Origin of the sequence: Pseudomonas crudilactis (genome assembly GCF_013433315.1) — a bacterium.
In the GTDB taxonomy this organism is placed as follows: Bacteria; Pseudomonadota; Gammaproteobacteria; order Pseudomonadales; family Pseudomonadaceae; genus Aquipseudomonas; species Aquipseudomonas crudilactis.
The window spans coordinates 342,312-398,853 of sequence record NZ_WXVV01000002.1; the positions used below are offsets into that span (position 1 = coordinate 342,312).

Annotated in this window: 54 protein-coding genes (2 of these 54 only partly in view); 29 read left to right on the forward strand and 25 right to left on the reverse strand. The window is 59.7% G+C overall.

All coding sequences use genetic code 11. From position 1 onward, the window contains the following. Nucleotides 1–615, reverse strand: partial view of a glycine--tRNA ligase subunit alpha gene (gene glyQ, locus GTU76_RS03960; protein ID WP_034152298.1) — the 5' portion only. Its footprint begins 339 nt before the window's first position; 615 of the gene's 954 nt are visible here — the first part of the coding sequence; the start codon lies at nucleotides 613–615; the stop codon falls past the left edge of the window. Nucleotides 616–696: 81 nt separating this feature from the next. Between glyQ and GTU76_RS03965 the strand changes: the two genes are divergently transcribed. The 3 genes from GTU76_RS03965 to GTU76_RS03975 all read left to right on the forward strand — a co-directional run bounded on the left by GTU76_RS03965 (nucleotide 697) and on the right by GTU76_RS03975 (nucleotide 2,495). Then, nucleotides 697–1,254, forward strand: a complete 558-nt coding sequence (locus GTU76_RS03965) for a DNA-3-methyladenine glycosylase I (RefSeq protein ID WP_180698106.1) — start codon at nucleotides 697–699, stop codon at nucleotides 1,252–1,254. A gap of 40 nt (nucleotides 1,255–1,294) precedes the next feature. Next, entirely contained in the window at nucleotides 1,295–2,182 is an 888-nt protein-coding gene (locus tag GTU76_RS03970) for a lysophospholipid acyltransferase (protein ID WP_034152198.1), read from the forward strand. Between the two features lie 73 nt (nucleotides 2,183–2,255). Further along, nucleotides 2,256–2,495, forward strand: coding sequence for a PilZ domain-containing protein (locus GTU76_RS03975; RefSeq protein ID WP_095049573.1), 240 nt, complete (start codon nucleotides 2,256–2,258; stop codon nucleotides 2,493–2,495). 1 nt (nucleotide 2,496) lies between these two features. On the opposite strand, the gene GTU76_RS03980 is transcribed toward GTU76_RS03975, so the two are convergent. The 5 genes from GTU76_RS03980 to def form a co-directional block, all read right to left on the reverse strand. Beyond that, nucleotides 2,497–2,811, reverse strand: coding sequence for a tetratricopeptide repeat protein (locus GTU76_RS03980; protein ID WP_180698107.1), 315 nt, complete (start codon nucleotides 2,809–2,811; stop codon nucleotides 2,497–2,499). Between the two features lie 146 nt (nucleotides 2,812–2,957). Continuing rightward, on the reverse strand, nucleotides 2,958–4,334 hold the full coding sequence (trkA, locus tag GTU76_RS03985; protein WP_007911861.1) for a Trk system potassium transporter TrkA: 1,377 nt from the start codon (nucleotides 4,332–4,334) through the stop codon (nucleotides 2,958–2,960). Nucleotides 4,335–4,356: 22 nt separating this feature from the next. Beyond that, nucleotides 4,357–5,667 carry a 16S rRNA (cytosine(967)-C(5))-methyltransferase RsmB gene (rsmB, locus tag GTU76_RS03990; protein ID WP_016984085.1) on the reverse strand — a complete coding sequence of 437 codons (1,311 nt, stop codon included), beginning with the start codon at nucleotides 5,665–5,667 and terminating at the stop codon, nucleotides 4,357–4,359. Next, nucleotides 5,664–6,623 carry a methionyl-tRNA formyltransferase gene (gene fmt / locus GTU76_RS03995; protein WP_026000524.1) on the reverse strand — a complete coding sequence of 320 codons (960 nt, stop codon included), beginning with the start codon at nucleotides 6,621–6,623 and terminating at the stop codon, nucleotides 5,664–5,666. Before fmt ends, rsmB begins: the two co-directional genes overlap by 4 nt. A gap of 56 nt (nucleotides 6,624–6,679) precedes the next feature. Further along, complete coding sequence (gene def, locus GTU76_RS04000) at nucleotides 6,680–7,186, reverse strand: peptide deformylase (RefSeq protein ID WP_016984087.1); 507 nt, start codon at nucleotides 7,184–7,186, stop codon at nucleotides 6,680–6,682. Between the two features lie 160 nt (nucleotides 7,187–7,346). On the opposite strand from def, the gene GTU76_RS04005 reads away from it, so the two are divergent. The 8 genes from GTU76_RS04005 to GTU76_RS04040 all read left to right on the forward strand — a co-directional run bounded on the left by GTU76_RS04005 (nucleotide 7,347) and on the right by GTU76_RS04040 (nucleotide 15,533). Further along, a complete protein-coding gene (locus GTU76_RS04005) occupies nucleotides 7,347–8,372 on the forward strand; it encodes a LysM peptidoglycan-binding domain-containing protein (protein WP_016984088.1) in 1,026 nt (341 codons plus the stop codon). Between the two features lie 80 nt (nucleotides 8,373–8,452). Beyond that, nucleotides 8,453–9,553, forward strand: a complete 1,101-nt coding sequence (dprA, locus tag GTU76_RS04010) for a DNA-processing protein DprA (RefSeq protein WP_180698140.1) — start codon at nucleotides 8,453–8,455, stop codon at nucleotides 9,551–9,553. Nucleotides 9,554–9,608: 55 nt separating this feature from the next. After that, nucleotides 9,609–10,166: an L-threonylcarbamoyladenylate synthase type 1 TsaC gene (gene tsaC / locus GTU76_RS04015; protein ID WP_016984090.1), complete on the forward strand. Its 558-nt coding sequence runs from the start codon at nucleotides 9,609–9,611 to the stop codon at nucleotides 10,164–10,166. A 272-nt stretch (nucleotides 10,167–10,438) separates the two neighbouring features. Continuing rightward, a complete protein-coding gene (locus GTU76_RS04020) occupies nucleotides 10,439–11,107 on the forward strand; it encodes a GNAT family N-acetyltransferase (RefSeq protein ID WP_180698108.1) in 669 nt (222 codons plus the stop codon). After that, on the forward strand, nucleotides 11,085–11,819 hold the full coding sequence (locus tag GTU76_RS04025) for an iron-containing redox enzyme family protein (protein WP_016984092.1): 735 nt from the start codon (nucleotides 11,085–11,087) through the stop codon (nucleotides 11,817–11,819). The genes GTU76_RS04020 and GTU76_RS04025 overlap by 23 nt, the downstream gene beginning before the upstream one ends. Before the next feature lie 42 nt (nucleotides 11,820–11,861). Next, complete coding sequence (locus GTU76_RS04030; protein ID WP_246376003.1) at nucleotides 11,862–12,956, forward strand: DUF3419 family protein; 1,095 nt, start codon at nucleotides 11,862–11,864, stop codon at nucleotides 12,954–12,956. Next, complete coding sequence (locus tag GTU76_RS04035) at nucleotides 12,953–14,221, forward strand: aminotransferase class I/II-fold pyridoxal phosphate-dependent enzyme (RefSeq protein WP_180698110.1); 1,269 nt, start codon at nucleotides 12,953–12,955, stop codon at nucleotides 14,219–14,221. Before GTU76_RS04030 ends, GTU76_RS04035 begins: the two co-directional genes overlap by 4 nt. Further along, entirely contained in the window at nucleotides 14,211–15,533 is a 1,323-nt protein-coding gene (locus tag GTU76_RS04040; RefSeq protein WP_246376004.1) for a phenylacetate--CoA ligase family protein, read from the forward strand. The genes GTU76_RS04035 and GTU76_RS04040 overlap by 11 nt, the downstream gene beginning before the upstream one ends. Before the next feature lie 36 nt (nucleotides 15,534–15,569). Here the strand turns inward: GTU76_RS04040 and GTU76_RS04045 are convergent, their stop codons facing one another. Beyond that, on the reverse strand, nucleotides 15,570–16,547 hold the full coding sequence (locus GTU76_RS04045; protein ID WP_016984095.1) for an NADPH:quinone reductase: 978 nt from the start codon (nucleotides 16,545–16,547) through the stop codon (nucleotides 15,570–15,572). A gap of 150 nt (nucleotides 16,548–16,697) precedes the next feature. On the opposite strand from GTU76_RS04045, the gene hemF reads away from it, so the two are divergent. Both hemF and aroE read left to right on the forward strand, forming a co-directional pair. Beyond that, nucleotides 16,698–17,612: an oxygen-dependent coproporphyrinogen oxidase gene (gene hemF / locus GTU76_RS04050; RefSeq protein ID WP_175552766.1), complete on the forward strand. Its 915-nt coding sequence runs from the start codon at nucleotides 16,698–16,700 to the stop codon at nucleotides 17,610–17,612. 9 nt (nucleotides 17,613–17,621) lie between these two features. Continuing rightward, entirely contained in the window at nucleotides 17,622–18,443 is an 822-nt protein-coding gene (aroE, locus tag GTU76_RS04055) for a shikimate dehydrogenase (RefSeq protein ID WP_180698111.1), read from the forward strand. A 116-nt stretch (nucleotides 18,444–18,559) separates the two neighbouring features. Here the strand turns inward: aroE and GTU76_RS04060 are convergent, their stop codons facing one another. From GTU76_RS04060 to betC, 3 genes are all read right to left on the reverse strand, one after another. Then, complete coding sequence (locus tag GTU76_RS04060; protein ID WP_180698112.1) at nucleotides 18,560–20,128, reverse strand: SulP family inorganic anion transporter; 1,569 nt, start codon at nucleotides 20,126–20,128, stop codon at nucleotides 18,560–18,562. 255 nt (nucleotides 20,129–20,383) lie between these two features. Continuing rightward, nucleotides 20,384–21,304 carry a choline ABC transporter substrate-binding protein gene (gene choX / locus GTU76_RS04065; RefSeq protein WP_180698113.1) on the reverse strand — a complete coding sequence of 307 codons (921 nt, stop codon included), beginning with the start codon at nucleotides 21,302–21,304 and terminating at the stop codon, nucleotides 20,384–20,386. A gap of 16 nt (nucleotides 21,305–21,320) precedes the next feature. Continuing rightward, on the reverse strand, nucleotides 21,321–22,835 hold the full coding sequence (gene betC / locus GTU76_RS04070) for a choline-sulfatase (RefSeq protein WP_180698114.1): 1,515 nt from the start codon (nucleotides 22,833–22,835) through the stop codon (nucleotides 21,321–21,323). A 114-nt stretch (nucleotides 22,836–22,949) separates the two neighbouring features. On the opposite strand from betC, the gene GTU76_RS04075 reads away from it, so the two are divergent. Then, nucleotides 22,950–23,900 carry a choline sulfate utilization transcriptional regulator gene (locus GTU76_RS04075; RefSeq protein ID WP_016986422.1) on the forward strand — a complete coding sequence of 317 codons (951 nt, stop codon included), beginning with the start codon at nucleotides 22,950–22,952 and terminating at the stop codon, nucleotides 23,898–23,900. Between the two features lie 30 nt (nucleotides 23,901–23,930). Here GTU76_RS04075 and GTU76_RS04080 read toward each other — a convergent pair whose 3' ends face one another. Continuing rightward, nucleotides 23,931–24,599, reverse strand: coding sequence for an NAD(P)-dependent oxidoreductase (locus tag GTU76_RS04080; protein ID WP_016986423.1), 669 nt, complete (start codon nucleotides 24,597–24,599; stop codon nucleotides 23,931–23,933). 82 nt (nucleotides 24,600–24,681) lie between these two features. Here GTU76_RS04080 and GTU76_RS04085 point away from each other — a divergent pair, with 82 nt between their 5' ends. Then, complete coding sequence (locus tag GTU76_RS04085; protein WP_123593425.1) at nucleotides 24,682–25,008, forward strand: DOPA 4,5-dioxygenase family protein; 327 nt, start codon at nucleotides 24,682–24,684, stop codon at nucleotides 25,006–25,008. On the opposite strand, the gene GTU76_RS04090 is transcribed toward GTU76_RS04085, so the two are convergent. Then, entirely contained in the window at nucleotides 25,009–25,410 is a 402-nt protein-coding gene (locus GTU76_RS04090) for a GFA family protein (protein WP_180698115.1), read from the reverse strand. A gap of 323 nt (nucleotides 25,411–25,733) precedes the next feature. Between GTU76_RS04090 and GTU76_RS04095 the strand changes: the two genes are divergently transcribed. From GTU76_RS04095 to GTU76_RS04135, 9 genes are all read left to right on the forward strand, one after another. Beyond that, on the forward strand, nucleotides 25,734–27,041 hold the full coding sequence (locus GTU76_RS04095) for a CitMHS family transporter (protein WP_007911819.1): 1,308 nt from the start codon (nucleotides 25,734–25,736) through the stop codon (nucleotides 27,039–27,041). A gap of 85 nt (nucleotides 27,042–27,126) precedes the next feature. Then, the gene (locus GTU76_RS04100; protein ID WP_095119663.1) at nucleotides 27,127–27,894 is read left to right on the forward strand and encodes a TerC family protein; all 768 of its coding nucleotides are present in this window, start codon (nucleotides 27,127–27,129) and stop codon (nucleotides 27,892–27,894) included. A 432-nt stretch (nucleotides 27,895–28,326) separates the two neighbouring features. After that, entirely contained in the window at nucleotides 28,327–29,985 is a 1,659-nt protein-coding gene (locus tag GTU76_RS04105; protein ID WP_016986426.1) for a Na/Pi cotransporter family protein, read from the forward strand. Nucleotides 29,986–30,153: 168 nt separating this feature from the next. Further along, nucleotides 30,154–31,545 (forward strand): M16 family metallopeptidase, encoded by a 1,392-nt coding sequence (locus GTU76_RS04110; protein WP_180698116.1) that lies wholly within the window; start codon nucleotides 30,154–30,156, stop codon nucleotides 31,543–31,545. A gap of 191 nt (nucleotides 31,546–31,736) precedes the next feature. Next, nucleotides 31,737–32,765 (forward strand): DUF5924 family protein, encoded by a 1,029-nt coding sequence (locus GTU76_RS04115; RefSeq protein ID WP_016986428.1) that lies wholly within the window; start codon nucleotides 31,737–31,739, stop codon nucleotides 32,763–32,765. 54 nt (nucleotides 32,766–32,819) lie between these two features. After that, on the forward strand, nucleotides 32,820–33,968 hold the full coding sequence (locus GTU76_RS04120) for an ABC transporter permease (RefSeq protein ID WP_016986429.1): 1,149 nt from the start codon (nucleotides 32,820–32,822) through the stop codon (nucleotides 33,966–33,968). Then, nucleotides 33,965–34,768 (forward strand): ABC transporter ATP-binding protein, encoded by an 804-nt coding sequence (locus GTU76_RS04125; protein WP_007911797.1) that lies wholly within the window; start codon nucleotides 33,965–33,967, stop codon nucleotides 34,766–34,768. Before GTU76_RS04120 ends, GTU76_RS04125 begins: the two co-directional genes overlap by 4 nt. 1 nt (nucleotide 34,769) lies before the next feature. After that, nucleotides 34,770–35,708, forward strand: a complete 939-nt coding sequence (locus tag GTU76_RS04130) for an MlaD family protein (RefSeq protein WP_016986431.1) — start codon at nucleotides 34,770–34,772, stop codon at nucleotides 35,706–35,708. Then, nucleotides 35,705–36,328, forward strand: a complete 624-nt coding sequence (locus GTU76_RS04135) for an ABC-type transport auxiliary lipoprotein family protein (RefSeq protein WP_180698117.1) — start codon at nucleotides 35,705–35,707, stop codon at nucleotides 36,326–36,328. Before GTU76_RS04130 ends, GTU76_RS04135 begins: the two co-directional genes overlap by 4 nt. A gap of 118 nt (nucleotides 36,329–36,446) precedes the next feature. Here GTU76_RS04135 and GTU76_RS04140 read toward each other — a convergent pair whose 3' ends face one another. From GTU76_RS04140 to GTU76_RS04160, 5 genes are all read right to left on the reverse strand, one after another. Beyond that, nucleotides 36,447–37,676 (reverse strand): nucleoside recognition domain-containing protein, encoded by a 1,230-nt coding sequence (locus GTU76_RS04140; protein WP_175552775.1) that lies wholly within the window; start codon nucleotides 37,674–37,676, stop codon nucleotides 36,447–36,449. Between the two features lie 202 nt (nucleotides 37,677–37,878). After that, nucleotides 37,879–39,210, reverse strand: coding sequence for a glutamate/aspartate:proton symporter GltP (gene gltP, locus GTU76_RS04145; protein ID WP_093429514.1), 1,332 nt, complete (start codon nucleotides 39,208–39,210; stop codon nucleotides 37,879–37,881). Nucleotides 39,211–39,911: 701 nt separating this feature from the next. Then, on the reverse strand, nucleotides 39,912–40,376 hold the full coding sequence (locus tag GTU76_RS04150) for an inhibitor of vertebrate lysozyme family protein (protein ID WP_016986435.1): 465 nt from the start codon (nucleotides 40,374–40,376) through the stop codon (nucleotides 39,912–39,914). Nucleotides 40,377–40,378: 2 nt separating this feature from the next. Next, nucleotides 40,379–40,543 carry a DUF1328 domain-containing protein gene (locus GTU76_RS04155; protein WP_003177151.1) on the reverse strand — a complete coding sequence of 55 codons (165 nt, stop codon included), beginning with the start codon at nucleotides 40,541–40,543 and terminating at the stop codon, nucleotides 40,379–40,381. A 73-nt stretch (nucleotides 40,544–40,616) separates the two neighbouring features. After that, a complete protein-coding gene (locus tag GTU76_RS04160) occupies nucleotides 40,617–40,901 on the reverse strand; it encodes a hypothetical protein (protein ID WP_016986436.1) in 285 nt (94 codons plus the stop codon). 427 nt (nucleotides 40,902–41,328) lie between these two features. Here GTU76_RS04160 and algB point away from each other — a divergent pair, with 427 nt between their 5' ends. Both algB and GTU76_RS04170 read left to right on the forward strand, forming a co-directional pair. Next, entirely contained in the window at nucleotides 41,329–42,675 is a 1,347-nt protein-coding gene (gene algB, locus GTU76_RS04165) for a sigma-54-dependent response regulator transcription factor AlgB (RefSeq protein WP_016986437.1), read from the forward strand. 10 nt (nucleotides 42,676–42,685) lie between these two features. After that, nucleotides 42,686–44,476, forward strand: coding sequence for an ATP-binding protein (locus GTU76_RS04170; RefSeq protein ID WP_180698118.1), 1,791 nt, complete (start codon nucleotides 42,686–42,688; stop codon nucleotides 44,474–44,476). Here the strand turns inward: GTU76_RS04170 and GTU76_RS04175 are convergent. The 7 genes from GTU76_RS04175 to GTU76_RS04205 all read right to left on the reverse strand — a co-directional run bounded on the left by GTU76_RS04175 (nucleotide 44,473) and on the right by GTU76_RS04205 (nucleotide 51,777). Further along, on the reverse strand, nucleotides 44,473–46,086 hold the full coding sequence (locus GTU76_RS04175; RefSeq protein WP_175555631.1) for an EAL domain-containing protein: 1,614 nt from the start codon (nucleotides 46,084–46,086) through the stop codon (nucleotides 44,473–44,475). The two genes, GTU76_RS04170 and GTU76_RS04175, sit on opposite strands and share 4 nt — an antisense overlap. A 76-nt stretch (nucleotides 46,087–46,162) precedes the next feature. Beyond that, a complete protein-coding gene (locus GTU76_RS04180; RefSeq protein ID WP_180698119.1) occupies nucleotides 46,163–46,945 on the reverse strand; it encodes an N-acetylmuramoyl-L-alanine amidase in 783 nt (260 codons plus the stop codon). 101 nt (nucleotides 46,946–47,046) lie between these two features. Further along, the gene (locus GTU76_RS04185; protein WP_180698120.1) at nucleotides 47,047–49,113 is read right to left on the reverse strand and encodes a GGDEF domain-containing protein; all 2,067 of its coding nucleotides are present in this window, start codon (nucleotides 49,111–49,113) and stop codon (nucleotides 47,047–47,049) included. Next, nucleotides 49,110–49,988: an endonuclease/exonuclease/phosphatase family protein gene (locus tag GTU76_RS04190; protein ID WP_180698121.1), complete on the reverse strand. Its 879-nt coding sequence runs from the start codon at nucleotides 49,986–49,988 to the stop codon at nucleotides 49,110–49,112. The genes GTU76_RS04185 and GTU76_RS04190 overlap by 4 nt, the downstream gene beginning before the upstream one ends. 14 nt (nucleotides 49,989–50,002) lie before the next feature. Beyond that, the gene (locus tag GTU76_RS04195) at nucleotides 50,003–50,644 is read right to left on the reverse strand and encodes a thiol:disulfide interchange protein DsbA/DsbL (protein ID WP_016986442.1); all 642 of its coding nucleotides are present in this window, start codon (nucleotides 50,642–50,644) and stop codon (nucleotides 50,003–50,005) included. Nucleotides 50,645–50,831: 187 nt separating this feature from the next. After that, entirely contained in the window at nucleotides 50,832–51,443 is a 612-nt protein-coding gene (locus tag GTU76_RS04200) for a c-type cytochrome (RefSeq protein ID WP_016986443.1), read from the reverse strand. 43 nt (nucleotides 51,444–51,486) lie between these two features. Beyond that, nucleotides 51,487–51,777 carry a c-type cytochrome gene (locus GTU76_RS04205; RefSeq protein WP_016986444.1) on the reverse strand — a complete coding sequence of 97 codons (291 nt, stop codon included), beginning with the start codon at nucleotides 51,775–51,777 and terminating at the stop codon, nucleotides 51,487–51,489. A gap of 191 nt (nucleotides 51,778–51,968) precedes the next feature. On the opposite strand from GTU76_RS04205, the gene yihA reads away from it, so the two are divergent. Continuing rightward, a complete protein-coding gene (gene yihA / locus GTU76_RS04210; RefSeq protein WP_016986445.1) occupies nucleotides 51,969–52,613 on the forward strand; it encodes a ribosome biogenesis GTP-binding protein YihA/YsxC in 645 nt (214 codons plus the stop codon). 281 nt (nucleotides 52,614–52,894) lie between these two features. On the opposite strand, the gene polA is transcribed toward yihA, so the two are convergent. Continuing rightward, the gene (gene polA, locus GTU76_RS04215) at nucleotides 52,895–55,699 is read right to left on the reverse strand and encodes a DNA polymerase I (RefSeq protein WP_180698122.1); all 2,805 of its coding nucleotides are present in this window, start codon (nucleotides 55,697–55,699) and stop codon (nucleotides 52,895–52,897) included. A 74-nt stretch (nucleotides 55,700–55,773) separates the two neighbouring features. On the opposite strand from polA, the gene GTU76_RS04220 reads away from it, so the two are divergent. Further along, nucleotides 55,774–56,070 carry a DUF2782 domain-containing protein gene (locus tag GTU76_RS04220; RefSeq protein WP_093429504.1) on the forward strand — a complete coding sequence of 99 codons (297 nt, stop codon included), beginning with the start codon at nucleotides 55,774–55,776 and terminating at the stop codon, nucleotides 56,068–56,070. 61 nt (nucleotides 56,071–56,131) lie between these two features. Then, on the forward strand, nucleotides 56,132–56,542 hold the beginning of the coding sequence (locus tag GTU76_RS04225) for a homoserine kinase (protein ID WP_180698123.1). Its footprint extends 543 nt past the window's final position; 411 of the gene's 954 nt are visible here — the first part of the coding sequence; the start codon lies at nucleotides 56,132–56,134; its stop codon lies beyond the right edge, outside the window.

Here is a 56,542-nt window from a genome sequence, read left to right on the forward strand (position 1 = left end):
TTCGTTCTGGTGGAACACGTCGCCGTAGGTGACTTTGCCCATCGGGCCGTCAGCCCAGACCAGGTCGTAGACCGAATCCACGCCTTGCAGGTACATGGCCAGACGTTCAAGACCGTAAGTGATCTCGCCGGTCACCGGGTAGCACTCGATGCCGCCCGCCTGCTGGAAGTAAGTGAACTGAGTCACTTCCATACCGTTCAGCCAGACTTCCCAGCCCAGACCCCAGGCGCCGAGGGTCGGCGATTCCCAGTTGTCTTCGACGAAACGAATGTCGTGGACCAGCGGGTCCAGGCCGACATGCTTGAGCGAGCCCAGGTACAGTTCCTGGAAGTTGTCCGGATTCGGCTTCAGGACGACCTGGAACTGATAGTAGTGCTGCAGACGGTTCGGGTTTTCGCCGTAACGGCCGTCAGTCGGACGGCGGCTTGGCTGCACGTAAGCGGCGTTCCAGGTTTCCGGGCCGATGGCGCGAAGGAAGGTCGCGGTGTGGAAAGTGCCGGCGCCTACTTCCATATCGTAGGGCTGAAGTACCACACAACCTTGCTCGGCCCAGTATTGCTGGAGCGCGAGGATCAAGTCTTGGAAGGTACGCACGGCTGGCGTAGGCTGGCTCACGAAATTCACCTGTTTCTTGGGCTGCGATTTAAAGAGCGGGAGTATACCCGATTCATTGCTGCGCACGCCCCCTGGAGCCTTATGCCACGCTGCTTTTGGTGTACCGAAGATTCGTTGTACATGGCTTATCACGACCAGGAGTGGGGCACGCCGCTACGCGATGCGCAGGGTTTGTTCGAGTTGCTTTTGCTCGAAGGGTTCCAGGCCGGGCTGTCCTGGATCACCGTGCTGCGCAAACGCGAGCGTTATCGCGAGGTGTTGTTCGGCTTCGATGTGCAGCGCGTGGCGCAGATGAGCGACGCCGAAATCGACGAATTGATGCTCGATCCGGGGATCATCCGCAACCGCCTCAAACTCAACGCCGCCCGCCGTAATGCCCAGGCCTGGCTGGCGCTGGAGGATCCGGTGGCGTTGCTCTGGTCGTTTGTTAACGACCAACCGATCATCAATCATTTCAAGGATCGCAGCGAAGTCCCGGCGATCACCCCCGAAGCCGTTGCCATGAGCAAAGGCCTGAAAAAGGCCGGGTTCACGTTCGTCGGCCCGACCATTTGCTACGCATTGATGCAGGCCTCGGGCATGGTCATGGATCACACCCAGGACTGCGACCGCTACGCGCAGCTCGTCAACGGCGGTTAGAATGGCCGCCTCGCGCACCGCACAAGATCAGGAGTGACCTGTGGAAAAGTTTAAAGGCGCCTTGCTGGTAGGCGCTCTGCGGCTGTTTGCCTTGCTGCCATGGCGGGCCGTGCAGGCCGTGGGTTCGGCGATCGGCTGGATCATGTGGAAAACCCCCAACCGCTCCCGCGACGTGGTGCGGATCAACCTCGCCAAATGTTTTCCACAGATGGATGCGGCCGAACGTGAGCGTCTGGTCGGCCAAAGTCTGAAAGACATCGGCAAGTCGTTGACCGAAAGCGCCTGCGCGTGGATCTGGCCAGCGCAGCGTTCGATCGATCTGGTGCGCGAAGTCGAAGGCCTCGACGTTCTAAAGGATGCGCTGGCCTCGGGCAAAGGCGTGGTCGGCATCACCAGCCACCTGGGCAATTGGGAAGTGCTCAACCACTTCTACTGCAGCCAGTGCAAACCGATTATTTTCTACCGTCCGCCAAAGCTCAAGGCTGTGGATGAATTGCTGCGCAAACAGCGCGTGCAATTGGGCAACAAGGTCGCTGCTTCCACCAAGGAAGGCATCCTCAGTGTTATCAAGGAAGTGCGCAAAGGTGGTGCAGTGGGCATTCCTGCTGACCCGGAACCGGCCGAATCCGCCGGGATCTTCGTGCCGTTCTTCGCCACTCAAGCGCTGACCAGCAAATTCGTGCCGAACATGCTGGCGGGCGGTAAAGCGGTCGGTGTATTCCTGCATGCGCTGCGCCTGCCCGACGGTTCCGGCTACAAAGTGATCCTCGAAGCCGCGCCAGAAGCCATGTACAGCACCGATACCGCCGAATCCTGCGCCGCGATGAGTAAAGTCGTCGAGCGTTACGTCGCCGCGTACCCGAGCCAGTACATGTGGAGCATGAAGCGCTTCAAGAAGCGTCCGCCGGGCGAAGAGCGCTGGTACTGAGCTGATTGGCATGATCTGTGGATAACCTCACTGGCGAGGTTATCCACAACCGTTCATCAAAGGGCGCAACAAGATGTCCGAACAACGCAAATCCTTCCGCATCAAGATTACCCACGACAGCTTTGGCGAATGCCTCGGGCAGACGCGCAACCTGTCGCCTACCGGGGTGTTTGTGCAGCATCCGGTTTTGGCTTCTTTGCCCAAAGGCGCAGTGGTTTACGGCGAGGTGCAGGGTTTACCCACAGGCGCGCCGCGGGTGCGGATGGAAGTGGTGACGGTGGATGCCGATGGTATCGGTCTTCGCTACCTTTGACTTATAGCGCCTGACGATCAAGCTTCTTCAGAAACACCGTCATTTCCTTCTCGGCCTGTTTGTCGCCATGGGCGCGGGCCGCTTCCAGACCGTGTTCCCACGCATTACGTGCGGCGGCGTGATCGCCTAGCGCGAGTTGCGCCTTGCCTAACAGTTTCCATGCCGCCGAATACTTCGGATCGAAACCAACACATCGCTGGAAGTGCTCGGCGGCCTTGGCGTTTTCACCCAGATCCAGATAACCCTTGCCCAGGCCGAAGCGCAGCAGGGAGTTATCCACACCCTTGGCGAGCATTTTTTCCAGGGAGTCGAGCATCGGTGGATTCCTTTCTTGGGACTGTCAGGTGTTGATGGGGTTTAGTGAGACCGCATTCGCGAGCAGGCTCGCTCCCACAGGGGAAACGTATTCCAAATGTGGGAGCGAGCCTGCTCGCGAAGGCGCCAGTGCCGTCAGCGCAAACCTCAAAAGAAGCTCAACCCCACATGAAACAGCTTCTCCACATCGCGAATATGCTTTTTATCCACAAGGAACAGGATCACATGGTCGCCCGCTTCGATCACCGTGTCGTCGTGGGCGATGATCACTTGTTCATTGCGGATCACCGCACCAATCGTGGTGCCCGGCGGCAGGCCGATCTTCTCGATCGGTTTGCCGATGACCTTGCTCGACTTCGCATCACCGTGGGCAATCGCCTCGATCGCTTCCGCCGCGCCGCGCCGCAATGAGTGCACGCTGACGATATCGCCACGGCGCACGTGGGCCAGCAGGGTGCCGATGGTCGCCAGTTGCGGGCTGATGGCGATATCGATGTCGCCGCCCTGAATCAGGTCGACGTAGGCCGGGTTGTTGATGATCGTCATGACCTTCTTCGCCCCCAGCCGTTTCGCCAGCAGCGACGACATGATGTTGGCTTCGTCATCGTTGGTCAGCGCGAGAAAAATGTCGGCGTCGGCGATGTTCTCTTCCAGCAGCAAATCGCGGTCGGAGGCGCTGCCCTGCAACACCACGGTGCTGTCGAGGGTGTCGGAGAGATAGCGGCAACGCGCCGGACTCATCTCGATGATCTTCACCTGATAACGGCTTTCGATGGCCTCGGCCAGACGCTCGCCAATCTGCCCGCCACCGGCGATGACAATACGTTTATAGGTTTCGTCGAGACGGCGCATTTCGCTCATGACCGCGCGAATATTCTCACGGGCAGCGATGAAGAAGACTTCGTCATCGGCCTCGATCACCGTATCGCCCTGCGGCAGGATCGGTCGGTCTCGGCGGAAAATCGCGGCGACGCGGGTCTCGACATTCGGCATGTGCTCGCGCAACTGGCGCAGTTGCTGGCCCACCAGCGGCCCGCCGTAATAGGCACGCACCGCCACCAGTTGCGCCGCGCCTTCGGCGAAGTCGATCACCTGCAACGCGCCGGGATGCTGGATCAGGCGCTTGATGTAGTTGGTCACCACTTGCTCGGGGCTGATCAGCACGTCGACCGGAATCGCTTCGTTCTGGAACAGTTGCTCCTCGCGATTGAGGTAGGACGCTTCGCGCACCCGGGCGATCTTGGTCGGGGTGTGGAACAACGTATGGGCGACCTGGCAGGCGACCATGTTGGTCTCGTCGCTGTTGGTCACCGCCACCAGCATGTCAGCGTCGTCGGCGCCGGCCTGACGCAGCACCGACGGCAGCGAGCCACGGCCCTGCACGGTGCGGATGTCGAGGCGGTCGCCGAGGTCGCGCAGGCGCTCGCCGTCGGTGTCGACCACCGTGATGTCGTTGGCCTCGCTGGCCAAATGCTCGGCCAGCGAACCGCCGACCTGTCCCGCACCGAGGATGATGATTTTCATCCAGTCACTCCATTGAATCCGTTTAGCCGCGCGCGGCAGCGATCTTGATCAGCTTGGCGTAGTAGAACCCGTCATGCCCGCCCTGCTGGGCCAGCAATTGGCGACCATGGGGCTGTTTGATCCCGGCGGCAGTGGCGAGGTCCAGTTCGCGGGCACCTGGCGTACGCTCAAGGAATGCGGCGATGACTTCGGTGTTCTCGGTCGGCAGCGTCGAGCAGGTGGCGTATAGCAGGATGCCGCCGACTTCGAGGGTTTTCCACATGGCGTCGAGCAGCTCGCCTTGCAGTTGCGCGAGGGCAACGATGTCGTCCGGCTGACGGGTCAGCTTGATGTCCGGATGGCGACGGATCACACCAGTGGCCGAGCATGGCGCGTCGAGCAGAATGCGCTGGAACGGTTTGCCGTCCCACCACTTCTCGATATCGCGACCGTCGGCGGCGATCAATTCGGCGTTTAGACCGAGACGCTCAAGGTTCTCCTTAACGCGCACCAGACGCTTGGCTTCCAGATCCACCGCCACCACACCGGCCAGTGCCGGCTCGGCTTCGAGGATATGGCAAGTTTTGCCACCGGGCGCGCAACAGGCGTCGAGCACACGTTGCCCCGGCGCCAGATCCAGCAGGTCGGCGGCCAGTTGCGCCGCTTCGTCCTGCACGCTGATCCAGCCTTCGGCGAAACCTGGCAGGCTGCGCACATCGGCAGCGGCTTCGAGAATGATGCCGTCGCGACTGTAAACGCACGGCGTTGCAGCAATGCCGGCTTCAGTCAGCAAGCCGAGGTAAGCATCGCGGCTGTGATGACGGCGGTTGACCCGCAGGATCATCGGCGGATGCGCGTTGTTCGCTTCGCAGATGGCTTCCCACTGTTCAGGCCAGAACGCCTTCAGGGATTTTTGCAGCCAGCGCGGGTGAGCAGTGCGCACCACCGGATCACGTTCCAGCTCAGCGAAAATTGTCTCGCTTTCGCGCTGGGCGTTACGCAGCACGGCGTTGAGCAGGCCTTTTGCCCACGGCTTCTTCAGCTTGTCGGCGCAACCCACGGTTTCGCCGATGGCGGCGTGGGCCGGGACGCGGGTGTAGAGCAATTGGTAGAGACCGACCAGCAGCAGCGCTTCGACATCGGCGTCGGCAGCCTTGAACGGTTTCTGCAGCAGTTTCTCCGCCAATGCCGACAGGCGTGGCTGCCAGCGCGCGGTGCCGAAGGCCAGATCCTGAGTAAAACCGCGATCGCGATCCTCGACCTTGTCCAGTTGTGTCGGTAAGGAGCTGTTCAGCGAGGCCTTGCCGCTGAGGACGGCGGCGAGTGCCTTGGCGGCGGCCAGACGCGGGTTCATTGTGCGTCCACCGTTGCGCCTAGCACGGTGCCGACAGCGAACTTCTCGCGACGGCTGTTGAACAGGTCGCTGAAGTTCAGCGCTTTGCCGCCGGGCAATTGCAGGCGGGTCAGGCACAGCGCCTGTTCGCCGCACGCGACAACCAGGCCGTCCTTGCTGGCGCTGAGGATTTCACCCGGCGCGCCGTTGCCTTCGGCAATTATTGCCGCCAGCACTTTCAGCGCTTCACCGTTGAGGCTGCTGTGGGTGATCGGCCATGGATTGAAGGCGCGCACCAGTCGCTCCAGCTCAACCGCCGGACGGCTCCAGTCGATGCGTGCTTCGTCTTTGTTCAATTTGTGCGCGTAGGTGGCGAGCTCATCGTTCTGCACTTCGCCTTCCAGCGTGCCTGCGGCCAGACCGGCGATCGCTTGCACCACGGCCGGTGGGCCCATTTCGGCGAGGCGATCATGCAGGCTGCCACCGGTGTCTTCGCCGGTGATCGGGGTGACGACCTTGAGCAGCATCGGCCCGGTGTCGAGACCGGCTTCCATGCGCATCACGGTCACGCCGCTCTCGGCATCACCGTGTTCGACGGCGCGCTGGATCGGCGCCGCACCGCGCCAGCGTGGCAGCAAGGATGCGTGACTGTTGATGCAGCCCAGACGCGGAATATCCAGCACGACCTGCGGCAGAATCAAACCGTAGGCAACCACCACCAGCAAGTCCGGTTTCAGCGCTGCCAGTTCAGCCTGTGCGTCGGCGTTGCGCAACGTCGGCGGCTGCAACACCTGGATATTATTTTCCAGGGCCAGCTGTTTGACCGGGCTCGGCATCAGTTTTTGCCCGCGACCGGCTGGACGATCCGGTTGGGTGTAAACCGCAACGATCTCGTAAGGGCTGTTCAGCAGGGCCTTGAGGTGTTCGGCGGCGAATTCCGGGGTGCCGGCAAAAACGATGCGCAGTGGCTCAGTCATGAAGGGAGTCTCATAAAAAGAAAAGGCTTGCCGCAGCAAGCCTTTGAAGAGGGGCATCAAGCGTTCTGGCGGTGCTGCTTTTCCAGTTTCTTCTTGATCCGGTCGCGTTTGAGCGTGGACAGGTAATCGACGAACAATTTGCCGTTGAGGTGGTCGCATTCGTGCTGGATGCACACCGCGAGCAGGCCTTCGGCGATCAGCTCATAGGGCTTGCCGTCGCGGTCCAGCGCCTTGATCTTGACCTTTTGCGGGCGGTCGACGTTTTCGTAGAAACCCGGTACCGAGAGGCAACCTTCCTGGTATTGGTCCATTTCGTCGGTCAGCGATTCGAACTCGGGGTTGATGAACACCCGTGGTTCGGTGCGGTCTTCGGAAAGGTCCATCACGACGATACGTTTGTGCACGTTGACCTGGGTCGCGGCAAGGCCGATGCCCGGCGCTTCATACATTGTTTCAAACATGTCATCGACCAACTGACGCACTTCGTCGTCCACTACAGCCACAGGCTTGGCGATAGTGCGCAGACGCGGGTCCGGGAATTCGAGGATGTTTAAAATGGCCATAGGCTTTGATTGCTGCACACGTTGAGTAAAGTCGGGCGATGGCCTGGCAGGTCCGAAGATGCAGGCTACCGTTGTGAAGCGTAGCTTGTGCATTTTGCACAAGCGAGCCACGGGGGCTCTGACGGTTCACGCGAATGCACATGATAAAGGGATTCACTGCATGAGGAAAACACTACTCGCCCTGCTGCTGTTGGCTTCGGCCGGCGCGGTGCAAGGGCAAGTGCAACTCAGGGATGGTTTTCCACAGCAATACACGGTGGTTTCGGGGGACACGCTCTGGGACATTTCCGGCAAATACCTGCGCGAGCCCTGGCAGTGGCCACAACTGTGGCGGGCCAATCCGCAAATCGAAAACCCCAACCTGATCTATCCCGGCGACACGCTGACCCTCAGCTATGTCGACGGCCAACCGCGTCTGACGCTCAATCGTGGCGAGTCACGCGGCACCATCAAGCTTTCGCCGCGGATCCGCACCAGCCCGGTAGCCGAGGCGATTCCGAGCATTCCGCTGAAATCGATCAACAGCTTTCTGCTGAGCAACCGCATCGTCGACAAGGCCGAAGATTTCGACAAGGCACCGTACATCGTCGCCGGCGATGCCGAACGCGTGCTCAGCGGCACCGGTGACCGGATCTTCGCGCGCGGCCATTTCGATCCGGATCAGCCGGTCTACGGCATTTTCCGTCAGGGCAAGGTCTACACCGATCCGCAGACCAAGGAGTTCCTCGGAATCAACGCAGACGACATCGGTGGCGGTGAGATCGTCGCCACCGAAGGCGACGTCGCCACCCTCGCCCTGCAACGCACCACGCAGGAAGTGCGCCTCGGCGACCGCTTGTTCAGCGGCGAAGAGCGCTCGATCAACTCGACCTTCATGCCCAGCGCGCCAACGACCAGCATCAACGGCGTGATCATCGATGTGCCGCGCGGCGTCACCCAAATCGGCGTGATGGACGTGGTTACCCTGAACAAGGGCAGACGCGACGGTTTGGTCGAAGGCAATGTGTTGGAAGTGATGAAAACCGGCGAAACCGTGCGCGACCGCATCACAGGGCAGCCGCTGAAAATTCCCGACGAACGCGCCGGGTTGCTGATGGTGTTCCGCACCTACGACAAACTCAGTTACGGCCTCGTCCTTAACGCTTCACGCTCGCTGGCGGTGCTCGATAAGGTGCGAAATCCGTAAGCAAGCTTCACAAGTTACCAACAGAGTTATCCACAGCTTGTTCCGAATGGTTCGGGGCTTATAACGATCAAGGATGATCCATCATGTTGCCTGTCTGTACGCCGGTTTCCCCGGCGGAACTGGAAGCGCGTCTGCGCCTGCACCGCTTGCCTGACGTCGGCCCGAAACGCTTTGCCAAATTGCTCGAAGCCTTTGGCTCGGCGTCCAAAGCCATCAGCGCGCCGGCCAGCGCCTGGCGTTCGCTGGGGTTACCGGCGGCGTGCGCCGAAGCGCGGCGCTGTCCCGAGGTTCGTGACGGCGCCAGCCATGCAATGCGCTGGCTAGAGCGTCCGGATCAGCATTTGCTGATGTGGGACCAGCCGGATTACCCGGCGTTGCTGGCGCAGATTCCCGACCCGCCACCACTATTGTTTGTTGCCGGTGATCCGTTGATTCTGGAAAAACCGCAACTGGCGATGGTCGGCAGTCGCCGCGCCTCGCGTCCGGGTATGGACACGGCAGCGGCATTTTCCCGAAGCCTTGCCGGGGCCGGTTTTGTCATCACCAGCGGTCTGGCATTGGGCATCGATGCCGCTGCGCATCAAGCCGCGCTGGATGTCGGCGGGCTGACGGTCGGTGTGCTTGGCACGGGACTGGAAAACTTTTATCCACAGCGAAATCGACGCTTGGCGGACGCGATGATTGCATCCGGCAGCGCGGTGCTTTCCGAGTTTCCGCTGGATGCCGGACCGACGGCGAGCAACTTCCCGCGGCGTAACCGCATCATCAGCGGTTTGTCCCTTGGTGTGTTAGTGGTCGAGGCCAGCGTGGCCAGTGGTTCGCTGATCACCGCGCGACTGGCGGCGGAACAGGGACGCGAGGTTTACGCGATTCCTGGTTCGATCCATCACCCCGGTGCGCGCGGTTGCCATCAGTTGATCCGGGATGGCGCGGTACTGGTGGAAACCATTGAACATATCCTCGAAGCCCTGCGCGGTTGGCAGCATTTACCATTATCTACAGACACGGCGAAAGTCGATCACCCATTGCTCGCCTTGCTCCACGCCGCGCCGCACACCAGCGAAGCGCTGGCCGGCAGCAGTGGCTGGGCGTTGCCCAAAGTGTTGGCGGCGCTCACCGAACTGGAAATGGACGGCCGTGCGGTCTGCGAAAACGGCCGCTGGTTGGCCAGGACACGCTAGGTTTTACAAAGAAGATCGGTAAACTGCGCGAAACCTGATTGCGGAGAGTTTTTTCATGGTCAACAGTTGGCGTGTGCAACAAGCCGCACGAGAGATTCGCGCCGGGGCGGTGATTGCCTATCCAACCGAAGCCGTCTGGGGGCTGGGTTGCGACCCGTGGAACGAAGAGGCAGTGGATCGCCTGTTGGCGATCAAGAATCGTTCGGTGGACAAGGGCCTGATTCTGGTCGCCGACAACATTCGCCAGTTCGATTTCCTGTTCGAAGACTTCCCGCAAGAGTGGATCGACCGCATGGCCAGCACCTGGCCGGGGCCGAACACCTGGCTGGTGCCGCATCAGAATCTGTTGCCGGAATGGGTTACCGGGGTGCACGACACCGTGGCGTTGCGGGTCAGTGATCATCCGCAGGTGCGCGATCTGTGTTCGATGGTCGGGCCGCTGATTTCAACGTCGGCCAATCCGCAGGGCCGGCCGGCGGCGCGCACGCGTTTGCGGGTTGAACAATATTTCCGTGGCCAGATTGATCTTGTGCTGGGCGGCAGCCTTGGCGGACGGAAGAACCCTAGTGTCATCCGCGATCTTGCCTCCGGTAGGATCATTCGTCCCGACTGACCCGATTTTTCCCGATTGGCTTGCGAACTCCTCGACTGTATTGGCGAGGAGTTTTTCGCCTGCGTGCGATTTATCCTTGAAGTTGTCGCGATACTTAAACAGTCTGTTGTTTATATGTGTTCTTCGTGTGTCAGATAAATCTATAAGTTAAAATTTTCAGTAACTTTTCCCACGTCATTATCAGAAGTCGCGCAGTGGCGATATTTCTAAAAGCATCCATTATTTCAATGCGCTCAGAAAAACTTCGATAAGTTAACGTCTGCGGAGAAGGAATGGATACTACGAACTTACAGCTCAAGGATTATCTGCAGGGACTTCAAGAGAAATTAATCAAGCAGCACACTGAATATCGTATCGCTACTCTTGATGCGGGATCAGATGCCCGCGAGTTTGAAAGATTCATCGGGCGGCAGTTTCGTCTCCGATTAAAGCATTACATGCTGACGTCCAGAGCCCGGGCACTTGAAGCAAAGCTGGCGATTTCATCGCGCAGTACGCATTTTCTGCTGTACCAGCGCGAGCAACTGACGGCGGTTTTGAGAGTGACCCCTTCGCCGTTCGAATGGGCTTCATTGACACATCAGTACGTCTCGCCGACCGTGGCGCTGGCGCGGCATGTCGAGTTCAGTCGTCTGATCACACATTCGCAACAACACCGGCCCGTGCCGATCAATGCACTGCTTGCCGCCGCCACTGAATGGGCGATCGATCGCGGATACCAAGGCGTTACCGCCTTGTGCAGATCGCCACAACGGCGGCTGTTCCAGCGTTTTGGCCTGACCCCGATCACCTCTGACTCGCTTCATATCGAACATCGCGCTCGCGGCGATTACTGGCTGCTGTCTGCGCAATGGCGGCAAATCCTCACAGCGCTTCAACAACCCTTTCCCATGAACGCCAACTACCCGGAGAGTCGCGATGAATGCATCCATCAGTTTTGAACAACAGTTGATTCTGCTCGATCGTCGAATCGAAAAAACATGGGCCGATATCCTGGACAACTCCCGGCTGGTGAAGGCGATACGCGAGGGCAGTGTTTCCAAGGCTTTATATGCCATCTATATGATCGAAACCTTTCATTACACCGCACACAATGCGCGAAATCAGGGGCTGGTCGGTGTAAGACATGCCGATAACCCTGTTTATGCAAAGTTCTGTTTTGAACATGCTGCGCAAGAAGTCGGTCATGAAAAAATGGCTTTGCATGACGTCATGAGCCTGGGATTGAAAAATCAAATTTTTGATATGCCGCCAGCACTTGCGGAAACTGAAGTACTGATCGCTTACTTGTACTGGATTTCTTTTACCGGTAATCCGTTACAACGGCTGGGATACAGCTACTGGGCGGAAAACGCCTATCACTTCATCACTCCACTGATAAACCAGCTGAGTGAAACATTGGCGCTGAAACCTGCACAACTGACGTTTTTCATCGCTCATTCAGATATCGATGTCGAGCACTTCAACGAAATCAAACTCATCCTGCAGCGTACCTGCAAGTGCCAGACTGACTGGGATGCCATCGCCATGGTGATGGAAACCAGTCTGCGCCTGACCGGCAATATGCTCGAGGGCGTTTATAAGCAATACGAAGCCTGGCAAAGCGGCGATGCGCCCCGCTACGAATTCCTCCATGCCCTGGATAACTCATGACGTCTTCACATGCATTGTCAAAATGGACAGGCGGAGGTCGAGATGGCTGATTACTTCGAGCGGTTGAACTACTCGCTCGGGGATGAAGACACGGCGCTCGAGTACGCCCTTCTTCCTCAGCATGCCAGGCACGTGGTGGGCGTTTCCGGTTGTGGTGGTCGGCTTCTGCCATTGCTGGCCCGCAGTCCGGCCCGCATGACCTGCGTTGATATCAGTGCGCCGCAACTGGCTTTTACCCGCTTGCGTTTCGCCCTGCTGGAGCAGACCGATCACGAGTCATTCATGGACTTCATGGGGTTCCTGTCGGGGGCCTCTGCGAAACGGCGGCAGTCCATTTTTCGCCATCTGGACCTGCCTCCGCCGGATCGCCGCTGGCTGGCGGACTTGTTTCATTCTCGTCACTGGGGGGCACCGGTGTACATGGGGGCTTTTGAGCAGACTTTGCAGCGGCTGGCAAAGATCAACGGACTGTTCACCGGCAAAGCGGGCCGGGCGATTTTCCAGTGCCGCGACCTCGGTGAGCAATCGGCTTATTACCGACGACACTTCCCCCTAAAGCGCTGGAAGGCCGTGATCGCATTGTTGGGTAATGCAGCGGTGCTCAATTCGCTGCTGTACCGGGGCGCATTTCCTCGCAACAACCTGGGGATCCGCTCCCGCGAGGTGTATCTGGGTATTTTCCATACCTTGTTTACCACTCAAGTGGTGCGCGAAAGCTTTTTCCTGCAAATGCTGTTCTTCGGTGAACTGCGATATCCGCAAGGCTTGCCGCTTGAGTGTGATCCGCAGCTATTCCAGCGGGCTCGCAGGGCACTCAAGGGGTGCGAGTTGTCCGTGGTTCAGGGCGACATTTTCGACTGCGTTGCCCCGTGCAGGGATGTCGATTTTGTCTCGCTTTCCGACGTGCCTTCATTCCTGCCCCCGGCGATTGGCACCCGTGTCCTGCAGCGAATTCAGCCAGCCTTGGGCAAACATGCGCTGACGGTCATTCGTGGCCATTTGCATGTGGTCAGGCCCGATTGCAATGGCTTCTGCGACGTTACCGCGCAGTTTCAGGACGCAATCGCACGTGAAAAAACCCAACTCTGGCGAGTACAGGTCTATCGCCAGACCTCACCTGTGCAGGTATCTCGATGAATACACCTCATCCGACCGTCAATTGGGTCAAGAACCGCGTCCGCCAGGCCCGTGACGATCAGCAGCAATTATTCGATGCCGGCCTCAATGGCCTGAAGTTGGTAAAGCGCGAGGGCAAGGTCATCGAGCTGGGCAATGGCGAGCAGTTGACCGAGTTTCTCTCATGTTCCTATCTGGGACTTGAGAGCGATCCCCGTCTGATTCAAGGCGCAGTGCAAGCCGTGGAGTCTTTCGGTGTGCAATTCGCGGCCGCCCGGACCCGAGCACTGCTGCCGCCGATGCGTGAACTTGATGAGCAGTTGAACCGCATATTCCAGGGGCATACGGTGACTTTCAATTCGGTGGGCAGTGCCCATCTCGGTTGTTTGCCGCTATTGGGTTCCGGTGAGTTGCCGTCGTATCCCTTGCGGCGTGGGCCAGGCTGGATCGTTGACCGCGCTGCTCATGCGTCGATGCAAGTGCTGCAAGGCATTCTGTGGCAGTTCGGCCCCGTGCAGCGCTGCGATTGCAGTGATCTTCAGCAAGTCGAAGACGCTTGTTCCACCGTTGTTGCTGCCGGCAATACGCCCATTATTCTGACTGACAGCATTGGCTCGATGCGGGGCCTTTATCCCGTCAATCGACTGCTGCAACTGGCTGAGCGCTTTGAGGGTTATCTGTATGCGGATGACGCTCACGGCACGTCGATTCATGGCCTGACCGGGGGCGGTTATGCGCTTGATGTCGCTGCTGAGCCATTGCGCGATCGTTTGATCCTGCTGTCGTCATTGTCCAAAGCCTTCGGCGCAACCGGCGGTGCAATTACGGTGCTGACGTCGGCCGATGCCGAGATGATTCGGCGCCATGCGTCGACTTATACGTTCGGGGGGCCACTGTCCATGGGCGGTGTCGGTGCGGCAGTCGCCTCGGCCAGTATTCATCTTTCTGCGCAGTTGGGCCGGTTGCAGGCCTCGCTATGGCGAAATGTGGCGGTCATCGATGATCTGTTCGGGCCTGTGCTGGGTAATCACCAGATTGCTTCACCCATACGTTTCGTCCGGGTCGGCGCCGAGCGTGACGCCATCAACCTGGCGTTGCACCTGCGTCGGCAAGCCATCGCGGTCACCACCGCGTTGTTTCCGGTGGTGGCAAAAGGCGAAGCGATCCTGCGGCTGGCCATCAGCGCGAATCACAGCCAGGCCCAGTTGGAACATCTGGCCGGTGCCGTCAGTGACGGGTTCGCTGAACTGGGCATTCGTCAGGGAGAGCCGCAGCATGCGCAGTGATCCGATTCGGCACGCCAGTTCGACGGCGGTTCACGCGGCAGCTACGGAGGCCTTTGCGAGAAAGTTGGCCCATGCGCGATCACTGCCATGGTTCTGCACGTTTTGCCCACAGATTCGGCACGTACAGACCGCAGAGGACCTGCATCGGCTACCGATCCTGAGTGTGGAGGACGAACAGGGTGGATTGCTGTTTACTCAACTCGGTGAGGCGTCACACCGTGCGCCGGGTGGCGGGCTGACCCTGACCTCGGGTGGCAGCACCGGTAATCGCAAGCACATTACCCATTCCTGGGCATTCAACGAAAGCATCGTACCCTTGGGCGCGCGGATGTTCGCTGCGTCCGATGAACATCCCCGTGTCGTCATCAATTGCCTCACGCCCGGTGAAGTGCAGGGGGCCTTTCAATACGCGTCGGCCATCGTCCAGCACATTGGCGCGCGCCTGCTGCCCGCCGGCGCACTGATGGGCGCTCAGCGCATAGCCGGGTTGATTCATTCACAAGCGGCCGATGCACTGATCTGCACCCCCTCTTTTGCGGCGGCGCTGTTCAATCATGCCGATGTCGATAAGGCGCAGTTGAGCAGTCTGAGATGGCTCTACTACATTGGAGAACCTTGCCACCAGCCTCTACGCGAGCAACTGGCCCGGGACTGGCCGGCCTTGAGCATACGGTCATTGGGCTATAGCTCAACGGAGACAGGGCCGATCGGCTTCCAGTGCGCACACCTCGAACATGGTTTCTATCATCTGCATGCGGACGCCATGCTGCTGGAAGTGGTTGATCCCGTCAGCCTGCGAGCGATGGCCGACGGTGAAACCGGCGAGTTTCTGCTGACGCCTTTGCTGCCCGATCACGCGCCGTTGCTGCGATATCGCATTGACGACCGTGGACGAATCCTGGGCAGGCAATCAGATTGTGCCTGTGGCAGTGCTCTGCCAATACTGGAGCTGCAGGGGCGAGTCGAAACCTCGATCAAACTGGGCGGTGCGATCATCACTCAGCGGCAGGTTCTATGTGTCCTCGCAGAGGCGTTGCCCGAACTGCATGCTTCGGATGTGCAGGTGCAAATCGATCGACAGACCGACGGCGCGCACATGTGGCTGCTCATCGCGCAGGAGAGATTGCCGGCCGGTGCAGAACGCGTTATCGAACAGGCTTTGCGCAGCGAGGTGCAAGCGAGCGCATTGCTCGGACTGCCAGGAGTGCTGGGCTTGCAGGTGCGGCGTCTGGCTCGTGGTGACTTTGCAACCACCGTGGCCGGCAAAACACCATTCTTTGTTGAGTTGCGAGGCGCCTCGGGCGAGTCATGAAGACTCGTCCGGGGGGCTTCGTTGGCTGGCTACGTATCAGGGCAGCAGAACGGTGGAGCCAGTGGTGCGCCGCGCCGACAGTTCCGTTTGCGCCTTCGCCGCGTCAGCCAGTGGATATCGCTGGCTGATGTCCACCTTCAACTTGCCGCTGATGATCATCTCGAACAGTTCATCAGCCATTCGCTGCAGATTCTCAGCATTGTTGGCATAAGTCGCCAACGTCGGCCGGGTCACGTAGAGCGAACCCTTGGCGGCGAGAATGCCCAGGTTCACCCCGTCCACCGCGCCGGAAGCATTGCCGAAGCTCACGACCAGGCCGCGTGGGGATACGCTGTCGAGCGAGGTCAGCCAAGTGTCCTTGCCGACGCCGTCGTAGACCACCGGGACTTTCTTGCCATCGGTCAATTCGAGCACGCGCTGCGCGACGTTTTCGTGGCTGTAATCGATGGTCGCCCAAGCACCATTGGCCTTGGCCAGCTCGGCTTTGTCTTTGGAACTGACGGTGCCGATCAGCTTCACGCCTAACGCTTTGGCCCATTGGCAGGCCAGTGAACCGACGCCGCCTGCCGCCGCGTGGAACAGAATGGTTTCGCCACCCTTGAGTTCGTAGGTCTGGCGCAGCAGGTATTGCACGGTCAGCCCCTTGAGCATGACCCCGGCAGCCGTTTCGAAACTGATTTCGTCGGGCAGGTGCACCAGATTGTCTTGGGGCAGCACATGCAATTCGCTGTAGGCCCCCAATGGACCACTGCCATAGGCGACGCGATCACCGACCTTGAACCGGGTGACGTCGCTGCCCACGGCATCGACGATGCCCGCACCTTCAGCACCCAGGCCGGACGGCAAGGCGGGCGGTGCATACAGGCCGCTGCGGAAATAGGTATCGATGAAGTTCAGGCCGATCGCCTTGTTGGCCACGCGCACTTGATTGGGGCCGGGCGCGGCGGGTTGGTAGTCAACATATTCGAGCACTTCGGGACCGCCGTGGGCGCGGAACTGGATACGCTTTGCCATCTGCCTGCTCTCCTTGGGTCTTTTGTAAGCCCCCTATCCAACTCCCATGCTTGATCTTCGTCAACTGCGGCGCGTCGTTGTGCGGTGGTATGCTACGCGCCCATTTGCGTCGCCCGTCTGCCGTGGCGGCGCCCGATTCAAGGTGAAGCCATGACGACCCGCACCGACGCCGTAAAGGCCTATCTGCTCGACCTGCAAGACCGCATCTGCGCTGTCCTCGAAACCGAAGACGGCGGCACGCGCTTCGTCGAAGACGCCTGGACCCGGCCCGCCGGCGGTGGCGGTCGTACCCGCGTGATCGAGAACGGCACGCTGATCGAAAAGGGCGGCGTCAACTTTTCCCACGTCTTCGGCAGCGGTTTGCCGCCTTCGGCGAGCGCGCATCGCCCTGAATTGGCCGGTCGCGGTTTTGAAGCCCTCGGCGTGTCGCTGGTGATCCACCCGCACAACCCGCATGTGCCGACGTCCCACGCCAACGTACGGTTTTTCATCGCCGAGAAGGAAGGTGAAGAGCCTGTCTGGTGGTTCGGCGGCGGCTTCGACCTGACCCCGTATTACGGCAACGAAGAAGACTGCATCCACTGGCACCGCGTCGCCGAACAGGCCTGCGCGCCGTTTGGGGCGGATGTCTACCCGCGCTATAAAGCCTGGTGCGACACCTACTTCCACATCAAGCATCGCCACGAACCGCGCGGCATCGGCGGTCTGTTCTTCGATGACCTGAACGAGTGGGACTTCGACACCAGCTTCGCCTTCATGCGCGCCATCGGCGACGCTTACATCGACGCCTACCTGCCGATCGTGCAGCGCCGTAAAAACGATGCCTTCACCGCGCAGCAGCGTGAGTTCCAGGAATTCCGCCGTGGCCGTTACGTCGAGTTCAACCTGGTTTACGACCGTGGCACGCTGTTCGGCCTGCAATCGGGTGGGCGTACCGAGTCGATTCTGATGTCGCTGCCGCCGCAAGTGCGCTGGGGCTACGACTGGAAGGCCGAGCCTGGCAGCGAAGAAGCGCGCCTGACCGACTACTTCCTGCAGGACCGCGATTGGCTGGCCGAGGCCTGAGGATTTCTGATGGATCGTTACGTCGTTTTCGGTAACCCGATCGGCCACAGCAAATCGCCGATGATTCACAAGCTGTTCGCCGAACAGACTGGTCAACTCCTCGACTACAGCACGCTGCTGGCGCCGCTCGATGATTTCAATGGCTGCGCCACGGCGTTTTTCCAGGAAGGTCGCGGCGCCAACGTTACCGTGCCGTTCAAGGAAGACGCCTATCGTCTGGCCAACAGCCTGACCGCCCGGGCGCAACGTGCTGGCGCGGTAAATACCTTGAGCAAACTGGCCGATGACTCGCTGCTTGGCGATAACACCGATGGTGCGGGGCTGGTGCGTGATCTGACGGTGAACGCCGGGTTCAGCCTGACCGGCAAACGCATCCTGCTGCTCGGTGCGGGTGGCGCAGTGCGCGGGGCGCTGGAGCCGTTGCTGGCGGAGAAACCAGCGTCGGTGATCATTGCCAATCGCACGGTGGACAAGGCTGAGTTGCTGGCGGAGTTGTTCTGCGATTTGGGACCAGTGTCGGCCAGTGGTTTCGACTGGTTGCGCGAGCCGGTGGACGTGATCATCAACGCCACGTCGGCGAGCCTGACCGGCGACGTGCCGCCGATTGCACCGAGCCTGATCGAGCCGGGCAAGACCCTCTGCTACGACATGATGTATGGCAAGGAACCGACCGCGTTTTGCCGCTGGGCCAGCGAACATGGCGCGGCGGTGTCGATGGATGGCTTGGGCATGCTCGCTGAACAGGCGGCCGAGGCGTTCTTTTTGTGGCGCGGTGTGCGCCCGGATACGGCGCCCGTGCTGGCCGAGCTACGCCGTCAGTTGGCCCAATAAATACCAATGTGGGAGCGAGCCTGCTCGCGAATGCGGCCTGGCTGACACATCATTTTTGGATGTGCCTCCGTCTTCGCGAGCAGGCTCGCTCCCACAAGGTATGCGCGATTCCGAGATCAATCCTCAAACCGGATCGGACATTTCTCCGGCCCCTCAAGCTTCCTCAACTCCTCCACCACCTGTGGCCGCGCCCGGCGCAAGGTCAGGCTGCGATTCTGGCTCAATAACCGCCGCGCCTCCTGATGGAGCATCTCCACCCCTGAATAGTCGATGAAGTTGATCTGCTGCGCCTCGATCACCACCCGCGCGCCATGCATGCGTTGCAGGCGCACTTGCAGGTAATGGCTGGCGCCGAAAAAGATCGAGCCGCCGACGCGCAAAATATCGTCCTCACCGTCGCGCCAATGCTGCACGCGCGGTTGCGAGGTGCGCTTGAGGTAGAAGAACAGCGAGGCCAGCACACCGGCATAAATCGCTGTCTGCAACTCCAGCAGCAACGTCGCCAGACAAGTCAGGGCCATCACCACGAACTCGGCACGACTGACACGTAGCAAGGCGCGAATCCCGCGATGATCGACCAGGCCCCAGGCAATCAAAAGAATGCTGCCCGCCATCGCCGGAATCGGAATGTGCGAAATCAGCTCCGCGCCAAAAATCGCAAACAACGCCACCCAAATCGCTGAAAACACCCCGGCCAGCGGTGAACATGCGCCCGCCTCGTAACTGAGGCCCGAACGGGTAAACGATCCGGCGGACAACGATCCGGAAAAGAACGCGCCGACAATATTCGATAAACCTTGTGCGCGGACTTCCTGATTGGCATCGAGCAACTGCTGCGAACGCGCCGAAATCGAGCGGGCAATCGACAGGCTGGTGACCAGCCCGAGCATGCCCACCGCGACTGCACTCGGCAGCAGGCGCAAGATCAAATCCAGATCCAGCGGCAACCCACTGAACGGTGGCAACCGCCCGACGAATGCGCTGACCAGATGCACATGGCCGAACATCGCCGGCCACAGCCATACCAATAGACTGGCCAGCACCAGCGTGATCAGCAGCGTCGGCCAGCGTGGCAGCAATTGTTTGAGCAGCAAGCCGACGACCACCGTGGCTACGCCCAGTACCAGCGAAGGTTTATCCACAGCCCGGAGGTGTTGCAGCAGATCCATCAGACTCGCCAGCGCCGTAGCCTTGGCCGGCAGATCCAACCCCAGCAGATTCGGCAATTGCCCGATGGCTATCACCACCGCCGCGCCGAGGGTGAACCCCAGCACCACCGAGTGCGAAACGAAATTCACCAAAGCGCCGAAGCGCAGCAAACCGAGCAGCCACTGGAAAATCCCGGCGAGGAAGGTCAGCAGCAGGATCAGCGTGATGTAGTCCTGTGATGCGGGTACGGCCAAAGGGCTGACGCTGGCGTACAGCACGATCGAAATGGCCGCTGTCGGGCCGCAGATCAGATGCCACGATGAACCCCACAGGCAAGCGATCAATACCGGAATGATTGCGGCGTAGAGGCCATATTCGGGTGGCAGGCCGGCGATCAGTGCGTAGGCAATCGACTGAGGTAACGCGAGAATTGCGCCGCTGAGGCCGACGATCAGATCCCGTCCGACGCTGGCGCGGGTTTGCCGCGGTAGCCAGGTGAGGAAGGGGAAGAGAGAGTGGCGGCTGGGGAAGGCCATGGATCCTCGCGGTTGGGGTTTTGTTCAAGGTTATCAGGGTGTCAGGGAAAGGGCCCTCACCCTAGCCCTCTCCGGGAGGGAGAGGGGACTGACCGAGGTGTTTGGTGGAGATGCACCGACCTGCAATTTCGGAGTTGAGCGCAAGTTTAGAATCCAACAACGATCGGCTCCCTTTCCCCTCGCCCCCCCTGGGGGAGAGGGCTGGGGTGAGGAGGCAAAAATCTCAAGCCAAACCCAATTCCAACCACCCCACAATCAAAGCTTCGCTTTCACCGCCGCCAGCGCATCCTTGCCATCTACGGTCTTCACCCCATCCAGCCACTTATCCAGCACCGCCGGATTCGCCTTGATCCACGCCTTCGCTGCCTCGGCATTGCTGACCTTCTTGTTCACCACCTCAGCCATGATGCTGTTTTCCATCTCCTGAGTGAACGACAGATTGGTCAGTAACTTACCCACATTCGGACACGCCTCGGCATAGCCCTTGCGCGTCAACGTAAAAACACTGCCGGTATCGCCAAAGTACTTCTCGCCGCCTTTCAGATAATGCATTTTCAACTGCACATTCATCGGGTGCGGGGTCCAGCCGAGGAAGGTGACGAATTTCTGTTTCTTCACCGCCCGCGACACTTCCGCCAGCATCGCCTGTTCGCTGGATTCGATCAGCTTCCACTGGCCCATGTCGAAGTCGTTCTTCTTGATGATTTCCTGCAACGAGATGTTGGCCGGCGCGCCGGAGCCGATGCCGTAGATCTTGCGCTCGAACTTGTCCGCGTATTTGTTCAGGTCGACAAAGTCATGCACACCCGCGTCCCACACATAGTCCGGCACTGCGAGAGTGAACTCGGTGCCGTCGAGGTTCTTCGCCAGTTGCGTGACGTCACCGGTGGCGACGAACTTGTCGTAGAAGCCCTTCTGCGCCGGCATCCAGTTGCCGAGGAACACATCCACTTGACCGTCCTTCAAACCGCCAAAGGTGATCGGCACCGCAAGGGTGTCGACCTTGGCCTTGTAGCCCATGCCGTCCAGCAGAAACCCGGTGATGGCGTTGGTCGCGGCGATGTCGCTCCAGCCCGGGTCGGCCATCTTCACCGTGTCGCAACTCTGCTCGGCGAAGGCCGAAGCGCTGCTCACCGCGAGCAGGCCAATCGTCACTACTGTGGATAACTTACGCATGGACTTCCCCTTAACATTATTGGTTTTGGCAGGGTTGTGGATAACGTGCTTTGCGCTCCAGATCATCGAGGTCGATGTGGTTGCGCATGTACTGCTGACTGGCGTCCACCAGCGGCTGGTGATCCCAGCTCTTCAGCTTGCCGATGGTCAGTGCGTCGGCAACAAAACGCCGGCGGCGCTGGCTGGCGAGGACCTCTCGGTGAATCGCCGGAATATCCCATTTGGCCCGCGCTTCAACGAGAAATTCGTCGAAAAGCTGGCGATGCTGCGGCGATTTGCTGAGTTCTTCCAGTTCGCAAGGATCGTTACTTACGTCGAACAGTAGGCAAGGGTCGCTTTCACTGTAGATAAATTTGTAGGCGCCGCGACGGATCATCATCAACGGGCTGATGGTGCCTTCGGCCATGTATTCGCCAAATACTTCGTCATGACCGCCCTGCCCTTGCAGGTGCGATACCAGTGAGCGGCCGTCCAGCGGCAAGCTCGGTTCCAGCGTGCCTCCGGCCAGTTCAACGAATGTCGGCAGCAGGTCGGCGGTCGAAACGGCAGCGCTGACGCGGCCTGAATCGAACTGCCCCGGCGCACTTATCAACAGGGGCACACGGGCTGCCATTTCGTACCAGTGCATTTTGTACCAGAGGCCTTTCTCGCCAAGCATGTCGCCGTGGTCGCCGGAGAAGACAATGATGGTGTCGTCGATCAGACCGGTTTCTTCCAGCGTTTGCAGGAGTTTGCCGACGTTAGCATCGATATAGCTGCACGCGCCGAAGTACGCCCGGCGTGCATCGCGGATTTTATCCACAGGCAGCGGCTTGCCCCACAGGTCGTAGACCTTGAGCAGACGCTGCGAGTGTGGATCGAGTTCATGTTGATCCGGGGTTGTAGGCAACGGGATGTCGGCACCGTCGTACAAATCCCAGAACGCCCTGGGAATTGTGTACGGGTCGTGTGGGTGAGTCATCGAGACGGTCAGGCAGAACGGCTGATCGCCATCCTCGCGAATGTGATCGAACAGATACTGCTGCGCCTTGAACACCACCTCTTCATCGAAATCGAGTTGGTTGGTACGCACACACGGTCCGGCCTGTAATACCGAAGACATGTTGTGATACCAGCTCGGCCGCACATCCGGCTCATCCCAGTTCACCGCCCAACCGTAATCGGCTGGGTAAATGTCGCTGGTCAGACGTTCTTCATACCCGTGCAACTGATCAGGGCCACAAAAATGCATCTTGCCCGACAACGCGGTGCGGTAACCGAGGCGGCGCAGGTAATGGGCGTAAGTCGGAACATCGGCGGGGAAATCAGCAGCGTTGTCATAAGCGCCGATCTTGCTCGGCAACTGGCCACTGACCAGAGTAAAACGCGATGGCGCGCACAGAGGGCTGTTGCAGTAAGCGGCGTCGAACACCACGCCTTGTTCGGCGAGGCGAGAGAGATTCGGCAGTTTGATCGGCGAAGGGCCGTAGAACGGCAACATTGGCGCGGCCATCTGATCGGCCATGATGAAAAGAATATTCTTGCGCTTCATGTGATCGCGGCATTCCATAGTGAATATTTATGCGACATTGCTGCGATCGAGCATGAAGTCCATGCTGTATCCGGTAAAGCCCGCGCCGGACAATGACTAGGATAAGCACTGCTTATGTATGAAGCCTTGGGTGATCTGTCGCTCGACCTGTTGCGCGCTTTCGAGGCGGCGGCGCGACAGCGCAGTTTTACCGCCGCATCGGTAGAGCTGGGCACTACGCAACCGGCGATCAGTCAGCAGATCAAACGGCTGGAAGAGCAACTCGGTACGCGTCTGTTTGATCGGATCTACCGAGGCATCGAATTGACGGAAATCGGCGCGATCCTGTTCGAGCAAGTTACCCTCGGTTTGCAGAATATCGATGCAGGATTAAGCGCAATCAGCACGCAACAGCAACATGAAGTCCTGCAGGTTGCCACCGATTTTGCCTTCGCTGCGTATTGGTTGATGCCGCGCTTGCACCGCTTTCATGAAGCCAATCCTCACGTTGATGTCAGCCTCGTCACCAGCGAGCGCAACCACAACATGCTGCGTACGGATATCGATGTAGCGATTCTGTTCGGCGATGGGCGTTTCAAGCAGGGCGAGAGTCACTGGTTGTTCAGCGAAGAAGTGTTCCCGGTGTGCAGTCCGCAGTTGCTCAAGGACCGTGCCCTGCCCTTGCCCGCTCAGGCGTTGCTGGAGTTTCCATTGCTGCACCTGCGTGGCGAAAATAGCAGCAACTGGTTTGACTGGAGTGGCCTGTTTCGCCAACTCGGCATCACCACTGCGCCAGCGCCCGGGCAGTTGCGCTTCGATAATTACACGCTGTTGATTCAGGCGGCGATTGGTGGCCAGGGCGTGGCGATCGGTTGGCGGCACCTTGTGGATAACTTGCTGAGCCAGGGTTTGTTGTGCCGGCCGATTGCTGAAACGACGCTGTCGCGGCTGGGGTATTACGTGGTGTTGCCGCAGCGCAAACGTCGAGGGGCGTTGATTCAACAATTTGTCGATTGGTTGATGGCGGAGCAGGCGAGCAGCGCCGAATCCCTGAACGGGCTGGCGCTGCCTTCGATTGCGGTTTGAAGATCAAAAGATCGCAGCCTGCGGCAGCTCCTACCTGGAGTCGCTGGCCGCGACGAAATTCACGTGCTGCCCCACATGCAGATTCAGCCGCAACTCATCAGCAATCCCCACCGCCACCCGATTCAGACGCTCCAGCGGTTCGGCCAGACCCGGCTCCAGATTGCCGCCGACCTGACTGAAGTGCTCAATCGTCAGCCCGGCCACGCCGTGCGGAGCATTGACCAGCGTCCAGTGCAGCGGGCTGCTTTGCACGGCTTCACGGATTTCTTCGGCGGCATGACGTTGCAGGCGATCATCGACATCCGGCTCATCAAGTACGGCAAAATCGCCCACCAGAAACAGCCGCGAAACGTTGGCGGCTTGCAGTCCATCGACCAATGCGTCGACGGCCAGCACTTGCTCGACAGGGCCGAGTACGACAGAGCGCTCAACGTGATCGCTGCTGAATGGCAAACCCGGCGCATCCAATAAGCAGATGACCACCGAACTGCCGGCCACACTTTGATTGACCCGCTCGGAATCGAACAGGTCGCCGCTCTTGGTGCGTAGTCCGGGACGCGGCGCGAGCGCGGTGAGATCGTCGAGAATGGCAATGACTTCATGCTGACGACGCAGCAATTCAGCCATCAACGCGCTGCCCAGGCTACTCATGGCACCATAGAGCACCACTTTTACCGCCGGGGTTTCGGCATTTTTCATGGCTGATCCCTTTTCTTATCCCTTGTATGGCGTGTGACATACGGGCGACGCCGAGGGTTCGAACCGATTCAGAGGCTTTTAGATGCAAGCGATCAAGGGTTATCACGCCCATGTCTATTTCGACGCCAGGACCATCGAGCAGGCGCGGGCCTTGTGCGAGCAGGCCGCGCAATTGTTTGCTCTGAAAATGGGCCGCGTCCATGAGCGCCCGGTCGGGCCGCATCCGGACTGGAGCTGCCAATTGGCCTTCGGCCCTGAGTTGATCGGCGAGGTGCTGCCGTGGCTGGCACTCAATCGCAAAGGCCTGGTGGTGTTTCTGCACCCGGACACTGGGGATGATTTGCTCGACCACACCGAACACGCGATCTGGATGGGTGCGATCCGACCGCTGAATCTGTCTGTTTTTTGATCACAGCGTTTCTTCGGCTTCGCCCGGCAGATGCTCGTCCAGATGCAGCCAGGGCAATTGGCTGTCCGTCCAGATGTGTCGCTCGGCGGGTGCCTGCTCTGGGTGATCAAGTGTGGCGATGGTTACGTCGATGCTTTCAGGGCTGAGCAACGTCACCAACGCCAGTTGCGCGCCACACCGCGGGCAGAAGTACCGCGCGCAACTGTCGGATGAGTCATAACGCGCCGGCTTAGCGGCCAGCCATTGAAAATTCGCAGCCGGCACGGTGATCCACGTCGTGACGATTCCACCGCTGACCTTGCGGCAAATCGAACAATGGCAATGGGCGATATCCTGCAACGCCCCGCTGAACTGGTAACGAATGTGTCCGCAATGGCAGCCGCCACTGTGCATTTCGCTCATGGTCAAAGCCCTCCTTCCTGTGTTCATTGACTCTGGTTCGCATCCGACGGCCGGTTGACCGTTCATTCAAAGCTTTCACCAGCGAAAGGTAGCTGAAAGCTTCCCCGATTAGGATCGCCTCCACTTCCGGCAACAGACCGGTTGGCCAATGCGTGTGATACCTCGCACGAACGGCCCAATTAACAACAACAATGGTGATTCTGATGTCCTCTGTAACCCGCCTCTTCGCTGTCACTCCGCCCGTACGTCTCGTGCTTCCCGTTCTGCGCTGATCCCGCCCGATCCGCTCACTCAACTAGCCGCGCTACGCCTGGAGTATTCCCATGCTGACTTTCCTTGGCTTCGCCATGGTCATCACGTTCATGTTCCTGATCATGACCAAGCGCCTGTCCGCGCTGATCGCTCTGATCATCATCCCGATTGTCTTCGCCCTGTTCGGTGGTTTCGCACCGAAGATCGGCCCGATGATGCTCGAAGGCATCACCAAGCTCGCGCCGACCGGCGTGATGCTGATGTTCGCCATTCTCTATTTCGCCCTGATGATCGACTCCGGCCTGTTCGATCCGGCCGTGCGCAAGATCCTCAAACTGGTCAAGGGCGACCCGCTGAAGGTTTCGGTCGGCACCGCCGTACTGGCGCTCGTCGTTTCCCTCGATGGTGACGGCGCGACCACTTACATGATCTGCGTGGCCGCCATGCTGCCGCTGTACAGCCGCATTGGCATGAGCCCGCGGATCATGGCCGGTCTGATCATTCTCGCCGGCGGCGTGATGAACATGACCCCGTGGGGCGGCCCGACCGCGCGTGCGGCGAGTGCGCTGCATGTCGATCCGTCGGATATTTTCGTGCCGATGATTCCGGCTATGGCTGCTGGTGTGGTGGCGATCCTGGTCATCGCCTACTTCTACGGTAAACGTGAGCGTGCGCGTCTGGGTGAGCTGCATCTGGTTGGCGATGATATCGATCACAGCGAAATCAGCGTGTCGCAGTTCCCGGATGCCCGCCGTCCGAAACTGATCTGGTTCAACGGCGCCCTGACCTTCGGCCTGATGTGCACCCTGATTGCTGGCCTGCTGCCTTTGCCGGTGCTGTTCATGGTCGCGTTCAGTATTGCCATGATCGTCAACTACCCTTGCCTGCAGATGCAGAAGGATCGCGTCGCGGCTCACGCCGGTAGCGTGCTGGCAGTGGTCGGGCTGATCTTTGCGGCGGGTATCTTCACCGGTATCCTGAGCGGCACCGGCATGGTCGATGCGATGTCGAAGAGCCTGTTGGCGGTGATTCCGGATTTCCTCGGCCCCTATCTGGCCGTGATCACGGCGCTGGTGAGCATGCCGTTCACCTTCTTCATGTCCAACGATGCGTTCTACTATGGCGTGTTGCCGGTGTTGGCCGAAGCGGCCAGCCACTATGGGATCACCGCAGTGGAAATGGCCCGTGCCTCGATCGTCGGTCAGCCCGTCCACTTGCTGAGCCCGTTGGTGCCATCGACGTATCTGTTGGTGGCCCTGGCTGGCATCGATTTCGGTGACCACCAGCGTTTCACCCTGAAATGGGCGATCCTGGTGTGTATCTGCATCCTGATTGCTGCACTGCTGTTGGGGACTTTCCCGGTGTTCAGCACTCTATAAGCCCAAGACTCACCGTTTCGGGTCCTGGCTTCGCGGTTTGAAGCCCGGACCTTTTTCGGTTTAACAATTGCTCAAAGGAATACACATGGAATGGCTGACCAACCCCGAAATCTGGGTTGCCTTCTTCACCCTGACCGCCCTGGAAATCGTCCTCGGCATCGATAACATCATCATGATTTCGATCCTGGTCAGCCGCATGCCCAAGCACATGCAGCAGCGCACCCGGATCTTCGGTCTTGGCCTGGCCATGATCACCCGCATCCTGTTGCTGCTGTCGATCACCTGGGTCATGCGCCTTACCGCCGACCTGTTCGAAGTGTTCGGCCAGGGCATTTCCGGCCGTGACCTGATCCTGTTCTTCGGTGGCCTGTTCCTGTTGTGGAAGAGCTCGCAAGAGATGTACCACGCGCTGGAAGGCGAAGACGAAAGCGACGACACGCCTGGCGGCAAGGGCGGCAACTTCCTCTACACCATCATCCAGATCGCGATCATCGACATCGTCTTCTCGCTGGACTCGGTGATCACCGCAGTGGGCATGGTTTCCCACGTGCCGGTGATGGTCGCGGCGATCGTCGTGGCGGTGCTGGTGATGATGCTGGCGTCGGGCAAGATCAGCGAGTTCATCGACAAGCACCCGTCGTTGAAGATGCTGGCGCTGTCGTTCCTTCTGGTGGTCGGTACGGTACTGATTGCCGAGTCGTTCGATGTGCATGTGCCGAAGGGCTATGTCTACTTCGCCATGGCGTTCTCGCTGGCGGTGGAAGCGATCAACATCAAGCTACGCGGCGCAATGGCCAAGAAAAGACAACAGCAAGACCCGGTGAAACTGCGCAAGGACATTCCGGGCCAGTAATCTGCTAGTCCGGCAATACGCAGTACCCCCTGTGGGAGCGAGCTTGCTCGCGAAGGCTTCGTGTCAGTCGACAGAAATGTTGGCTGGCCCACCGCTTTCGCGAGCAAGCTCGCTCCCACATTTGTTTGTGCAACATTCAGTCACTGCGGACCTTGTGGGAGCTGGCTTGCCAGCGATAGCGGAGTGTCAGGCGACATCAATGTTGGTTGTGCCGACGCCATCGCTGGCAAGCCAGCTCCCACAGGAGACGGCGTTGATTTAAAGGGGGTGTATGAAGCGCTTTTCATGACACTTTTGTTTCAATCGACACTTTAGCTGTGCAATGCTGGCGCCCAGACCGTTAGCCAACTACAGCTTAAGTATCAAAAACGTAGAAACCGCGCGGTACCGTCCACTTGCCCCTCTGGGGCGCTGCTACTACAGGGGGTCTGCATGCTCACCCTGCTCAATCTGCTTTCCGCCGTCGCCCTGCTGATCTGGGGCACGCACATCGTCCGAACCGGCATCCTGCGGGTGTACGGCACCAACCTGCGCCATGTGATCGGCCAGAACATGTCCAAGCGCTGGCTGGCCTTTGTCGCTGGTATTGTCGTCACTGCGATGGTGCAGAGCAGCAACGCCACCGCCATGCTCGTGACCTCTTTCGTCGGCCAGGGCCTGATGGCGCTGACTCCGGCACTGGCGACCATGCTCGGCGCCGACGTCGGTACTGCGCTGATGGCGCGGGTGTTGACGTTCGACCTGTCGTGGTTGTCGCCGCTGCTGATTTTCCTTGGGGTGATTTTCTTTCTGTCGCGCAAACAGACGCGCCTTGGGCAGATGGGCCGGGTGGCCATCGGGCTGGGGCTGATCATTTTGGCGCTGCAATTGATCGTTGAGGCCGCCGCGCCGATCACCCATGCGCAAGGGGTGAAGGTGATTTTCGCCTCGCTGACCGGCGATATCCTCCTCGACGCCTTGGTTGGCGCGTTGTTCGCGATGATTTCCTACTCCAGCCTCGCTGCCGTTTTGCTCACTGCAACCCTGGCCGGCGCCAGCGTGATCAGTCTTCCAGTGGCAATCGGTCTGGTGATCGGCGCCAACATCGGCAGCGGCATTCTCGCCTTTATGAGCACCAGCATGCAGAACGCCGCCGGCCGGCAAGTGGCGTTGGGCAGTCTGTTGTACAAACTCATTGGCCTGTTGCTGATCATCCCGGTGCTCGACCCGCTGGTGCACTGGATCGACAGCCTCGATTTCAGCCCGCAGGAAATGGTCATCGGCTTCCACTTGCTCTACAACACCGCGCGCTGCCTGATTCTGCTGCCTAGCGTTGGCCCGATGGCGCGACTCTGCGCGTGGCTGCTGCCGGAACGTCCGGAGGTCAACGGCACCGCCAAACCGCGTCACCTCGACGCGACGGCGCTGGTGACGCCGAGTCTGGCGTTGGCCAACGCCGCCCGGGAAACCCTGCGCATGGGCGATCTGCTCGACAACATGCTCGATGCCACCCTCGATGTACTGCGCGGCAAGCAGACCGCCGTCACCCAGGAAATGCGTCGGCTGACCGATGACGTCGAAGCGCTGTACAGCGCGATCAAGCTGTACCTGGCGCAGATGCCCCGCGAAGACCTCGGCGAGCAGGACAGTCGGCGCTGGGCCGAGATCATCGAGCTGGCGATCAACCTCAAATTGGCCGCCGACCTGATCGAACGCATGCTGCGCAAGATCCAGCAACAGAAGACCTCGCAGCGCCGCTCGTTTTCTGAAGAAGGTCTGGAGGATCTGGCCGGATTGCAGCAGCAACTGATTTCCAACCTGCGTTTGGGCCTTTCGGTGTTCCTCAGTGGTGACCGCGAAAGTGCCCGGCAGTTGCTCCGCGAGAAACGCCGCTTTCGCGCGCAGGAACGCCGGTTGGCCCATGCGCATGTCAGCCGTTTGCAACGCAAGATCGTGCAGAGTATCGAGACCAGTTCGCTGCACCTGGAGTTGATTGCCGACATGAAACGCTTGAACTCACTGTTTTGCGGCAGTGCGTATGTGGTGCTGGAAACGGCGGACACCGGAGCGCTGGCGGCGGATGATATTGCCGACATTACGCATTCGCCTTGAACGTCTGGGGCTGGGTTTAGTCAGTTACATTGATTCAGCCTTCAGGCCGCTATCGCGAGCAGGCTCACTCCTACAGGGGGACGCATTCCAAATGCAGGAGTGAGCCTGCTCGCGATGGGGCCCTGACTGACGACACGGATCTCCAAATCAGCCGTATGGAAGCCTGTTATGCGTTGCCTGTTGTTCGCCTGTCTGTTGCTCGGTTCCCTGCCCTCCTTCGCCCTGGATCGTTTTCAGGTTGAAGGCTACGCGCTGCCCAATGGTTTACAACTGATGCTCAAGCCCGGCACCGAACGTGGGCACGTGGCGATCCGGCTGGTGGTCGGCGTCGGTCTTGATGATTTCGACTGCGATGAAAAAGAGTTGCCGCACCTGCTCGAGCACTTGTTGTTCAGTGGCATCGATGCCACTGGCGAAGGGGGCCTGGAAGAACGCATGCAAGCACTGGGCGGTGAATGGAATGCCTTCACCAGTAACGCCGACACCACGTTCGTCATCGAGGCCCCGGCGAAAAACCAGCGCAAAGTGCTCGACCTGCTGCTCGCTCTGCTCACACAAACGCGCATCGACGACAACGCCATCAACGCCGCCAAGCGTGTGGTTGAACGTGAAGATGGCGGCCATTACACACGGCTGCAACGCTTTCTCGATCGTCAGGATCTTGGCCACACCGCGAGCAATCAGCTCGCCGTCGAACTGGGCCTGAAATGCCCGCAACGTGCCGAGGTCGGTCACCTGACTCAGGAACAACTGGAGAAGGTGCGCAAGGCCTGGTACGCGCCGAACAACATGACCCTGATTGTCGTTGGCGAACTCGACAAACTGCTGCCGGCCTATCTGGAGCGTACCTGGGGTGCACTCGAAGCCGTTGAGCCGAGCGAACACCGTGCACTGCCAGACATCAGCACCAGCGCTGCCCATGAGCGCTCCCTCACCCGTGGCTTTATCGGCGACAGCGCCAAACTGCACTGGCTGGTGCCGGAGCCGGTGATCGATGATCAGTACGACCAGACCTTCGACATTCTCAAGGATTACCTCGACTGGGCGCTGTACCGGCAGATTCGCCTCAACCACGGTTTGTCCTACGGGCCATGGGCCGAGCGCGAAGTGTTTGGCGGCGTCGGTTTCATGAGCCTGAATGCCGATCTGGATCGTGATGACGTCGACGAAGCCATTCAGGTGCTGGAAGACCTCAAGGCCGACCTGCTGAAAAACGGTCTCGACCCGGACACCTTCGCGCGGATCAAACAGGCTTCCATCGCCCATCAGGCCTGGGCGGTGCAGGGTAATAGCGCGATGGCGGATTACTACTGGAGCGCCCTCGGCGATTACCAGGACGGCCGTTTTGCCAACCCGGCGCGGGAGCTGCAAGGGGTGACGCTGGAAGCAGCGAACAAGGCCATGCGTGAGTTGCTGTTGCAACCGGGGTATTTGCGGATCGAGAAACCGTTGGTCAGTGATGATCAGGTGTTGTGGTTGAGTGCGGGTGGTATCGGTTTGTTACTGCTGATCCTGATCGGCTGGCGCCTGCACCACCGCCGAAAACCTGCCGAACACTAACCCTGTAGGAGTGAGCCTGCTCGCGATAGCGGTCTACCAGACGAAGAGATAGTGACTGAACGACCGCTATCGCGAGCAGGCTCACTCCTACAGGGGAATGTGTTGGTTTTAAGTGACCGTCAGCCTCGCCACAGCGCCCGACGGGCGCTAATCTGTCGAGGTTTTTTCCTATCCAGTCGTGAACCGCCCAAATGCCAAAAATACAGCTCCTGATCCAGCGCATTCTCGAACTGATGAAGCGCTATCCCGGGGTCATTGCGCTTGGCGGGTTCATCTCCGGGGTCGGCAGTTTCATCATGGTCGATCGTCAGCAAGGGCTGGCGAGCTGGATCACCGTGATCATGCTGCTCAGCTGGATCTGGCTGATGCTGGAAAACACCCTCACCGGCCTCTTCACCCGCGTGTTCAAACGCGAGATTCCCCAGCCGCTGCTGCGTTACGCGACGCAGATGATCCATCAGGAAAGCCTGTTTTTCGTTCTGCCGTTCTTCTTCATCACCACGACGTGGAACAGCGGCCAGCTGTTCTTCACTGGCCTGCTCAGCGTCGCGGCACTGATCTCGATCGTCGATCCGCTCTATTACAAATGGCTGGCGCCACGGCGCTGGGCGTTTCTGGCGTTGCACACCCTGACCCTGTTCGCCGCCCTGCTCACCGCGTTGCCGGTGATCATGCACCTGACCACCGCGCAGAGCTTCAAATGGGCGCTGGGCATTGCCGTGCTGTTGTCGTTCCCGAGCCTGGCGTCGATCTTCCCGATCCGCACGGTGCGCAATGCCTTGGCGATCCTGTGCATTACCGTTGGTATTGGCGGCGTCGGTTGGGCGCTGCGCTCGTGGGTGCCGCCGGCGACGCTGTGGATGACCGACGTGGCGATCAGCACGCAAATGCAGGACCGCACCCCCGGCGCGAGCCTCGATACGGTCAGCGCCGAGCAGATTCGTGGCGATGGCCTCTACGCCTACACCGCGATCAATGCGCCGCGCGGGCTCGATGAGCGGATTTATCACGTCTGGCAGTTCAATGGCAAAGAGGTCGACCGCATCGCCCTCGACATCCACGGCGGGCGCAAGGAAGGCTACCGCGCGTGGACGCACAAGCAGAACTTCCCCGGCAACCCGGCGGGCAAATGGCAAGTGCGCGTGCTGACCGAAGACGGCCAGGTGATCGGCGTGCTGCGCTTCGAAGTTACAGACAGCACAGCGATCAAAGAAAAGTAACCCGGTTCGTGCTATTACGTTAGTTCGCATAAAGGCCGAACAAGCACGGAGCTTATGACCAGCAGCTCGATCAGCGGTAATGCCCAACTGGACACGTCGATAACCCCTGCCCGCCTGCGGGTCACGGGGGACTGGACGCTTGCCCATTACGCCGAGCTCAAGCAACTGAGCGAAAAGCTCCACGGCCAGTACGATGGCAACACCCCGATCGATCTCAACAGCCTCGGCGCCCTCGACACCGCTGGCGCTTCGTTGCTGGTCGAACTGCTCGGTTCCGAGCGCCTCGGCAAATCCGCCGAACACCCCGACTGCACCCTGACCTCCGCCGACCGCGCGCTGCTGCAAACCGTGTACTGCTCGATGACCGACTTCTGCGTGCCGATCAAGGAGCCGGAAATCAGCGTCAGCGTGCAGTTGCTGACGCGTATTGGTCGCGCCGTCGACACCGTCTGGCAAGACACCTTGCAACTGCTCGGCTTCGTCGGCCTGATCATGGAAACCATCGCTCGCAGCCTGTTCCGGCCCAAGCGCTGGCGCATCACTCCAATGATCGCGCACATCGAACAGACCGGCCTCGACGCTGCACCCATCGTGGCGCTGCTGACCTTTCTGGTCGGCGCAGTGGTGGCATTTCTCGGGGCGACGGTGCTGGCCAGTTTCGGCGCGACGATCTTTACTGTGGACCTGGTGGGCTTCTCGTTCCTGCGCGAATTTGGTGTGCTGCTCACGGCGATCCTGATGGCCGGGCGCACCGCCAGTGCCTTCACCGCGCAAATCGGCTCGATGAAGGCCAACGAAGAAATCGACGCGATCCGCACCCTCGGCCTCGACCCGATGGAGCTGTTGGTGGTGCCGCGCGTGCTGGCAATGCTGGTGGCGCTGCCGATGCTGACGTTTCTGGCGATGCTCTGCGGGATCATTGGTGGCGGCGTGGTCTGCGCGGTGTCGCTGGATATCTCGCCGGCGATGTTCCTGACGTTGTTGCAGTCGGACATCGGCGTTCAGCACTTTCTGGTCGGCTTGGTGAAGGCGCCAATCTTCGCCTTCATCATCGCCGCGATTGGTTGCCTGGAAGGCTTCAAGGTCAGCGGCAGTGCCGAGTCGGTCGGTGCCCACACCACGTCCGCCGTGGTCCAATCGATTTTCGTGGTGATCGTGCTCGACGCGGTGGCCGCGCTGTTCTTCATGGAGATGGGCTGGTGAGTCGTCTACCCCGCGCGCCCTCGGAGGCGGTGATCGAAGTCCGTGGCCTGTGCAATCGCTTCGGCAGCCAGAGCGTGCACGAGAACCTCGATCTGGATTTGTACAAAGGCGAAATTCTTGCCGTGGTCGGTGGCTCCGGCAGTGGCAAATCAGTGCTGTTGCGCAGCATTGTCGGGTTGCGCCGGCCCAGCGAAGGCATGGTCAAAGTGTTCGGCAAGAACCTGCCGAGCCTCTCCGAGCATGAGCGTTCGCTGGTCGAGCGGCGTTTTGGCGTGCTGTTTCAGAAAGGCGCGCTGTTCTCGTCGCTGACCGTCACCGAGAACGTCGCCCTGCCCCTTATCGAACACGCCGGCCTCAGCCGCAACGACGCCGAGCACTTGGCGGCGGTGAAGCTGGCGTTGGCCGGGCTGCCGCTGTCGGCGGCGGACAAATACCCGGCGTCGCTGTCCGGCGGCATGATCAAACGGGCTGCTCTGGCGCGGGCTTTGGCGCTGGATCCGGACATTCTGTTTCTCGATGAACCCACCGCCGGCCTCGATCCGATTGGTGCGGCGCAATTCGATCAATTGATCCTGACCCTGCGCGATGCACTCGGCCTCAGCGTGTTTCTGGTGACCCACGACCTCGACACGCTCTACACCATCACCGACCGTGTGGCGGTGCTCGCGCAGAAAAAAGTCCTGGTCGCGGGCCCGATCGACGTCGTTTCCGAAACCGACGACGCGTGGATTCACGAATACTTCCACGGCCCGCGCGGCCGCTCGGCGCTGGACGCCGCCAAATTGCTCAACGAGGTCTGACATGGAAACCCGAGCGCATCATGTGTTGATCGGCCTGTTCACCGTGATTGTGGTGGCAGGTGCCCTGCTCTTCGGTCTGTTCCTGGCAAAGTCCAGCGTCGATACCGAGTTCAAGGATTACGAAATTGTCTTCAGCGAGGCAGTCAGCGGCCTGTCCAAGGGCAGCCCGGTGCAGTACAGCGGGATCAAGGTTGGCGATGTGATCAACCTGCGCCTTGATCCAAAGGATCCACGGCGCGTGCTGGCGCGGATTCGTCTGGCCGGGGACACGCCAGTCAAGGAAGATACCCAGGCCAAACTGGCGCTGGCCGGGATCACCGGTACGTCGATTATCCAGCTCAGCGGCGGCACGCCCGAGAGCCCGAAACTGCGTGGGCATGACGGTAATCTGCCGACCATTGTCGCCTCGCCCTCGCCTATTTCGCGCTTGCTCAATGACTCCAACGACTTGATGACCGGCATCACCGCGCTGCTGCAGAACGCCAATCAGATGTTCTCTGCCGAGAACGTCGAGCGCGTGAGCAAAACCCTCGCCCATCTGGAGCAGACCACCGGCACCATCAACGATCAGCGCGGTGACATCAAACAGGCCATGCAGCAACTGGCGACGGTCGGCAAACAGGCCGGCAGCATGCTCGAACAGACCTCGCTGCTGATGCGCAACGCCAACGGCTTGATCAACGATCAGGGCAAGCAGGCGCTGGGCAGTGCCGAGCAAGCGATGAAGTCGCTGGAACAAAGCACGACCACCATCAGCACGTTGCTGAGCAAAAACGAAAACTCTCTCGACAACGGCATGCAGGGCCTCAATGGCCTGGCCCCGGCGATCCGCGAACTGCGCGAGACGCTGACCTCGCTGCGCGCCATCTCGCAACGCCTTGAGGCCAACCCCAGCGGCTACCTGCTGGGCCGTGACAAGAACAAGGAATTCACCCCATGAAGCTGACTCGACTTGCCCTCCTCGCCGGCTTCGCGCTGATCAGCGCCTGTTCGATTCTGCCGCAGTCCGAGCCGTCGGATGTCTATCGCCTGCCGGTCGCACAGGCGCCCGCCTTGGCCAGTTCAGTGGCGACGCAGCATTGGTCGTTGCGGCTGAACAAGTTGCAGGCCAGTGAGGCGTTGAACCGGCCGACGATTGCGGTCATTCCGCAGGGTGATGTGATCAGCAGCTACAAGGGTTCGCGCTGGAGCGATCCGGCGCCGGTGCTGGTGCGTAATCGCTTGCTCGACGGCTTTGCGCGCGATGGCCGGGTGACGTTGCTCAGTACCGATGACAGCAACTTTGCTGCGGATCTGGAATTGGGCGGGAGTTTGCAGGCGTTTCAGACTGAATATCAGGGCACGCAGGCCAGCGTCGTGGTGCGGGTTGATGCGTTGCTGGTGCGTGGCTATGACCAGCGCATTCTGGCCAGTCGTCGCTTTGAAGAGCGTCAGCCGTTGAGTGATGTGCAGGTGCCGGCGGTGGTTGCGGGATTTGGTCAGGCCAGTGATCGCCTGACCGCGAAGGTCGTTGCGTGGGCCGTAGACCAAGGCCAAAAACTCGCCCCCCAAAAGCGCTGATTCACCACAATCCATGTAGGAGTGAGCCTGCTCGCGATAGCGGTCTATAAGCCACCATCATTGGTGACTGTCCCCCAGCTATCGCGAGCAGGCTCACTCCTACAGTTTGGATTTGTGTTTAGCCGAAGAACCAGTAGCAGACGGCAATGGCGCCAACCACGCCAGCAAACTCCGCCAGCAACGCACACCCCACCGCATGCCGCGCGCGCTGAATCCCCACCGCGCCGAAATACACCGCCAGTACGTAGAACGTCGTTTCAGTACTACCCTGCACCGTCGCCGCGACCAGCGCCGGGAAACTGTCGACGCCCGAGGTCTGCATCGTCTCGATCAACATCGCCCGCGCCGCGCTGCCAGAGAACGGTTTGACCATCGCCGTCGGCAATGCATCGACAAACCGCGTGTCCCAACCGGCCCACTCGACCAGATGGCGAATCCCGTCCAGCCCAAAGTCCAGCGCCCCGGACGCACGCAGTACGCCCACCGCGCAGAGCATCGCCACCAGATACGGCAGCAGATTTTTCGCGACGTCGAAGCCTTCTTTGGCGCCTTCAACGAACGCCTCGTAAACCTTCACTTTCCTTAACGCGCCGATCAGCAAGAACAGCATGATCAACCCGAACAGCGTGAGATTGCCGAGGATCGACGACAATCCCGCCAAAGCCGTCGCTGAAAGCGTGCCGAGCAGCGCCATGAAACCACCGAGTATCAGCGCGCCAGGAATCAGATAAGCCAACACCACCGGATCCCAGATCCGCAGCCGCTGCATAAACGCCACCGAGAGGAAGCCGACAATCGTCGAGCAGCTGGTCGCCAGCAGAATCGGCAGGAACACCAGCGTCGGGTCCGGCGCGCCTTGCTGGGCGCGGTACATGAAGATCGTCACCGGCAGCAGGGTCAGGGAGGAGGCGTTGAGCACCAGGAAGAGGATTTGCGCGTTACTGGCGATGGTGGCACTGGGATTGAGCTCTTGCAGCGCCTTCATGGCTTTCAGGCCGATGGGCGTCGCAGCATTGTCCAGACCGAGGCCGTTGGCGGCGAAGTTCAAAGTGATCAGGCCAAGGGCAGGGTGGCCGGGTGGGACTTCCGGCATCAGCCGCAGGAACAGCGGGCCGAGCACCTTGGCCAGCCACTCGACGATCCCGGCCTTCTCGGCAATGCGCAGAAAGCCCAGCCACAGGGTGAGGGTGCCGAACAGCAGCACCATGACTTCGACCGAGAGCTTGGCCATGGCGAAAATGCTTTCCACCATCGCCGCGAAGATCCCGGCGTTGCCGCCGATCAGCCACTGCGCCAGCGCCGATACGGCTGCCACGATGAAGAAGCCAAGCCACAGGCCATTAAGCATCAGTCAAATCCCCCGAAGAATGCCGCGAATGATAGCGGGGTCGCCAGAAACGACAAACCCCGGATTTCTCCGGGGTTCGTTGGTAAGCCTTGCATCAATTACTGTGGGAGCGAGCTTGCTCGCGAAGGCGGTGTGTCAATCAACATAATTGTTGAATGTACCGGCCTCTTCGCGAGCAAGCTCGCTCCCACAGGGTTTTGCATTACGGCTTGGAGATTTCGCCAGCCGGCAGTTTTTCCTTGCTGCGCCAGTGCGGCAGGGAGTTCCAGTAGCGCTGGCCCTTGGCGTCGTCGTACATGCCTTCCCAGCGTGCGATAACCAAAACGGCCAGGGCGTTACCAATCACGTTCAGAGCGGTACGCGCCATGTCCATGATGCGGTCGACACCGGCGATGAACGCCAGGCCTTCCAGCGGAATACCCACGCTGCCCAGAGTGGCCAGCAGCACCACGAAGGACACACCCGGTACACCGGCGATGCCTTTGGAGGTGACCATCAGGGTCAGGACCAGCAGCAATTGCTGGCTGATCGACAGGTCGATGCCATACAGCTGAGCAATGAAGATCGCGGCGATCGACTGGTACAGGGTCGAACCGTCGAGGTTGAACGAGTAACCGGTCGGTACCACGAAGCTGCAGATGGCTTTCGGTGCGCCGTAGGCTTCCATCTTCTCGATCACGCGCGGCAGCACGGTTTCCGAAGAGGCGGTGGAGTAGGCCAGCACCAGCTCATCCTTGAAGATGCGCATCAGCTTGATCACCGAGAAACCGAACAGCTTGGCGATCAGGCCCAGCACCACGAAGGCGAAGAAGGCGATGGCGACGTAAACCAGGATCACCAGTTTCGCCAGCGGCAGCAGCGAGGCGAAGCCGAAGTTGGCGACGGTCACCGCGATCAGGGCGAATACGCCGATCGGCGCGTAGTTCATGATCATGTGGGTGACTTTGAACATGCTTTCCGAGACGCCCTGGAACATCTTCACCAGCGGCTCGCGCAGGTCCGACTGCAGGCTCGACAGGCCGAGACCGAACAGCACGGAGAAGAAGATGATCGGCAGCATTTCGCCGCGGGCCATGGCCGCGAAGATATTCGACGGGATCAGGTTGAGGATGGTCTCGATGAACGCGTGTTCATGCTGCACTTCGGCGGCGGTCGCCTGGTACTTGGAGATATCCACCGTGCCCAGGGTGCTCATGTCGATGCCTGTGCCCGGATGGAACAGGTTGGCCAGCAGCAGGCCGACGACGATGGCGATGGTGGTGACGATTTCGAAATAGATGATCGTCTTCAGGCCGATACGCCCCAGCTTCTTGGCGTCGCCCACGCCGGCAATGCCGACAATCAGGGAGGAGATGACAATCGGGATCACGATCATCTTGATCAGACGGATAAAGATATCGCCTGCCGGTTGCAGGACGTTGCTGATCCACCAGGCTTTTTCGGCACTGAAATGGTTGAGCAACGCACCAATTGCAATACCCAAAACCAGACCGATGAGGATCTGCCAGGCGAGGCTAATTTTTGCCTTCTTCATTATCTTTACCCTTACTTGCGTTTGACTCAGGCACATGCAGGAACTGGAACGCTCTTTAGCGGAAAAGTCTGTGCATCTGCCTCCGTATAAGGTGCCCCGAAGCGCGTATTTGCAGCTCTTCGGCAGGCGAAAAAAGGCGCAACTATTCCGATGCAAGGTTGCGCCGTCTAATGCCGTAAACGCCTACCCTATGCCGAATCGGCATGAGTTTTTTTTAATGAAACTGGCGTCCCAACCGGTTCGATTGTGACATTTCGGCCGGCATAAGTGCCGTGAACCGGACATCACAGCGCAGATTGGTTGTTTTTTGAGCAAGAAAAATCGACTAAAAACTTAGGAAAAAGCCTACGTTGGAAGACTAGAAGTCCTACTGTTTAAACGGTCTTTTTGTCGATATACGGTCGCCGTGAAACACCGCGTAATGTTTTCACGCGCAGTGTCAGCGATAAAAGGAACGAGCTGAAGGCTCTGGATCAACGTTTTGTCTGATTGAAAGCTCAGCGCAAGTCCGTCGACCACTGTGGGTCGGCGAACCTGCGGCGCAGCTTTTACCCTGACCCGGCCCTTGCGCAGGCACTCCCTGTACCCGTAGGTCACTCCGACCCTGCAACAGTCAGAACATCCCGGCCCCTTGGTCATGCGCCTGCCTTCCTCAGGTTGGCGCAATGGAAGGCAGCGGGGCTGCTGCCTTCATGTTCGAATCAGTACCACTTCGGATCTTTTTTCAGGGTTTCCATCAAAAGATCCTGCATGCCCTGATCGGGTTTGCCGAGGAAGCGGTAGGTGGCATGTCGCGTTGGCGACTTGTCGGCCGGCAATCCTTCGGGCACATCGACGAGCATGGCGTAAGCGTCTTTCTTGTCGAAACTGAAGGCGACGATCAAGCGGTGGTTGAGGCATTTGTCCGCAGATTCGCAGAGCGGTCCAACCAGATATTGATCGCCATCTTCAGTCACGGCATTCATCTGCTGGTCAGGCGTTCCGGACAGGTTCATCACCCATTCCGGCAGGCGTTCTTCCTTCTTTACCACGCCTTCCCAGGTTTCCCGATATTGCGGGTCCGAACTGAGGAGTTCGTTGACCCGCGTCTGGCCGTCATTGGCCGCCATCGCCATGGCACTACCGCCCAGAAGCAGGGCGGCTGCCAGTGTCTTTAACGCACTCATCGTTAACCTCGGCCGCGACGGCCAAAGAAGAAGGAAGCGATGAACATCACCAGGAACACGACAAACAGAATCTTGGCGATACCCGTGGCGGTGCCCGCGATACCACCGAAGCCCAGTACTGCAGCGATGATGGCAATGATCAAGAATGTAATTGCCCAGCTCAACATGGTGATTCTCCTTACTTCTCTATTTGGGGGTGTTACGTGTTCCGACGCGTTGCGTCTGAATCTGTTCAATCAATTAGAAAACCCAGCGCTCTTCACGTGGCATTTGATCCTGTGGTTGCACTTGATCGACGTCCATCATGCGCATCGAGGTGGTCTCGGTATGGTTGCTGCTGACGGCGCTGAAGTGCACTTGTGTCGCATGCTGCATCGAGATCAACGGCTCTGGGCGCTGGCTGTTTTCCCAGCTCAGGTATTGCTGGCAGGCAATCAGGGTGATCAACAGCGCAAGTACGCCGAACAGACCTTGCTGGATGTGCAGTGGCGAGATACGCACTTGGGCGGCACGTTGGCGAGTCATCCTGGGTTCCTCACTCTTATTCGGTTGGGGCAGTTCTGATCTGCCCGGGATGAGTGAGGTATTGCAGCCTGCATGCCAGTTTTTTATTTGAAAAATATTCAATAAAATCAATAACTTGTAAGCATGATGAAAAACGTCCGCGACGCATCCTGCACGATGGGTCATCTGGGATCGTGCGCAATGCACGATTTTTTCGTAAGAGATTTCATTCTTATGGAATTGAGAGCAGGGCGCAGATGTCAGAAAAGTACGCAGGGAATGCCCTGCAAATCGGCATTTGTTTAAAAAACCAACAAAATCAACGTATTGGCCGTAATGGCAGGAGAGAGCTACCCTCCTATGGCTGGCATCGTTCAGAATCAACCATGCAACTTGCCCGATTTTTCCGGGACTAACCCAAGACCAATCACTATGGAGCGTAGGAAAAATGGAATCTGCCACTGAGCATCAAGGCCGCATTCTGCTGGTGGACGACGAATCCGCCATCCTGCGTACTTTCCGTTATTGCCTCGAAGACGAGGGCTATACGGTGGCCACCGCCAACAGCGCGGCCCAGGCTGAGGCGCTGTTGCAACGTCAGGTCTTCGATCTGTGCTTCCTTGATTTGCGTCTGGGTGAAGACAATGGCCTCGACGTATTGGCGCAGATGCGCATCCAAGCGCCGTGGATGCGCGTGGTGATTGTGACCGCGCATTCGGCTGTCGATACCGCCGTCGATGCGATCCAGGCCGGTGCTGCCGATTATCTGGTCAAGCCATGCAGCCCGGATCAACTGCGTCTGGCCACCGCCAAGCAACTGGAAGTGCGTCAACTGTCGGCGCGCCTCGAAGCCCTCGAAGGCGAAATCCGCAAACCGAAAGACGGTCTCGACTCCCACAGCCCGGCGATGAAAGTGGTATTGGAGACGGCCCGCCAGGTTGCCAGCACTGACGCCAACATTCTTATTCTCGGCGAGTCCGGCACCGGTAAAGGTGAGCTGGCCCGAGCGATTCACGGTTGGAGCAAGCGCGAGAAGAAATCCTGCGTGACCATTAACTGCCCGTCGCTGACGGCGGAATTGATGGAAAGCGAGCTGTTCGGTCACAGTCGCGGTGCGTTTACCGGTGCCAGCGAAAGTACGCTGGGGCGAGTCAATCAGGCGGACGGTGGTACGCTGTTTCTCGACGAGATCGGCGATTTTCCACTGACGTTGCAACCAAAATTGCTGCGCTTCATTCAAGACAAGGAATACGAGCGGGTAGGCGATCCGGTCACCCGTCGCGCCGACGTACGCATTTTGGCGGCGACCAACCTCAATCTGGAGGACATGGTCCGTGACGGCCGCTTCCGTGAAGACCTGCTCTATCGTCTTAATGTCATCACTCTGCACCTGCCGCCCTTGCGCGAACGTGCCGAGGACATTCTGACCCTGGCCGACCGCTTTCTCGCGCGCTTCGTCAAAGAGTACGCACGCCCGGCAAGGGGCTTCAGCGACGAAGCTCGTGAGGCACTTCTCGGCTACCGCTGGCCGGGCAACATTCGCGAGCTGCGCAACGTGGTCGAGCGGGCGAGCATCATCTGCCCGCAGGAGCGCGTGGAAATCAGCCACCTCGGCATGGCCGAGCAACCTGCCAACAATGCGCCAAGAGTCGGTGCGGCGTTGAGTCTCGACGAGTTGGAAAAGGCCCACATCGGCGCAGTCCTCGCCACCGCCGGCACGCTGGATCAGGCGGCGAAAACCCTCGGCATCGACGCTTCGACCCTGTATCGCAAGCGCAAGCAGTACAACCTGTGAGCGCCCGACGATGAAACTGGCGATGAAGTTGCGGACCCGTTTGTTCTTGAGCATTTCCGCACTGATCACCGTGGCCTTGCTCGGGCTGCTGCTCGGGCTGGTCAGCGTGATGCAGATGGCCGGCACGCAAGAAGCCTTGGTGCGCAGCAACTTCGTCACTTTGGATCTGGGGCTCAAGTTGCGGCAGACGCTGGGTGATCAACTGATCATCATGCTCGCGGAAAAGCCCGATCCCGTGGCGTTCGAAGCGTCGAAACAGCATTACTTCCAGTTGCTGGACCAAGGCATCGCCCAAGAGCAAGAGGGCGATGGCCGGCTCTACGGCTTCAGTCGGGCGAAAGCGGATTATCTGAGCTTCCTGGAAGCTTTCGATTTGTCCCGTGACCCGGCCAGCTCGATGAGCAGCAGCGCTGACTTCCGGGAGCGCTTCAACACATTGCGCAACGGACTGATCACCGAACACAAGCATGCACTGGACAATATCAACGCGGTACAGCGTGAGGCGCGTGACCGTGCCTTGTTGATTGCGGGTCTGCTTGGATTTGTCGGGTTAGCGGTACTGATCATCGGTTTCATCACGGCCCACGGCATTGCCAGGCGTTTCGGCGCGCCGATCGAGGCGCTGGCGCAAGCGGCGGACAATATCGGCCAAGGTAATTTTGAAGTGACCCTGCCTATTTCGTCAGCGATGGAAATGAATCAGCTGACCAAACGCTTCGGCCTGATGGCTGAGGCACTGCGCGAGCATCAGGCGACCAACGTCGATGAATTGCTCGCCGGCCAGCAACGCTTGCAAGCGGTGCTCGACAGCATCGATGACGGCTTGCTGATGATCGACCGTCAGGGGAATCTGGAGCACCTCAATCCAGTGGCTCAGCGACAATTGGGCTGGGAAGATGATCGCCTCGGCCAGGGGCTGGGCACGGCGCTGGAACGACCAGAGTTGGATGCGCAGCTGCAACTGGTGCTACGCGGCGGCACCCTGGAGCGGGCGCCGGAAGATCTGAGTATCGAGGTCGACGGCGAATCACGCCTGCTGACCTACAGCCTGACCCCGGTCAGCCACACCCAAGGGCATATTCTCGGGGCGGTGATGGTGCTGCACGATGTCACCGAGCAACGCGCCTTCGAACGGGTGCGCAGTGAGTTCGTCTTGCGCGCCTCCCATGAGCTGCGCACGCCGGTCACCGGCATGCACATGGCGTTCGGTTTGTTCCGTGAGCGCGCGAAGTTTCCGGCGGAGTCGCGCGAGGCGGATCTGCTCGACACGGTGAATGAGGAAATGCAGCGCCTGATGCAGTTGATCAATGATTTGCTCAACTTCTCGCGTTATCAGAATGGCCTGCAGAAACTCACACTGGCGCCGTGTTCCATCGAAGACTTGCTGGAGCAGGCGCAATTGCGTTTTGCCGATTCGGCGGCGGCCAAGGGCATCGCCTTGAATGTCGAAGTGCAGGGGCCGCTGCCACGTTTGCAGGCGGATCAGGCGCAGCTCGATCGCGTGCTCGACAATCTGATCGACAACGCGCTGCGCCATACCGCCCGCGACGGTCAGATCCGTTTGCAGGCGCGCCGACATGGCGAGCGGGTGATCATCAGTGTCGAAGACAACGGCGAAGGCATTGCCTACGGCCAGCAAGGGCGAATCTTCGAGCCGTTCGTGCAGGTCGGCCGCAAAAAGGGCGGCGCCGGGCTTGGTCTGGCGCTGTGCAAGGAAATCGTCCAGCTGCATGGTGGGCGTATGGGGGTTTATTCGCGGCCGGGGCAGGGCACGCAGTTCTATATGGCGCTCGCCGTTTAGGCTTCGTCGTCCATGCGCCGTCCGGCAAGGCGTCGGCCACGGGTGATCAGTTCGATGAACTGCACCGCGCTCAGCGCATGGGCGAACAACCAGCCCTGACCGAACTTCACGCCTTCGCTGCTAAGCAATTGCGCCTGTGATTCCAGCTCTATACCTTCGGCAATCACCTTCAGATCCAACGCCTGGGCCATGTGAATGATGTGCGGAGCGACGCCGCTGCTGGCCGCGTCATGGCCCAGTGCATCGATGAACGCTTTGTCGATCTTCAGGCAGTCCACGGGCAAGGTTTGCAGGTAGGCGAGGCTGCAATAGCCGGTGCCGAAGTCGTCTATCAACACCTGATGGCCGACATCGCGCAAGGCTTGCAGGTTTTCCCGCGCCACCACCACGTCAATCAAGCCACGTTCAGTGACCTCGAAGGCTATCTGCCGCGCGGCTACACGATGGAGCGTTAGCAGCCGCGCCATGACCTGGCCGATGCGCGGCACCATCACGTCGCAGGCGGCGAGGTTGACCGAGATATACAGTTGCGGATTGGCCCGCAGCACCGGACCCAGTTGTTCCAGCAAACGCTGGAGGACAAAGTCGGTCATCTGGCGAATCTGCCCGGTATTTTCCGCCATGGGGATGAACAGGTCCGGGCTGGTCAGTGTGCCGTCGGGGCGGCGCCAGCGCAGCAGCGCCTCGGCGCCGACGCAGTTGCGGCTGTCGAGGTCAAAGATCGGCTGATAGAGCACCTGCAACTCGCCCCGGCGAATGGCACCGTGCAATTCGGCGTCCAGTGACTGGCGCTGGCGCACCAGCAAGAACACAAAGAACCCTACGAATGCGCCGAGCAATAGACAGGCCGGAACCACCCACCACCAGATCGCAGGGATGTGCATGCCGGTGCGCGGCGTGATCAGCACCAGTTGATATTCCGGGTTGTCGGTAGGCATGCGGTAGATCAGCCGAGTCTGAGTGACCTGTAATGACTCGCGACTTTTCGGTGGCCAATGTTCGGTCGGTGGCCAGGCCTGCGCCGTGCCGAGCACCGGGATCGCACGGGCACCATGGTCGAGTACCACCAGCAGGCTGCTGCCGGGCGACAGATCGACCATGTCGGTCAGATGCCCGCGTGATGTGGCCACACGAAAATTGCCGCGGCCCAGCATCAACGCGGCGCGGTTTTCATCGGGTTCGGTGGTGGTATTGAGCCAATAGCTGTAAGTCGGCCCTCTGATATCCGGCGCCCGTACTACCGACACGCCTTCCTGACGCGGACGGTTGGAGCAGATCCGTGAGGCGTCCATGTAAGCCGCTTCATAGACGAAGCGATAGTTGAAGGTGACTTGCTGCAAGGTGGCGATCATTTCATCGTCACAACTGCGCAATGGCTGGGCTTCGAGATCGTCGAGACTTTCGCGCAACTGGCCGAACAATTGTTCGAGGCGGGCGAGGAAACGCTCGCCTTGCGCGTTCATTTGCTGGCTTTCGTTTTGCTCGACCTGACGTATCGCCACGAACATACCGCCGGCGATCAGCAGGCTGGTACTGAGGACAGCCGCGATCATCGCCAAAAACCAGGGGCGATAAAACCAGCTACGCAGTGTCTCTCGGGTAGCAACCATCATGGAATATCCGAAGAATTACCAATGAGTTATAGCTGCTGATTGCGATTTCGCCTTAACCGTCGGGCGGGCGTCATTATTTTGTCTGATTGAGTACCAGCAACAACGCTGCCGTTTGCGCATCCGGCGTGCCGTCGAAGTGTGAAGGGCGGAAGTGCATCTGGAACGCGGCGAGGACATGGCGTGTCGCAACGTCCAGTTCGCCGGTCTGCGGCGTGTCGTAGCCCAAGTGCGCCAATTGCGCCTGGAACCAGCTGATGCTCGGCAGTTCACTGCTGTTGAACAGCATTTGCTGGCGCGCTACTGCCTGTTCGTTCGGCCATACGCCCAAGCCTTCGGCGGCAAGACGCTTCCACGGGAACAGCGGGCCCGGATCGAGTTTGCGCAGTGGCGCGATGTCGCTATGGCCAATGATGTGGCGCGGGCTGATGCCGTTGCGTTTGCTGATGTCCTTGAGCAGGACGATCAACGATTGAATCTGCGCTTCGCTGTACGGATACCACAGACGCCCGGTCGGCGTGTCCTTGAAGCCTGGATTGACGATTTCAATGCCGATCGAGCTGGAATTGAGCCAGGTGCGGCCCTGCCATTGGCTCTCGCCGGCGTGCCAGGCGCGCTGGTTTTCATCCATCAGCTTGTAGATGGTGCCGCTCTTGTCGTCGCCGATCAGGTAATGGCTGCTGACTTCGCCGTGAGTCAGCAACTGCAGCGAGCGCTCCAGCGACGCCGAGGTGTAATGCACGATCACGAACTGAATACGGCTGTCGTAATTGGCCGAAGGATGGCTGGTGTCATACCGCGGGCTGCTGGCACAACCGGCCAGAACAAGGAGCGACGCGAGGAGGGCAAAGAATTTCATGGCAGAAGGGAGTACACGCAAGACAGTAATGCAACAGTGTAACGTACTGTCTTGCGTCTCGACGGTCAGCGGGCGGATTTAAACAAAATGGAACAAATTGCTCAGCCCAGCTCGACCCGATTGCGCCCCGCATTTTTCGCCCGGTACAACGCCTGATCGGCTCTTTTCAACACAAGATCGCTGTGTTCTCCGGCACGGAATATCGCCAGTCCCATGGAGATTGTGATCGTCACTCGTTCACCCTTGAAGTGGAACGGGCAGGCTTCGATGGCGGCGCGCAGGGTTTCCAGCAGCTTGGCGCCGACTGCGGGCGGCGTCCCCGGCATCAACAGAACGAACTCCTCACCGCCGAAACGGGCAATGAAGTCCGAGCCGCGCAGACGCTTGCGCAGCACCGTGGCAATGATCTTCAGCACCTTGTCGCCAGCGAGGTGGCCGTAGTTGTCGTTGATGCGTTTGAAGTGGTCCAGATCGAGCATCGCCAGGCTCAGGGTGTTGCCGTGCTGTTGCCACTGGTTGATCTCATGCTCAAGGCGTTCGCTCCACGCGGCGCGATTGGGCAGGCCGGTGAGCGGATCGATCAGGGCTTTCTGCCGCTGTACTTCAAGATGTTCGCGGAAACCCTGGGCTTCCTGCTCCATATGCGCCACGCGCTCGGACAGGCTTTTCAGCCGCGTGGCGACTTCCTGTTCACGAGCGTCACGCTGCTTCTGGTGCTGGTCCATAGTGCCGAGCAGGCCTTCGAGGTGGTTCTCCAGCACTTGCTTGAGGTCATCCAGATCTGCAGCTTCCTGCACGCTGGTCTGCAAGCCGTCGACCTGCTCACGGATTTGCGTGTCCATCGCCCGCGCTGCCGAGCTGTTATCGGCGTGACCTTCACTGGCGGCTTGCAGGTTGCTCTGGAACGCTTCGAGGCGTTCGTTGAGCTGTTGCAGATAGGCTTCGAATTCATGCTGACCGCTGTCGGTGATCGCCAGCATCAATGTGGCGAGATCGTCGAGGATCGGGATCAGTTCGTACCAGTTCAAGCCGTGCTTGAGCCGTTCACGCATCGCTTCGGCTTGAGGACGGTGACGTTCGGGCAGGGTCAGGTCGTCGAGCAGCCCGATCAGGGTGTCTTCGATGTGCTTGGCCACCGAGCTGTAGGACGGCTCCGGGGTGTCCGGCAGGGCGAACAGGATGTCATGTTCGGATTGCTCCGGGTCGATGGCCGCCAGCGCCTGAGCAATCGGTTCGGGTAGGGGCAGGCTATCGAGGATCAGCGCTGTCCGGTCGCCGGGGTGGGTCAACTCGTCGGGATTGAAGCTGGAGACCCTGACTGGTATCGGCGTGACACTGGGCGCCATGGCAACTTCAGGTTCGGCCTGAGCTGCTTCAGCGGCAACGGGCGCTGCTTCGCTGGCGAGGGGTGGTTGAAACGCAACCACGTCAGTTTCCGGCTGAGGTTCCGAGAGCGGTGGGGGAATCTCAGTCGCGGGCTCGAGTTGTTTGATCACGGGGGCGGTGATGACCGGGCCTGCAACAGCGGCAGTCTGCAAGGGCGCTGGTTCTGGCTCGGCTTCTGATGCGACAGGCGCTTGCGCATCAGGTGGTGCCGGAGTTGGCGCGGGTGCTTCTGCACTCGAGGCTGGCGCTTCTTCGCTGTCACGGCTACCAAACAAACGCTGCAACAATCCTGGGCGTCCCGGTTCGGCTGGCGTTTCCAGCTGACTCAACGCCTTGCCCTGCAAGCCGCTGAGTTCACTCAGCAGCAATGGCATTTCCCGCGCTGAACCGACGCGGCCATCCAGTTGTTTGGCGAATTTCTTCAGTGGCTGAGCGACTTCACGCGGCAACGGCAAAGCCTGCAACTGGGTGACCAGCGAGGTCAGCGCGGTACTGACTTGATCGATGCGGGTTTCGCGGCGCTGCTCGGAATCGAGCACGGCTTTTTCCAGGCGCGGCAGCAGGGCGGCGAGGCCGGCGTCCATGTCGTCGGTGCGCACCACGTCGCGCATCTCTTTCATGCACTGATCAACGACCTTGTCGGTGCCTTCGGCCGCCAGTGTGCTGCGCACCAGACCGCGACGCAGCAGATCGAGCCTGGCGGCCCATCGCCGTTCAAGCTTGTCCTGTTGTTCGATGCTTTTGAGGTACTTCTCTTTCCAGCGCTGGGCGTCGTCGCTCATTCAGGCTTTCCGCGAGGGGCAGGACTCAACGCGGGCAATGCATCGGCCGTGAGCGAACCCGGCAGACGAATCTCTACCGCGACCGGCAGGTGATCGGAAATCGGTTGGGCCAGCACTTCGACCTTTTCCAGGGTCAGGGTCGGGCTGAGCAAAATATGATCAAGGCAACGCTGAGGACGCCAGCTGGGGAATGTTGCTTCCACCTGCGGGGCCAGCAGGCCGAGATCGCGTAACGGAGAATGTTGCAGCAGATCGCTGGCATGGGTGTTCATGTCGCCCATCAGCACTTGATGTTTATAGCCACCGATCAGCTCACGAATATAGGCCAGTTGCAGGCTGCGGGTTCGCGCGCCAAGGGCCAGGTGCATCATCACCACCACCAATGCCTCCGGACCTTCGCCGAAGCGCAGCAGAATTGCGCCGCGACCTTTCGGGCCGGGCAGCGGGTGATCTTCGATCGCCGACGGTTTCAGGCGACTGAGCACGCCATTGCTGTGCTGGGCCAGCCGACCGAGGTTGCGATTGAGTTGTTGGTACCAGTAGGGGAAGGCGCCGAGATGGGCCAGATGTTCCACCTGATTGACGTAGCCCGAACGGAGGCTGCCGCCATCGGCTTCCTGCAGCGCGACCAGATCGAAGTCGCCCAGCAAGTCACCGATCTTTTGCAGATTGCCTGAGCGCCCGGTGTGCGGCAGCAGATGCTGCCAGCTACGGGTCAGGTAATGCCGGTAGCGCTCGGTGCTGATGCCGACCTGGATATTGAAACTGAGCAAGCGCAGACGCTGGTCTGCGGGCAGGCCCGTGGACTCCAGGTGATGCTCGTTGACCTGCGGATCATGCAGGCCAACGATGCGTTCAGACTTCCAGCGGCGCATGGCGGATGCCGCGCTTAGTTGGCAGCAGCCTTGGTTGCCGCTCGCTCTTTGGCGACCAGTTGGTCAGCCAGTTGCAGCGCTTGCTCGGCACCACCGGCGGAGCCGATGTCGAAGCGGTACTTGCCGTTGACGATCATGGTTGGCACGCCAGTAATTTCATACTTCTTGGCCAGTTCACGGGCCTTGACGATCTGACCTTTGATGGCGAACGAGTCGAAGGTGGCGAGGAATTTATCCTTGTCCACGCCTTGGGTGGCGAGGAAGTCAGCCATGTCGTTCTTGTCGGTCAGCTTCTTGTGTTCTTTCTGGATTGCGTTGAACACGGCGTTGTGAACCTTGTGCTCGACACCCATGGCTTCGAGAGTCAGGAACATCTGGCCGTGAGCGTCCCATGGGCCGCCGAACATGGCTGGAATACGCACGAAGTTGACGTCCTTGGGCAGTTTTTCAACCCATGGGTTGATCACCGGTTCAAACGCGTAGCAATGCGGGCAGCCATACCAGAACAGCTCGACCACTTCGATCTTGCCAGGCTCTGCCACCGGCACCGGGTTGGCCAGTTCGACATAAGGGGCGGCAGGGGCTTCGGCGGCTTGAGCGGTCACGCCGAACAGGCTGGCAGCGACGAGGGCGGCGCTGATGATCAGATTACGCATGCTTTACTCCTGGACAATTTGGGTCGCCTCGCGCGACCTGTTTTCAGACAGATCCTGGCGGGCATGAGTTCTGTAGTGTAACGGTAGCGGCCACAAAAAAGGGCGGCCAAAGCCACCCTTTTTATACTTGCTGCGACGGATTAATCGAGCGTTAACGTTGCCCGAGATCTATCGCCGCCAAGTGCGCTTAGTGCAGACCTTGAATGTAGCTGGAGACCGCAGCGATGTCTTCGTCGCTCAGGCGCTTGGCGATGGTCTGCATGGTCATCGTGTCGCCGTCGTTGTTGCGGCCGCCTTCTTCCTTGCGGAAATCGGTCAGTTGCTTGGCGATGTATTGAGCGTGTTGGCCACCCAGGTGCGGGAAGCCGGCAGCGGCGTTGCCGGCGCCGTTCGGCGAGTGACAACCGGTGCAAGCGGGCAGGCCCTTGGCGAGGTTGCCGCCACGGAACAGCGCTTCACCGCGAGCGACGATCTTCGGATCGGCGGCGCCGACGCTGCCTTTCTGGCTGGCGAAGTAGGCGGCGATATCGGCCAGGTCCTGATCGCTCAGGTTGGTCAGCAGGCCGGTCATTTCCAGAACGGTGCGCTTGCCCGACTTGATGTCGTGCAGTTGCTTGGTCAGGTAGCGTTCACCTTGACCGGCCAGTTTCGGAAAGTTTGGCGCCATGCTGTTGCCGTCCGGGCCATGGCAGGCTCCGCAAACGGCGGCTTTTGCCTGGCCCGCTGCGGCATCACCGGCAGCATGGGCGAAGCCTGAAATTCCCACGGTCAACAGCAGACTCACGATCAATTTGTTCATCAGCTAATCCAACTACGGCTAAGGGTTAAGTTATGGACCGGGCTTACTCGCTCATCCAAAGGATGATGGCTTGGTAATCCTCGGCACTGCAGTCCATGCACAAACCACGCGGCGGCATCGCCTTGAAACCCTGGGTCACGTGTTGCACCAGCGTCCCCATACCTTTCGCCAACCTCGGCGTCCAAGCTTCCTGATCGCCTCTTTCGGGCGCCATGGGTAGTTGGCCGGAATGACAGGCACCACAAACACGGTTGTACACAGCTTCCGGATCCTGTGTAGCCTGTGCGCTGTAAAGCGGCATCAAGACTCCGGCAGCCAGCAGCCATTTCGTCATAAAACGACCTTTTCAGGGTTGAGAGCGTTCTGCGTTCTAATGCGCAATCAAAGTCTGTCGCTCTCGTGAACTTCATCCTTCGCTGGGACAAAGCACACACAAAATCTGCGGCATTATATACTGGCGTCACTGAAACGGAAGCGACACCGCGTTCCGCGCCCAATCCCGGCGCCGCCCACATCGGAAATCCCATGCAACTCAAGAATCCCATCCTCGGCCTGTGCCAACAGTCCACGTTCATGCTCAGTGCCGCCAAAGTCGATCAATGCCCTGACGACGAAGGCTTCGAAGTAGCGTTTGCCGGTCGTTCCAACGCCGGCAAATCCAGCGCGCTGAACACTTTGACTCACGCCAGCCTGGCGCGTACCTCGAAAACCCCGGGTCGCACACAGCTGTTGAACTTCTTCAAGCTAGACGAAGATCGCCGTCTGGTCGACCTGCCGGGTTACGGTTACGCAAAAGTACCGATCCCGCTGAAGATGCACTGGCAGCGTCACCTTGAGGCTTACCTCGGTGGCCGCGAGAGTTTGAAGGGTTTGATTCTGATGATGGACATCCGTCATCCAATGACCGACTTCGACCTGCTGATGCTCGACTGGGCCGTTGCGGCCGGCATGCCGATGCACATCCTGCTGACCAAGGCCGACAAACTGACCTACGGCGCAGCCAAGAACACCCTGCTCAAAGTACAGTCGGAAATCCGCAAGGGATGGGGCGACCTGGTCACCATCCAGCTGTTCTCCGCGCCAAAACGCATGGGCCTGGAAGAGGCCTACACTGTATTGGCCGGCTGGATGGAACTGGCTGACAAAGGCGCTGAATTGCCTGCTGAGTAAATCGCAGGCAAAAAAAGCCCCGGATTTCATTGGGGAGGGAGAAATTCCGGGGTTTAAGTTCCGAACCGCTAGGGCGGGGTTCAGATATCTGCCAACACTTAACACAACATAGGAGCATCGAAGGGCTTCACCAGCCATTCAGTATCTCTGAGTGGTGTCCTTCCAGATTAGTTCAGATTTTTTTCAAAAAGCTTTGGAATAATCCCAAGCGCTTTTCGAAATAAGCAGGTTTTACTGGCGTTGCCGCGACATCAGGTCGCGGCAAACCGTGTTCAAAAGGCTCAGTGAGCCTCATCCCAATTGTTGCCCACACCCACTTCGACCAGCAGCGGCACATCCAGTTTCGCCGCTTCGCTCATGTGCACGCGGATCTCGGCACTGACCTGTTCGACCAGATCCTCACGAACCTCCAGCACCAGTTCATCGTGCACCTGCAAGATGACTCTGGCGTCCAGCCCGGACGTCGCCAGCCAGTTATCCACCGCCACCATGGCTTTCTTGATGATGTCGGCGGCCGTGCCCTGCATCGGCGCGTTGATCGCCGTGCGCTCGGCGGCAGCGCGTTCCTGCGGCTTGTTCGAGTTGATCTCCGGCAAATACAGACGACGACCGAAGAACGTCTCTACATAACCCTGATCCGCCGCCTGCGCGCGGGTGCGATCCATGTACTCGCGAACCCCCGGATAGCGGGCGAAGTAGGTGTCGATGTAAGCCTTGGCGGTCTTGGTGTCGACGCCGATGTCCTTGCCGAGTTTTTGTGCGCCCATGCCATAGATCAGGCCAAAGTTGATCGCCTTGGCGCCACGGCGTTGGTCGGAGGTCACTTCGTTGAGTTCGACCTTGAACACTTCGGCAGCGGTGGCGGTGTGCACGTCCAGATTGTTGCGGAAGGCGTTCATCAGGCCTTCGTCCTTGGACAGGTGCGCCATGATCCGCAGTTCGATCTGCGAATAGTCCGCCGCGAGCAGTTTGTAGCCTTTCGGCGCGACGAACGCCTGACGAATGCGCCGGCCTTCAGCGGTGCGCACCGGGATGTTCTGCAGGTTTGGATCGCTTGAGGACAAGCGACCGGTCGACGCTACAGCCTGATGGTACGAGGTGTGAATACGCCCGGTACGCGGGTTGATCTGCTCCGGCAGGCGATCGGTGTAAGTGCTTTTCAGCTTGCTCATCGATCGATGCTCCATCAGCACCTTCGGCAAGCGGTGATCGTCTTCGGCGAGTTTCGCCAACACTTCTTCAGCGGTGGACGGTTGGCCCTTGGCGGTCTTCTTCAATACTGGCAGGCCGAGTTTCTCGTAGAGAATCACGCCCAGTTGTTTCGGCGAGCCAAGGTTGAATTCTTCCCCGGCGATCTCGAACGCTTCGCGCTCAAGTGCGACCATTTTGTTGCCCAGTTCGATGCTCTGGATGCCGAGCAGCTCCGCGTCGACGAACGCGCCCTGGCGTTCGATGCGCGCGAGAACCGGCACCAGCGGAATCTCGATGTCGGTCAAAACGCTGGCCAGACTCGGGATGGCGCTGAGCTTTTCGAACAGCGTCTGGTGCAAGCGCAGGGTGATGTCGGCATCTTCGGCGGCGTACGGGCCGGCCTGTTCCAGCGCGATCTGGTCGAAGGTCAGCTGCTTGGCGCCTTTGCCGGCGATGTCCTGGAAGCTCACGGTGGTGTGATCCAGGTACTTCTGCGCGAGGCTGTCCATGTCGTGGCGGGTGGCGGTGGAGTTGAGCACGTAAGACTCAAGCATCGTGTCGAAGGCGATGCCGCGCACGGTAATGCCTTGGCTCTGATCACCGCCGATGGCGCAGTTGGCCAGAATGTTCATGTCGAACTTGGCGTGCTGACCGACCTTGAGCTTGCTCGGGTCTTCGAGAATCGGCTTGAGTGCGCGCAGCACGGTGTCGCGATCCAGCTGCTCCGGCACGCCGATGTAGGAGTGGGTCAGCGGAATGTAGGCGGCTTCGTTGGCCTGCACGGCGAAGGACAGACCGACCAGTTGCGCCTGCTGCGCATCGATGCCGGTGGTTTCGGTGTCGAAGGCGAAAAGTTTGGCGTTGTTGAGTTTTTCCAGCCAGACGTCGAAACGTGCCTGATCGAGGATGGTTTCGTAAGCGGCTTCAGCGGGAGCGGCAAGCGCTTCTTCCGCTGGAGTGCTGAACAGATCGCCGGCCGGCGCTGGTTCGGCAGCAGTGCTCAGTTCCAGACGTTTGGCGTCGCGATCGAGATCGTTGATCCAGCTTTTGAATTCCAGCAGCGAGTACAGCTCGTAGAGCTTGGCCGGGTCTTCTGCGCCCATTTGCAGATCGTCGAGTTCGACGTCCAGCGGCACGTCGACCTTGATGGTCGCCAGTTGATAGGAGAGGAAGGCCATCTCCTTATGTTCTTCAAGCTTGGCCGGCAGGGTTTTCGCGCCGCGAATCGGCAGGGTCGGGACGATGTCGAGATTGGCGTACAGCTCGGTGAGGCCGCCGTTGACCCCGACCAGCAGGCCGGACGCGGTTTTCGGGCCGATGCCCGGAACGCCCGGAATGTTGTCGGACGAATCGCCCATCAGCGCCAGATAATCGATGATCTGCTCCGGTGCGACGCCGAATTTCTCCTTCACGCCTTCCACGTCCATCGAACTACCGGACATGGTGTTGACCAAGGTAATGTGGCCATCGACCAATTGCGCCATGTCTTTATCGCCGGTGGAGATGACCACCGGGCGATCCGCCGCTGCGCTGCTGCGGGCGAGAGTGCCGATCACGTCGTCGGCTTCGACGCCTTCCACGCACAGCAGCGGGAAGCCGAGGGCGATCACGCTCTGGTGCAGCGGCTCGATCTGCACGCGCATGTCGTCGGGCATGCTCGGGCGATTGGCTTTGTATTCGGCGTACATCTCATCGCGAAATGTCCCACCCTTGGCGTCGAACACCACGGCGAACGGGCTGTCCGGGTACTGCTTGCGCAGACTCTTGAGCATGTTCAACACGCCTTTGACCGCACCGGTCGGCAGGCCTTTGGAGGTGGTCAGTGGTGGCAGCGCGTGAAAGGCGCGGTACAGGTAAGACGAACCGTCCACCAGGACGAGGGGGGCTTGGCTCATGAGCAGGATCAACCTTTTCGGCGGGTCCGGCGCTAGAATAGCGGGACCGTTGACGACAAAGGGACAAGGTTATCATGCGTACGTTAAATCGCTTGCTGCTGGTCGGTCTGATTGCTGCCTCACCGTTGGCCGCGATGGCGGCGGATGATGCGCCGTCAAAGGAGCCGGAAGTTACCATTAACACGCACACGGAAGGCGACAAGGTTATCCAGGAATACAGTCGCAGTGGTTTCGTCTATGCGATCAAGGTCACGCCAAAGGGTGGCAAACCGTATTTCCTGGTGCGCGCCGATGGTACGGACGCGAACTACATTCGCTCCGACCAGCCGGATATGCTGATTCCGTCGTGGGAAATCTTTACCTGGAAGTAAGTTTCCTGACTTTTAATCGGCGCTACGCGGTCGTGGCGCCTGAACTGAGCAGTTTTTAACCATGTCTGTGTTCACTCCCCTGGCTCGGCCCGAGCTGGAAACTTTTCTCGCCCCTTACGGGCTTGGCCGTCTGCTTGATTTCCAGGGGATCGCCGCCGGCAGCGAAAACACCAATTTCTTTATCAGCCTGGAGCAGGGCGAATTCGTCCTGACTCTGGTCGAGCGTGGCCCGGTGCAGGAGATGCCGTTTTTCATCGACCTGCTCGACGTGCTGCACGAAGCCGACTTGCCGGTGCCGTACGCACTGCGCACCACCGACGGCGTGGCGTTGCGTGATCTGAAAGGCAAACCGGCACTGCTGCAACCGCGACTGTCCGGCAAGCACATCAAAGTCGCCAATGCCCAGCATTGCGCGCAGGTCGGCGAGTTGCAGGCGCATCTGCACCTGGCGACCCAGGGCGAGCGCATGATC

Coding starts and splice junctions, on each gene's coding strand:
- GTU76_RS04100 (WP_095119663.1), top strand. CDS start 27,127: ATGGAATGGCTGACCAACCCCGAAATCTGGGTTGCCTTCTTCACCCTG.
- trkA (WP_007911861.1), bottom strand. CDS start 4,334: ATGAAAATCATCATCCTCGGTGCGGGACAGGTCGGCGGTTCGCTGGCC.
- GTU76_RS04085 (WP_123593425.1), top strand. CDS start 24,682: ATGCAAGCGATCAAGGGTTATCACGCCCATGTCTATTTCGACGCCAGG.
- GTU76_RS04175 (WP_175555631.1), bottom strand. CDS start 46,086: ATGGTTGCTACCCGAGAGACACTGCGTAGCTGGTTTTATCGCCCCTGG.
- fmt (WP_026000524.1), bottom strand. CDS start 6,623: ATGACTGAGCCACTGCGCATCGTTTTTGCCGGCACCCCGGAATTCGCC.
- GTU76_RS04005 (WP_016984088.1), top strand. CDS start 7,347: ATGAGGAAAACACTACTCGCCCTGCTGCTGTTGGCTTCGGCCGGCGCG.
- algB (WP_016986437.1), top strand. CDS start 41,329: ATGGAATCTGCCACTGAGCATCAAGGCCGCATTCTGCTGGTGGACGAC.
- GTU76_RS04170 (WP_180698118.1), top strand. CDS start 42,686: ATGAAACTGGCGATGAAGTTGCGGACCCGTTTGTTCTTGAGCATTTCC.
- GTU76_RS04090 (WP_180698115.1), bottom strand. CDS start 25,410: ATGAGCGAAATGCACAGTGGCGGCTGCCATTGCGGACACATTCGTTAC.
- tsaC (WP_016984090.1), top strand. CDS start 9,609: ATGGTCAACAGTTGGCGTGTGCAACAAGCCGCACGAGAGATTCGCGCC.
- GTU76_RS04030 (WP_246376003.1), top strand. CDS start 11,862: ATGGCTGATTACTTCGAGCGGTTGAACTACTCGCTCGGGGATGAAGAC.
- gltP (WP_093429514.1), bottom strand. CDS start 39,210: ATGAAGAAGGCAAAAATTAGCCTCGCCTGGCAGATCCTCATCGGTCTG.
- GTU76_RS04115 (WP_016986428.1), top strand. CDS start 31,737: ATGCCAAAAATACAGCTCCTGATCCAGCGCATTCTCGAACTGATGAAG.
- GTU76_RS04185 (WP_180698120.1), bottom strand. CDS start 49,113: ATGAGCGACGACGCCCAGCGCTGGAAAGAGAAGTACCTCAAAAGCATC.
- GTU76_RS04160 (WP_016986436.1), bottom strand. CDS start 40,901: ATGACTCGCCAACGTGCCGCCCAAGTGCGTATCTCGCCACTGCACATC.
- GTU76_RS04155 (WP_003177151.1), bottom strand. CDS start 40,543: ATGTTGAGCTGGGCAATTACATTCTTGATCATTGCCATCATCGCTGCA.
- rsmB (WP_016984085.1), bottom strand. CDS start 5,667: ATGAACCCGCGTCTGGCCGCCGCCAAGGCACTCGCCGCCGTCCTCAGC.
- GTU76_RS04180 (WP_180698119.1), bottom strand. CDS start 46,945: ATGAAATTCTTTGCCCTCCTCGCGTCGCTCCTTGTTCTGGCCGGTTGT.
- GTU76_RS04040 (WP_246376004.1), top strand. CDS start 14,211: ATGCGCAGTGATCCGATTCGGCACGCCAGTTCGACGGCGGTTCACGCG.
- GTU76_RS04075 (WP_016986422.1), top strand. CDS start 22,950: ATGTATGAAGCCTTGGGTGATCTGTCGCTCGACCTGTTGCGCGCTTTC.
- GTU76_RS04060 (WP_180698112.1), bottom strand. CDS start 20,128: ATGGCCTTCCCCAGCCGCCACTCTCTCTTCCCCTTCCTCACCTGGCTA.
- def (WP_016984087.1), bottom strand. CDS start 7,186: ATGGCCATTTTAAACATCCTCGAATTCCCGGACCCGCGTCTGCGCACT.
- choX (WP_180698113.1), bottom strand. CDS start 21,304: ATGCGTAAGTTATCCACAGTAGTGACGATTGGCCTGCTCGCGGTGAGC.
- GTU76_RS04025 (WP_016984092.1), top strand. CDS start 11,085: ATGAATGCATCCATCAGTTTTGAACAACAGTTGATTCTGCTCGATCGT.
- GTU76_RS04205 (WP_016986444.1), bottom strand. CDS start 51,777: ATGACGAAATGGCTGCTGGCTGCCGGAGTCTTGATGCCGCTTTACAGC.
- GTU76_RS04105 (WP_016986426.1), top strand. CDS start 28,327: ATGCTCACCCTGCTCAATCTGCTTTCCGCCGTCGCCCTGCTGATCTGG.
- betC (WP_180698114.1), bottom strand. CDS start 22,835: ATGAAGCGCAAGAATATTCTTTTCATCATGGCCGATCAGATGGCCGCG.
- GTU76_RS04195 (WP_016986442.1), bottom strand. CDS start 50,644: ATGCGTAATCTGATCATCAGCGCCGCCCTCGTCGCTGCCAGCCTGTTC.
- GTU76_RS04045 (WP_016984095.1), bottom strand. CDS start 16,547: ATGGCAAAGCGTATCCAGTTCCGCGCCCACGGCGGTCCCGAAGTGCTC.
- GTU76_RS04200 (WP_016986443.1), bottom strand. CDS start 51,443: ATGAACAAATTGATCGTGAGTCTGCTGTTGACCGTGGGAATTTCAGGC.
- GTU76_RS04220 (WP_093429504.1), top strand. CDS start 55,774: ATGCGTACGTTAAATCGCTTGCTGCTGGTCGGTCTGATTGCTGCCTCA.
- GTU76_RS04140 (WP_175552775.1), bottom strand. CDS start 37,676: ATGCTTAATGGCCTGTGGCTTGGCTTCTTCATCGTGGCAGCCGTATCG.
- yihA (WP_016986445.1), top strand. CDS start 51,969: ATGCAACTCAAGAATCCCATCCTCGGCCTGTGCCAACAGTCCACGTTC.
- GTU76_RS03965 (WP_180698106.1), top strand. CDS start 697: ATGCCACGCTGCTTTTGGTGTACCGAAGATTCGTTGTACATGGCTTAT.
- aroE (WP_180698111.1), top strand. CDS start 17,622: ATGGATCGTTACGTCGTTTTCGGTAACCCGATCGGCCACAGCAAATCG.
- GTU76_RS04135 (WP_180698117.1), top strand. CDS start 35,705: ATGAAGCTGACTCGACTTGCCCTCCTCGCCGGCTTCGCGCTGATCAGC.
- polA (WP_180698122.1), bottom strand. CDS start 55,699: ATGAGCCAAGCCCCCCTCGTCCTGGTGGACGGTTCGTCTTACCTGTAC.
- GTU76_RS04130 (WP_016986431.1), top strand. CDS start 34,770: ATGGAAACCCGAGCGCATCATGTGTTGATCGGCCTGTTCACCGTGATT.
- GTU76_RS04020 (WP_180698108.1), top strand. CDS start 10,439: ATGGATACTACGAACTTACAGCTCAAGGATTATCTGCAGGGACTTCAA.
- hemF (WP_175552766.1), top strand. CDS start 16,698: ATGACGACCCGCACCGACGCCGTAAAGGCCTATCTGCTCGACCTGCAA.
- GTU76_RS03980 (WP_180698107.1), bottom strand. CDS start 2,811: ATGCTCGACTCCCTGGAAAAAATGCTCGCCAAGGGTGTGGATAACTCC.
- GTU76_RS04095 (WP_007911819.1), top strand. CDS start 25,734: ATGCTGACTTTCCTTGGCTTCGCCATGGTCATCACGTTCATGTTCCTG.
- GTU76_RS04120 (WP_016986429.1), top strand. CDS start 32,820: ATGACCAGCAGCTCGATCAGCGGTAATGCCCAACTGGACACGTCGATA.
- GTU76_RS04080 (WP_016986423.1), bottom strand. CDS start 24,599: ATGAAAAATGCCGAAACCCCGGCGGTAAAAGTGGTGCTCTATGGTGCC.
- GTU76_RS04035 (WP_180698110.1), top strand. CDS start 12,953: ATGAATACACCTCATCCGACCGTCAATTGGGTCAAGAACCGCGTCCGC.
- GTU76_RS04190 (WP_180698121.1), bottom strand. CDS start 49,988: ATGCGCCGCTGGAAGTCTGAACGCATCGTTGGCCTGCATGATCCGCAG.
- GTU76_RS04150 (WP_016986435.1), bottom strand. CDS start 40,376: ATGAGTGCGTTAAAGACACTGGCAGCCGCCCTGCTTCTGGGCGGTAGT.
- GTU76_RS04110 (WP_180698116.1), top strand. CDS start 30,154: ATGCGTTGCCTGTTGTTCGCCTGTCTGTTGCTCGGTTCCCTGCCCTCC.
- GTU76_RS03975 (WP_095049573.1), top strand. CDS start 2,256: ATGTCCGAACAACGCAAATCCTTCCGCATCAAGATTACCCACGACAGC.